Here is a 55,526-nt window from a genome sequence, read left to right as displayed (position 1 = left end):
TCGACGGATGCGATCAGGCGGCCGCCCGGCCTGAGGACGCGGCGCAGTTCGGCCAGTGCCGGTCCCCAGTCCTCCAGGTAGTGCAGCACCAGGGACGCGACCACGTCGTCGAACGCGTCGTCGGGATAGGGCAGCGGGCCGCCCAGGTCGGCCACCCGCAGGTCCGCGCCGTCGCCGAGCCGCCGGCGGGCCAGCGCCAGCATGCCGGCACTCGCGTCGAAGCCGCTCACGGCGGCGCCGCGGTCGCGCAGCGCCGCGGACAGCGGCCCGGAGCCGCAGCCGGCGTCGAGGATCCGCCGGCCGGTCACGTCTCCGGCGAGGGCGAGCATCGCGGGCCGCTCGTAGTGGGCATTGACGAGGTTGGTCTCGTTCTCGGCCGCGTACCCCTCGGCGAAGCTGTCGTAGTCGTTGACCTTCGGCGGGTCCGCAGCGGCCACTGACGGCGGGGTGGACCCGGTGGGGTGCGTGTGCTCCGGCAGTTCGTCGGCTGTCATGGTGCGAGGGACGTACGCTGCCGCACCCCGGTTCCTGCCCGGCTCCTGCCCGGCGCCGCGCCGGACCGGGCCCGCCGCCCGGTCGGCAGGCGGTTCCCGGATGCCCGATCCGCCGGTCCGAGGTTCCGCGGTTCCGCAGGGCGAGACGGGCCGTCGGCCGGGACGGCCCCGCCGGTAGCTTTCCCCCGCCGGCAGTCAGCCCGCGGCGAGCGGCCCCGCTCGTTCCCGCCCCTTCCCCGAGAGGGATGCCCATGTTCACGGTCAACGAGTACTTCGACGGCACGGTCAAGTCGATCGCCTTCCAGCAGGAGCACGGGCGCGCGACCGTCGGCGTCATGGCCCCCGGTGACTACCGGTTCGACACCGCCGGCCCGGAGACCATGCACGTGATCAGCGGAGCCCTGACCGTCAGGCTGCCCGGCGCCGACGACTGGCGGACCTTCGCCGCCGGCACCCGGTTCGACGTCCCCGGCACCAGCACCTTCGACCTCAAGGTGGAGGCCGACACCGCCTACCTCTGCGAGTACCGCTGACCGCACCGGCCGGCCATCCGCCCGTCCGGCGGGCGTGCCGGGCGCGGAAGTCCCGCGTGGCGGCGCTACCGTCGTCGGGTGACGGGGATCGACGCTGACCGGTGGTGGTCCGGCTCCATGCCGGCCGCGTACGAGCGGTACCTCGTAGCGGCGGTCTTCCGGCCGTTCGCCGAGGACCTGGCCACGCGGGCGGCGGCGCTGGGACCCCGGCGGATCCTCGAGCTGGCCGCCGGGACGGGTGTGCTGACGTCGGGGCTGCTGGAGGCGGTGCCGACGGCCGAGGTGACCGCGACCGACCTGAACGAGGCCATGGTCGATTTCGGGGCGGCCCGGGCCCCGGGCGCGGTGTGGCGGCAGGCCGACGCGCAGCGGCTGCCGTTTCCGGACGGGCATTTCGACCTGGTGGTCTGCCAGTTCGGTGTGATGTTCTTTCCCGACCGGGTGGCCGCCTTCACCGAGGTCCGCCGGGTGCTGGGCCCGGGCGGCCGGTTCCTGTTCACCACGTGGGGACCGCTCGCGGCGCACGCGTTCGCGGCCGCTCTGCAGGCCGGGCTGGAGCGGGCCTTTCCGGTCGACCCGCCGCGGTTCCTCCCGACGGTGCCGCACGGCTACGCCGACCGCGCCGTCGTGGCCGGCGATCTGACGGCCGCCGGTTTCGCCGTCGAGGACGTGCAGGAGCTCACGCTCGAGGGCCGGGCGGCGTCGGCCGCCGACATCGCCGCCGGGTTCCTCGCCGGAACCCCGGTGGGTACGGCCGTCGAGGAGCGCGGCGGCGGGCCGGCGGTCCGGGCGACCGTCGTCGAGGAGATGACCGCCCGCCTGGGCGCGGGGCAGGTGACCGCGCCCATGACGGCGTACGTCCTCCGCGCCCGCGCCTGACGGCGGCACACCCCCGCGCCGTACCGCCGACCGCGCCCGCGCCGTACCGCCGACCGGCAGCACGGCGCGGGCGGGCAGGCGAGCAGACAGACAGACAGACAGACAGGACCGGTGAACCGTTCGCGCCGTTCCTGCGTCCTCCCTGACGGACCGCCATCGTACGCCCGGGAGAACAGACATGGCCGACACGGACACCCCGCAGACCGAGGAGCGGGGACACGTCCAGGCGCCCTGGTGGGCGGAGCTCGGGACGTGGGGATCGGTCGCGCTGATCGTCCTCGGGGCGGTCGCGGCGGTCTGGGTCTCCTTCCGGCTGCCCGGTACCCCGGAGGAACTGGCCTCCGGCTACTACCAGGCCGCCAGGATCATCGCCATCGGCCTGGTGGCCGTGGGGTGCACCCTGGTGGGCCGCCGGCGGGCCCAAGCCGCCGCCGTCGACGGTGCGGACGAGCAGGAACGCGGCTGACCCGCGGCCGACCGCCCGCACAGCGGACACCCACACCGCGGACGCCCGCACCGGGGACGCCGACGCGTCCCCGGGCTGCTGCGGCCGCCACGGCCGGCCGGGTCACCCGGTGCCCTGGGGCGGGAGGGCCGCCACGGTCGGGTGGTCCCGCCCGATCGGGCCCACCCGTGCGCTGCCGCCGGGGGAACCGAGGTCGGCGCAGAACTCGGCGTTCACGGTGGTGAAGTGCTGCCACTCCTCGGGGGTGTCGTCCTCGAACAGGATGGCTTCGACGGGGCACGCCGGCTCGCAGGCTCCGCAGTCGATGCACTCGTCGGGGTGGACGTAGAGCATGCGCTCCCCCTCGTAGATGCAGTCGACGGGGCATTCGTCCAGGCATGCCTTGTCCTTGACGTCCACACAGGGCAAAGCGATCACAAACGTCATCGACCTGCCGTCCTCTCCGGTTGGTTGCTGCTTGCCGTTCCGGCACGGCCGACCGTAGGACCTCAAGTAAGGTTGAGCACAAGAGGAGGCCACCGCATGACGAGCTACCGTGCCGGCGACGCCCGGCCCGCCGCTGACGACTGGCTGAGCATCGGCGAGGTGAGCGCGCGGACCGGGGCGGCCGTCTCCGCCCTGCGGTTCTACGAGGAGTTCGGCCTGATCGCCTCCCGGCGCGACGACCGCAACCAGCGCCGCTACCCGCGGCACATGCTCCGCCGTGTCGCGCTGATCTCGGTGGCCAAGCGGATCGGCATCCCGTTGCAGGACCTGCTGGAGGCGTTCGCCGACGTGCCGCTCGACCGTCCGCCGAGCCATCAGGAGTGGCAGCGGGCCTCGCGCGGGTGGAAGCGCAGGCTGGAGGAGCGGCGGCAGACCATCGAGCGGCTCGAGTCCGAGCTCACCGGGTGCATCGGCTGCGGCTGTCTCTCGATGAAGGCCTGTGCCCTGCTCAACCCCGGGGACAGCCTCGCCGACGACGGTGCCGGGCCCCGGCGGCTCTGAGGGACGGGCGCCCGGCGGACGCCCCCGTGGAGTGCGGTCCCCACTGGGTGTACGCCGGGCATCCGGTCAACCGCCCCGCACCTCCGCCCGGGTGATCACCCGGACTCCGCCGGTGCCGCGCTCCGGCCTGCGGCGAACGCGGCCGCCGCCGCGACGCTGGCGGCTGCGGCGGTCCGCACCGGGTCGTCCGGCCGCTGCCCGCCGGACCCCTGCTCCTCCGGATGCTCCCCACCCGGTCCGTGCCCGTCCGACTCCTGCCCGTCCGACGCGCGCCCGTTCTGCTCCTGCCCGTTCGGCTCGAGAGCGTCCCCCTGCTCGTCGTCCGCCGCCCGGCGGTGGCGGAGCGTCAGTTCGCGGCTGCCCTCGGGGCGGGCGGTGACCCGGAAGTCCCACTGGTGGCCGCTCTCTGGTGCAGCGGCCAGCCGGACGGAGACCTCGCTCGGCCGCGTGCCCGGCTTCAGGTAGGTGGCCTCCTCGATCCTGCGGATCTGCTCGGCCGGGTCGCCGCTCAGCTCGAACTCCCGGTGCAGCGGCAGTTCCGCGCCCTCGCCGGAGACGGTGAGGTGGAGCCGCCCGATCTCCGGCAGCCCGTCCTGGAGCAGCGGGCGGGCCGCGGCCGCGGCGGACGCCATCGCGGCGGTGACCAGTTCGTTGGCCGGGCCGGGCTCGGTCCACGTCTCGCGGTGGATCTCGTACGGCTCGTGCGCGGGCCAGCCGTCCTGAGCCCCGGCGACGAGGTCGTCGAGGATGACGGGCGACCCTTCGGCGCCCTTGCGCTCCACGTAGTCGATCACCTTGCGCACGTCGTCGGCCTTGAGTGCCGCGCCGTCCGGGGTCTTGAGCAGGTCCCCCAGCAGGGCGGAGGTGGCGGCCGAGGACCCGCCGGCCAGTTCGACCAGCCGGTGGGTCGCCTGGATGTGGGCGCGGCCGGCGTCGGTTCCGGCGGTGAACTCCCCGCCGAAGACCGCCCGCCCGAGGCGGGCGGTGCCGATCAGCTGGTCGCGTTCGGCGGGCGTGGCGGCGGTGTGGTCGAACGGCCCGTCGCCTCCGGTCAGCGTCCGGTGGACGTCCTCGAGCAGCCGTGCTCCTTCGCCGGAGCGCAGTTCGCCGCCCTTGTGGTCCTCGGTGAACGCGAGGTAGTGGTCGCCCGGCAGGTCGACCCCGGTGGTCTCGGACAGTGGGATGTCGACGGTGAACGGGACGATGCCCTTCTCCTTCACGGGGTTGCGGTTCCCGTCGAAGAGGGTCACCTCCACCTCGGCGGCGCCGTGGTAACGGGCCATCGGGGTGGCGAACTTGCCGTTGGAGACGATCTGGCCCGAGTCGCCGTGCGTGCCGCCCTCGCGCCACAGCCGCTGGGCGCCGCCGGTGATCGCCGGGTTGTTGGTGACGTCCCCGGTGATCCTGGCGCCGACCTGGCCCTGCACGCCCGCGTTCTTCGCCGAGAGGTCGGAGCGGACGGTGCCGGAGGTGGTGGCGTTGGCCGGGCTCAGCTCGACCGCGGCGTCGGTGTCCCGGTGTTCGAGCGAGACGATCTTCACGCCGACCTCCACCCCCTTGCCGCCGCCGAGCGTGATCCGCTTGGTCGGGATGCTCGCCGCCACCTCGCTGCCCTGGCTGGCGGTGCCGAACAGCGCCGAGAGGTGGCTGTGCGAGGTGACGGTCCCGACCATGGGCTCCATCTCCTGCCAGGTCGACCTGCCGAAGAACTCCGGCCCGCGCAGCCGGACCAGGTCCTGGACGCCGCCGACATCGCCGAGCCAGCGCAGCACGTCGGTGTCGCGCAGCCCGGTCTCCCAGACCCGCTCCGGCGGGATCCGGACGCTGACCTGTTCGGGCGCCTGGGTCGGGAGCGTGCGGGGCGGGCGCTGAGCGGTGGGCGCGTCGTCGGAGTCCTTCGGGGGGACCGGCACGGTCTCGCCGGACTCGGTGATGGTCTCGAAGCCGATCGCCGCGGTGCGCCGCTGGTGGACGGAGGCACCGACCCACGGCCGCCGGGTGATCGTGAACTGCAGCTCGGCCTCGCCGCGGTAGGCGCTGCCGGGCAGCTTGGCCTTGGTCGCGGAGCCGGCCGCGGTGCTGCTGGTCCGGACGTCCGCGTGCTCCTGGCCCCGGCCGCCGGTACCGGTGACGCCGGCGGTCACCGAGACGGGCGCACCCGGCACGGGCACGGCGGCCGTCGCACCGAGGACGCCCTGGTGGCCGTGGCCGGTGCCGGCGGAGTCGGCGAAGGACCGCTGGACGTCGGTGCCGGTGTTGAACTCGGTGGTACCCGAGTCACCCAGGTGCTCCATCCGGTCGCGGAGCACCGCGCCGACCCGGACGGTGGTGCGGCCGTGCCGAACGACGATCTCGTCCCCGGCCGTCATGCCCTTCAGCCGGGACTGGAGCCGGTCGGGGGTGAGTTCCTCGTCCAGCTTGCGGCGGATGCCCGCCCAGTCGCTCGCGAAGGGGTTGCGTTCCGGCTTGGGCCGGCCGCCCGGTCCCCCGCTCGCCGGGCGCGAGGTGCCGGACTTCCAGCCCGATTCGACCTGCGACACGATCGATTCGCCGAGGGTCCGCCGGGGGCCCGTCTGCGGGCCGGCGGTGCCGGGCAGTGCGTGGACGTCGGTGACGATGGCCGAGGAGTCCAGCCGCCGTCCTTCCACGAAGCCCTTGGGCTGCTTCGCCGTGGTCCGCTCGACCGGCCCGGACACCGGGTCGGCGTCGCGCATCGGGACGGCCACCCGGGCCACCGTGTCGACCTGCTGGGTGTGCGAGCCGTCGTCCACCCCGAGGCGCTTGAACGTGACCTTGACGTCGTACGCCGCGTCGACGTCGAAGAAGACGGCCGGCTCGACGTGCTTGCCGCGGTTGGAGGCCGAGCCGACGGTCTCCGCGCCGTGGCCGTAGCTGCGGTCCATCCGGTGGGCGTAGCCGCCGGTGGTGGTCACGAACGGGGCCCGGATGTTGGTCCGGCCGCCGGCGTCGAGGCGGTCGCGGCGGTCGCGCAGGTTGCCCTGGCCGCGGGAGGTGCGGGTGCCGGACTCGAACTCGTACTTGTCCGCGGTGGAGTGGTAGGTGGCGTCCGCCAGCCTCGCCGTGACGGTGACCTCGGCCTTCCAGGTCGTCCCCGAGACGGTCTCGGTGATCTTCCCTCCCCGGGTGAGCTGGGAGAGCTGGGTCTTGAGCGCGACCCGGTCGAAGGTGGCGCCGATCCGCTGCGTCACCTCGTCCGACGGCTCGCCGTACTTGGAGCGGACCGCGTCCTCGACCGCGGTGCGCACCTTGTCGGCGCCGCTCAGGGTGTGCACCACGTACGACGCGTTCAGCTCGTGCTGCTCGCGCATCCGGCGCGGGGCGGTGTGGGTCGCCGGGGGCCGGTCGAGCTCCACGGCGGCGCGGCGGGCACCGGCCGTCCGGTCGTCGCGGGCGGGTGCGGAGCCCTCGGTGTGCGCGGCGGGCGCGGCGGACTCTGCCGACTCGGCGGGTTCGGAGGGTTCGGCGGGGCGCTTGAAGGCGACCGTGCCGTCCTCGCTGCGGGGCGCCTGGACCTTGACGGTGTCCCGGGCGTCCATCCCGACCTCCACGCGCAGCGGTGCCGAGACGGCGGACCGGCCGTCGGGGGCCTCGCCGGGCCGGCCGAAGTGCACGTCCACGGCCAGGTCGGCACCGTAGATGACCTGCGGCGCGCTGTACTTCCCGTTGGCGTACACCCGGTCGGCCTGGCGGCCCTGCCCGCCCACGCGCTCGCGCTGCTGGCCGGCCGCCGTGGCGAGCAGGTCGGCGCCGGGTGCGCCCTTGGCGACGGCGCCGCCGAGCTGGCCGTTGGCGGCGCCGGTGCGGGCCAGCAGCCGGCGGTCGACGCTGAACGCACCGGTCTCGTTCACCGTGTTGAGCTCGGCCTTGCCGTCCTCGCGGCGGTAGGTCATCGACTCGACCCGGGCGGTCGCGGTGACCACCAGGCTCTCCTTGCCGGGGATCTTCACCTCCAGCGCCTCGCCGCGGGTCATCCCGGTCAGCCTGGCGGCCAGGTTCGGCTGGGTGAACCCGCGCAGGACCTGGTCGCGGACGGCGTCCCAGTCGTCGCCGAAGCGTTCCCGCCCCTTGGCGTCCACGGCCGCCCGCAGTGCGGCGGTGCTCTCCAGGTCCCGCACCACGACGGTCTCGCCCAGGCCGCCCCGGTCGTCACCGCCGTGCCAGACCGAGTCCGGCGGGCTGGTGACCTCGTGCGTCGGCGGCACGGCGGTCCCGTCGGTCTTGGCGGTCCCGTCGGTCTTGGCGGTCTCCGTGCTCCCCTCCGCCTTGGCGGTCTCCGTGCTCCCGTCGCTCTTGGCGGTTCCGTCGGTCTCGGGGGCGGCCGGCTTCTGCGGCTCGGGCGGGGTGGTGCCGTGGTCCGCGGGGTCGGCCTTGGCGGCCTCGGGGGTCGTGTCCGCGCGGTCCACCAGCAGCCGGACGTCCGCCGTTCCCGCCTCGTGCGTGTCGGCCTTGCCGTTGAAGGACATCTCGAAGTGGACGGCGCCCTCGTAACGGACGCCGGGCACCTTGGACTTGCTGGTGAGCTGGGCGGACCGGCTGTCGCCCGCGATCTCGACCCGGTCCCGGCCGAGCCGCCCGGCGCCGCCGACGCCCATCAGGGCCGCGCCCGGCTTCAGCACGTTCGCCAGCCCGAACTGTCCCGCGTTGCCGCGGGTCGTCGCGGTGCTGCGCACCTGCTGGACGCTGGTGCCGATGTTGAACTCGGTCTCCTTCGTGGTACCGGTCTGGCGCAGGTCGCCGACCCGCGCGCTGATCTCGACCGTGCCGACCGTCCGGCCGCGCCGGTCGGTGAGCGCGACAGTGACGGGTTCGCCGGCCGTCATGCTCTTCAGGTCCCGCTGGAGCCGTCCGAAGTCCACCTCCGCGAGGACCTTCTCGCGCAGCGCGGGCCAGTCCTTGCCGAACTCCTGCTTGGCCGCCTGCTCCACGTGGTCGAGCAGTTCCTGCACCGGCCGGTCGCCCTGGGAGGCGCCGCGCGGCGACAGGTCGAGCACGATCTCCTGACCGCCGACACGGCCGTCCAGCAGGCGCTGCGGGGGTGTCCGCAGTTCGCCGACCGCGCCCGCCTCGGGGCGGACGGGGACGGCCACCGTGAGACCGAGGTCCACCGTCTCCGCGTGCCCGCCGGACCCGGTGCGCACCGGGGTGTGGTCGTGGCGCAGGTCCCCGAAGTCCAGCTCCAGCCGCATCGTCGACTTGAACACGTCCGCGGGCTCGGAGGTCTTGGAGCGCGCCACCATCCCGCCGAGGTCGAGGTTGACCTCGCCGTGGCCGCGGTCGTGGAAGTAGGCGGCGAGCTCCGCCGGCTCCGCGCCGCCGCCCGACTGCCGGGCCTGGACACCGATGTTGTACTGCCACTGCGCGTCGCGGCCGGTCCCGGTCGCCACCGTCCGGTCGGCACCGTTCTCGAACTCGATCTTCTCGGTGCGCAGGTGCGTCGACTCGGTGACCTGGCCGCGCAGCCTGATGCTGCCGCTCCAGCCGTTGCCCTCGAGCGGGGCCGTCCAGACCTCGCCGCGGGAGAGCGCGCTGAGCATGGGGCGCAGGGTCGCCGGTCCGAAGTGGGCGTCGGCGAAGGCCCGGGCCGCGGCCCGGTCCCCCGGCACGGCGTGCTCGAGGACGGCGATGACCTTGTCCCGGACGGCCGCCTCGTTCTCGGTCAGTCCGACCACAAGATCGGTACCGGCGATCGGCCGGGGGCCGGCGGCGTCCTGGTGCGGCGGCTGCGGCTCCGCCTCCGGATGAGGCTCGGGCTCGGGCTCGGGCTTGGGCTCGGGCTTCGGCTCGGGCTCGGGCTCGGGCTCGGGCTCGACCTTGGGCTCGGGCTCGGGCTCGACCTTGGGCTCGGGCTCGGGCTCGGCCTCGACCTTGGGCTCAGGCTCGGGCTCGACCTTGGGCTCGGCCTCGACCTTGGGCTCAGGCTTCGGCTGCGCCTCGGGGTCTGCGGTGGTGTGCTGCTGCTGGGATGGCTGCTGCTCGGCCTCGGGCGTCGACGCCGGCTCGTCGTGGTTCTCCGGCGAGACGGGGTCCTTCGGCGCGGCAGGGTCCTTCGCCGCGGCAGGGTCCTTCGGTGCGGCTGGCTTCTCGCCGCTCTTCTCCGGAGCGGGGTCCTTCGGCGCCGACGGCTTGTCACCGGACTTCTCCGGGGTGGGGACCGTCGTGCCCTCGCGGGTGGCGGCCGGCGGGTGGGTGTCCGTCGAGGTGGACGCCACCGGTTCGCTGCCGTCGTAGTGGTTGCCCTGGTGGTACACCGTCACCGCCCGCCCGTCCGCGGGTCCGAAGACGGCCAGGGGGGTGCCGTCGTGGCCGACCAGCCGCATCCGGAGGCCCAGTGCGTGGGCCGCCGCGGCGGGAAGCATCTCCCCCTCGTTGGTCAGCCAGCGGTTCTCCCAGTCCCGGACGGTCCGGAGCAGGGCCTCCCGTTCGCGGGGCGACGGCGGCGGCGCGTTGTGGGCGAGGTGGTCGCCGACGATCTCCCTCAGGTCGTCGAGCGGCATCCCCGCGTACCCGTCCCGGAGGGCGGCCGGGAGGTGCTCGAGCAGGTCACGCTCGCCCAGGCCCGGCCGGCCGAGCATGTGGTTGCGGTAGTTGGACACCACCTCGGTCGGCCAGCGTTCCGGGGGCAGCTCGCTGAAGTGCTGTTCGACCGCGGTCTGCAGGTGCCTGGCGGCGCCGCCGGACGTCGCCGTCCGCGGTCCCACCAGGTCGGGTGCGCTGACGGCGACCGAGTGGAGCAGGCAGAGCCCGTCGGCCGCCACCTCCACGCGTGAGCCCGGCGGCGGGAAGTCGACCTCGGTGGCGGCCCGGTCCGCGGGTGACGGGAGGCTCCTGTTCGGCTCGGGGGTCGTGCCGCGTTCCTGGCTCTGCCCGGGCGGGACCCGGTCGTGGCTGCTGGTGGTCGTGGCCGGGGTGCTGCGGGTGGTGCCGTCGGTCGTCCCGTCGTGGTGCTCACGCACCGGGTGCTCGGTACTCGTCGTGGTGTGCGAGGCCGCGCCGACCCCTCCGGCGGTGGCGTGCTGCGGCTTCACCGACGCCGACACCGACGCGGACGACGGCGGTGGCGGCGGCGGGGGCGGCGTCAGATCGCCGTCGCGGCCGCGTCCGGTGCCCGGGCGGATGGTGCCGCCGGAGCCGGTGGACGTGGCGGGCCGCATGGCCGGCGGCTTGGGCGCGGGCGGAATCGAGTGGGTACCGGAGCCTGGTCGGCCGCCGCTCTGGTGACCGCCCTTGTGGCCGCCCTGGTGGCCGGTGGAGCCGCTGCCCGCGACCGGGCCGGGTATGAACCCCCCGGCCGTCGGCGGGGTGACGTTCGGGCTCTGGGTGGCGGACGACGAGCCGGCGTCGGGCGTGCCCACCTGGCCGGGCAGCGCCTGCTCCGGCTCGGTGCGGGTCGGTGGGTGGCCGCCGGAGATCCGGGTCCCGCCATCGAGGTTGGTGTTGCCGCCGGCCCCGGACACGTGCGCGGCACCGCCGAGCACCCCGGAAAGGTTGGGCACCGGCCCCGTACCACTGCGCTCCGGCGGGACGGCGGACGGCTGCGCCACCGTCTCGCGCACCGGCGGAGCCGTGTGCCCGGCGGACGAGTCGGCTGCCACAGCCTGCTGCTCGTGGACGGGGGTGGCCGCCCGGGGCCCGCCGGACTCGGCGGACGACAAGGGCTGGACGGGCCGCTCCTCCCGCGACACGCCCTCGTGGCCGCCGCGCTCCACGGCGGGCTCGTGCGGCGGCTGCTCCTGCCTCGGCACACCGTCCTGCCCCGCACGTTCCGCGACGGGCTCACCCACCGGCTGCTCCTGCCGCGGCGCACCCTCGTCCGAGCCACGCCCGATGGGAGGATCGTTCGGCACCTGCTCCTGCCGTGGCGCGTTCTCCTGGCCGCCGCGTTCCGGGACCTGCTGGTGCGCGACTGGCTCCTGACCCGCCGTCGGCTCGTGCGAGAGCTGGTCGTGCCGCAGCGCCGACTCCTGCCCACTGCCCTGCGTCACCGGCTCGTGCGGCGCCGCCCCGGCGGCATCATCCGGCCGGACCGCCGCCGACTCGTGCACACCGCGCGCAGAGACCGACTCCTGTACCGGCTGCTCCTGCCGGGGCACGGACTCCTGCCCGACCCGCTGCTCCACCGGCTCCCGAACGACCGACTCATGTGACGTCACCCCGGCGGCATCATCCGGCCGGACCGCCGCCGACTCGTGCACACCGCGCGCAGAGACCGACTCCTGTACCGGCTGCTCCTGCCGGGCCACGGACTCCTGCCCGACCCGCTGCTCCACCGGCTCCCGAACGCCCGCCTCCTGACGCGGTACCGGCTCATGTGACGGCACCCCGGCGGTCTCCGGCCGGACCGCCGCCGACTCGTGGCTCGGTGCGGTGGTCGCCTGGCGCGGGGTCTGCTCCTGCGCGGACGTCGGTTCGTTGCCGCCGGTGTGCTGGGCCGGGGCCGGCGGGTCGAACGAGCGCGTGGCGCCGCCCGAACTGCCGTTCCCCGCCTCGTGGGTGGCCGGTGCCGGGTGGCCGGCGCCGTCCGTCGGCCCGGCCGGGGGTGGAGTCTCGCTCGCCCGTGCGGAGCCGAACGGCATCAGCCCGTTCACCCGCGAGCCGCTCGCACCCGGGCCGGAGCCCGAGCCCGCAGCCGTGTCCGTCCCGGCGTGCGATCCCGCGCCCAGGCCTTCCCCGCCACCGGTCCCGGCCCCGGAACCGGACGCGTGCCCCGCACCGTTCCCGCCGTCGAGCGAGCGGGTGGTGGATCCGCCCTCGCCGGTCGGGCCGTGGTAGCTGCCGCCTCCCGACGAGGAGGCGGACCTGGAGAAGGTGGGCGGGCCGTCCTCGCCGAGGCTTCGCGAACCGGCGCCCGGAGTGTCCAGGTGCGGCAGCTCGGCGGGCTTGGGGGCGTTGGCGTGGCCCTTGATCGCGGCGGCGCCGGCGTGCAGACCCGCGCCTGCACCGCCGGAGAGGCCGGAACCGAGCAGGGATTCGCTGTCGACCTTGCCGGTGGTGATGAGCTGGGTGGAGACGTCCGCGCCGACGCCGACGGCCGCGCCGGTGGCCATCTTGCCGGCGGTGGAGTTCAGCGCGTTCTCCGCGCCGAGCTTCTTGCCCGCGCCGCCGATGCCCTTGCCGATCAGATGGGCGGAGGCTCCGCCGACCGCGCCGCCGAGCGCGTTCTGGCCGACCTCCTTCATGTCGATGCTCTTGCGGTGGCCCTCGGCGAGTTCGATGCCCTGGGCCAGCAGGTTGATCGCGGCCATCTGGGCGGCCTGCTTGGCCGCCATCGTGATCATCTCTTTGAGCAGGGTCTTCAGCAGGGTGGAGACCACGGCCCGGCTGGCCCCGATCGCCACCGGCACCTGGAGCAGCGAGGCCCCCGCGGTGAACGGCGCCTCCGCCTCGGCGGTGGCGATCTCGAAGGCCAGGATGCCGAGCTGCGCAATGATCTGGATCTTCGCGGTCTCGGCAGAGTTGGCCATCTGCTCGAGCATGTCGCCCATGCCGTCGAGCGCGTTGATCGCACCGGGCAGGTAGCCGGGATCCTCCTGGGTGCCCTTGCCGGTGGCGAACTTGTCCCAGTACTTGCCCAACGCCTCGGCCGCCAGGCCGCGTTGTCCGTCGAGCGCGCGCTTGATCGCGGCGTCGGAGCTCTGGGCGGCGTCCTTCAGGCTCTCCGCGGCCTTGCGGCAGTGATCGGCCATGTCGCGGAGCTGGTCCTCGTCCGCCTCCGGCCAGCGGCAGCCCGCGAGCAGCAGGAGCACCCACTGGAGGGGCTCGGGGAGTTCGACAGCCATCGGTCAGTGCCTTCCGCTCTGGATGATCCGCGGGGTCACCGGGATGTGTACGGGGTTGTTCACCCGGGCGCTCGGCAGCGACGGCGCCTCCGGGATCGGGTTCGCGCCGGTGTCCATGCCGTCGAATGCGTCGGCGACCGCCTCGTCCGCGCCCTCGTAGCCCTCGGCCATCGCCTTCAGGCCGTCGGCGATGCCCTTGAGGGCGTCGGGCAGGCCCTTCACGACGTCCAGCGTGTCCTTGCTGTACTTCAGATAGCCCTTCTCGCCCTCGGCGAACTTCTTGCCGGACTCGTCGTTGCCCCACGGGTTCTGCGCCTCCAGCGAAGGCAGGAACGCGCTCAACGAGGTGTACACCGACCTGACCTGCTCGGACGCGGCGAGCATCGGCGACACCGCCGCCTGGTACTGCTCCGGGTGGACCTCGAACCCCTGCCCGGCGCCGCCCCCGCCCCCGCCGTCGCCGGACGCGGCGGTGCGCTTGACCGCGTCGGTCCTGGTGAGGGGCTGCGCCTGCTGGACCGGCACGGTGGCCGACATCCGGCGCAGCGGCTCGAGGGGGACACCGTCCTCGGCGGGCCGGGCCGCGATCCGGTCCTGGAGCATCCGCTCGGCCGGGACGGCCTCGGTCGGCGTCAGCAGCGGTTCGCCGTCCACCGTTCCGGCTGTCCGGGTCGGCAGCGCGGGCTCGGCCTGCAGGTGCGTACTGCGCGCCTGGAGCAGCGGTTCGGCGGGGGTGCCCTCGGTGGCGACCGTGCCGATCCGGAAGGCGGGGGTCGCCTCCTCGGCCTGGAGCAGCGGTCGGGCCGGTTCGCCGACTCTCGTGCCTTCGGTGGCCGAGAGGGCCAGGTGGGCGGGTTCGACCGGGGCGGTGGCCTCGGTCTCGACGCCGGCCGGCTCGTCGTTGCTCATGGTGTTCCTTCGTCAGGTGCGGGGTTCGACAGGCGGACGCGGGTCAGTCCGCGGCGCAGCGGGGCGGGCCGGGCGGCAGCGGCCGGCTGCGCGGCGGCCGGGGACCCAGCGGTCGCGGGTGCGCGGGGCCGCTGCCGGCGGGAGCGTCGGCGGTGGTGGTCCGGGGCCGTGGCGCCCGTCGACTCAGGCGCTGTGGCGGTGGACTGACGTGCCGTCGCGTCGACCTCGACGTCCGTGACGGTGGACAGGTGCACCCGCGCTGCCGTTCGCCGTCCGCACCGTCCGCCGAGACCGCTCCGAGCAGCCGGACGTCCACCGCTTCCCCCACCGTGTTCTTGGCATGTATCCAGCGGGGGAGGCTACCCGGGCAATATGACCACCACATGACCAGCGGGAGGCCACTCGCCGATGAAGTTCCGTCAGCGTCGCTCCCTGACCGCGCTGGTGGCCGCACCGCACACCGCTCCGACGCCCGGACCGCTCGGGACTCCTCCGCCCTGGCGAGGAACACCCTTCGCTACGGCCCGAACCGCTCGGGCAGATCAGGCCACTGGGCGCCGGTCCGCACCCGGTGCAGGATTCCGTCGATCACCTGCCGATGGTCCCGCCACCGGCCACAACGCCCGTTGCCGACCGGCAGGAACGGCCGTAGCCGTTCCCGCTCGGCATCCGTGAGATCTCCCCCGCCCCGGGCCCGAACCAACGACCAGAACAAGTGAATGTCACATCATCGATCGGATGAGTTCCAGTCAGATCGTGACCGGTATTTCGCACCGGACCGTTACTCCGCGGGGTCGGTCGGATCCTGGCCGGCCGGCACGGCCTGGACGAAGGTGACGTCGGGTTCGGAGGCAGGGTTGATCCAGCACCGCATGGCGAGCACGGGAGAGAAGGCCTGTGTGTCGGCGGCGAAGGCCTGCTCGGCCTGGGCGAAGTCGGGGTTGGCTATGCCGACAGAGAGGCTGGGCCAGGTCTGGACCGTCGTGGAGTGGTCGTCCAGATACTGGCCCCAGGACTTGCCGCACCTGCACGAGCGCTTCTCCGGGAAGAGCCTGACGATGTCCTCGCAGTGCACGCAGTACATGAGCTTCACAGCAACCCCCTGGGATGACGGACCGTCGCGTGATCATGGCATCTCCATGGCGCTCGGGACAGGCCTTTCGGTTACCGAGGACAGACGCCCCCGTCGCACGATCGGCCGGACAGCTCTAGCCGTCCAGGAGGCCTTCCAGTGCTGTGCGGTGGCGTGGGTTCACCGCGAGGGTCAGGCTGTCGCCGCGTTCCTCGACGATCACTGCGATGCCGCCGATCCAGCCTGCGCGGTGGCGGTGGTCCGGGGCGGGGGTGTCGCTGCCGGAGAGCCGGACCGGTGTGCCGTCGGTGACCCGGAGCGGCCCGGTGCGGCGGAGGGTGTCGCCGGGCAGCCGGGCGATCCGCAGCCCGGCCGGGTCCTGCCCGTGCAGCCACTCCACCAGGTGTTCGAAGCCGGTGGCGGCGAGCAGCCAGGCCGTCGTCGGTCCGGACTGTTCCGTGGTGCGGAGCAGCCAGCGGTCCGGGTCGAGCCGGTGGGCGCCCGGTGCCAGGAGTGGGAAGGGCCGTTCCACCGCTCCGCCGCCGGGTACCGGTGTCCGGTCGGTGGGGACGGTCAGCCAGAGCGTGTACCAGGTGCCGAACGCGGCGTTCAGCACGGCTTCGGCGGACAGCCGGAGGTAGCTGGGTGCGTAGGGCACGATCTCGTTGTCGTCCCAGAGCACGCTCACCACCGCCGGGTCGGCGACGCCCTCGTGTTCGTCGGTGACGGCGAAGCCGATGCCGTCGTTGTCGGCGTACACCAGGCGGTGCCGGGCCGGGAGGTCGGCCTCGGTGAGGGTGAAGTGCTCCTCCGTGGCGTACTCGGCGAGGCGTTGGCGGACCGTGGTGGCCCCCGACGCGACGTGCGGGTTCGTGATCCGTCCGGCGGCGAACAGCGGGGCCCAGCCGACCGTCTCCCAGAAGGCCCGGACCAGCGGGGGTTCGCCGGGTTCGAAGGCGATCGGGCGGACGGTGCTGCGGTAGAGCAGCGACTGGCGTTCCAGCAGGTCGCGGACGGCCCGGGCCTCCGCGCCGACCCGGTCGAGGTCCGACACCCCGAGGTCCGACACCCCGAGGTCGGGCGCGTCGAGCGGCTGCCCGTCGGGATCGGACGTGTCCTTCTGCCCGTGGTCGTTCACCATGCCTGTTGCCACCCTTCCCTGGTCTCGTCCCGGATCACGCGCCCGCCGAGCCGGGTCAGTTCCTGGCCCAGCGCCGTGCGGTGCAGCGGGTCGCAGTGCAGGACGGCCTGCTCGCCGAGGCTCTCGATCCACACGTCCGCGCCGGCGATCCGGCCGATCGCCTCCACCGTCCGGTCGAACGGCGACCGGCGGTCGCGGGGCACCCGGCGGACGTCCGTCCCGTCGAGGTCGAGTGCCGCCGCAGTGACGATCAGGCGGCCGGGGCCCGGCGGGTGCAGCCGTGCCAGGGTCGCGTCGTCGACGCTCCGGGCGAGGGCGAAGTAGTGGGCCGGCGAGCGGAAGAGCAGCAGTTCGGGCAGTGCGGGGCGGACGTCCGGGCGGGCGAGTCCGGGTTCGCCCAGCCGCCAGACCCCGTCGCCGAGCGCCGCCAGCCGGGGATAGACGGACGGGAGGACGGGCTCGCCGGTGAGTCCGCAGCGCGGATCGAAGCGCGTCGAGCGGTGCAGTGCGGCCCGCTGCAGGATCTGCCAGATCTGCCACTCCACCGCGCTGTGGTGCCAGCGGTGGACCGGCCGGCCGTCGCTGCGCACCACGACCACCGGCGGATCGTCGTCGCCGGCCGACTCGTCGGTGACCGCGACCTCGTCCAGCACCGCCGCGAGCTCGCTGCGCGGCCCGCGGGCGGCCAGCACCCGGAACCGCGGTCCCAGCCGTGCCCAGGCCGGCCCGTGGTCGTCCGGGTCCACGCCCCAGCGATCGCGGCGCTCGGCGTCGTCGAACCACTCCTCGAGGACCTCGGTCATGATCCGCCGGCTCTCGGCCGTGCCCGTGCTGGTCCGGGTGCCCGGCGCCACGGTCACCTCGCTGACTCCGATGCCCTCCCACAGGGCGGCCAGCCTGCGCGGAACGTCGGCGGCGGGCGGCGCGTCGCGGCGGGTCTCGCCGTGGCGCGGGTGCAGCGCCGTCAGCAGGGCGTCGAGGCGGGCGAACTCGGCGCGCTCGTCGTCGTCGGGTCGATCCACGGTGTTCTCTCGTCGATGGGACCGGCCGGGCACCGGCCGCTCCGGATTCCGGGGTGCCGCCCGAGCGTACGGGAGACCTCGGACACCCGGTTCGCCGGGCGGCCGGTGCCGGGCTCCACCGGCGCTCGAGGGCCGTGCCGTCCGCTACAGGGCCCGGACGCGCCCGGCGCCCGGGCACCCGGCACGCGACACCCAGCGCGCGGTACCCGGCACCCGCACCCGGCGCCCGGACGGTCCGGCCACGGGCGGTACCGGGTACGGGCGCGCCGGGGCACGCGACTGCCGGGGCCGCCGACCGCTCCACCACCCGCCCGGCAGCGTCCGCCCCCGACCCGAAGAAGGCAGCCATGACCACTCCGACCGCACCGCGGACCGCCTCCCCGCTCCCCCTCCTCACGGTCGGCGGGGACCGGTCCTGCCGCGGCCTGCACGAGCAGATCGTCCGGATCTGGGCCCAGGCGCTGTACTTCTCGCCGCTCGGGCCCGCCGACCGGCCGACCCCGGAGACGGTGTGCCAGGCGGTCGCGGAACAGCTGGCGGTGTACTCCCGGGTGCCCGGCGGCTGCGCCGACGTGCTGGCCCAGGACGCCGGCGACTACCCGGCCGCCTTCCGGGACCGCTTCGCCTGGTGCCGGAACTGCGCCGAGCGCGCCTACTCGGCCCTGCTCCTCACCCTGCCGCCGCAGCCCGTCGGCGCGGCGTTCTGGATGTCCGCCTGACGGATGTCCGCCTGAAGGATGTCCGCCTGACCCGGCCCCCGCCGGCGGCGGGGGCCGTTGCCCGGGGTCAGCGCGGGCTGAGCAGGCAGAACTCGTTGCCCTCCGGGTCGGCGAGGACCATCCAGGAGATCTGCGAGCGGTCGATACCGGAATCGGTGGCACCCAGTGCGAGCAGCCGGGCCTCCTCCGCGGCCGGATCGTCACCGCGGTAGGGGGCGATGTCGAGGTGGACGCGGTTCCACCCGCTCTTGGTGTCGAGGGTGCGGACGAACTCCAGGTACGGGCCGACACCCGCGGCGGAGCGCAGGGTCGCGTGGTCGTCGGCGACCTCGTGCAGCGTCCAGTCCATCGCCCCGTCCCAGAACCGGGCCATCGCCCGCGGGTCGGCGCAGTCCACCACCACCGCCGCGATCGGCCCGGTGTCCCGGTAGAGCTCTCGGGGCTCGAGGACGCAGAACTCGTTGCCCTCCGGGTCGGCCATGACCGTCCACGGCACGTCGCCCTGGCCGACGTCGGCGAGCGTCGCACCGAGGTCCTTCAGCCGCGCGACCAGCTCCGCCTGGTGGGCGGGCGAGGTGGTGGCCAGGTCGAGGTGGACCCGGTTCTTGCCCGTCTTGGGTTCCGGGCGGGCGATGAGGTCGATGCAGACGGCGGCGGGGTCGGGGTAGGTCAGGTCCACGGGTTCGAGGTTGGTGACGCCCGGGCCCTCGCTGTCGGTACCCCAGCCGAGTGCCTGTGCCCAGAACCGGCCGAGCGCGGTGTCGTCCTGGGCCTTCATGTTGATCTGTACAAGTCGCGTTGCCATGACGAAGATCCTAGAAGCTGCCGGAGGATCCGGAACCCCCGATCACGGGCGCACCCGCGCTGCCTGAGGACGGGTCAGCCGACCGGGGTGCCCGTCGCGGCCGCGGCCAGCCGGGCCAGCGTGGTGCGGATGCCGGCGCGGTTGACCTCGATCCGGCGGTCGGGGCCGGTGCCGGCGAAGACCAGGCCCAGCAGTTCCGCCGCCCGGGCGCCGCGGCCGGTGCGCAGGTCCTGCCAGGACTCGGTGACCCGGGTGCCGGTGCCGTCGGGCTCGAAGCGGTACCGCCAGCGCGCGATCGGCAGGCCGAACACGCCCACGTCGAAGGTGAACTCGGCGCCCGGTTCGGCCACCGTCACCCGGCCGGTGGTGAACCACACGAACGGGCCCCGCCGGTTGAACCCGACGAACCGGGTGCCGGGCCGGGCGGCCGGCCCCGCCAGCCACACCCGGCGGCACTCCGGACTCCATCGGCCCATCGCCCGCAGGTCCGACACCAGCCCGTAGAGCACCTCGGGAGCGGCGTCGACCAGGATGGACTCCTCGATCTCGAACTGACGTGACATCGGCTGCTTCCTCACGAAGGGACGCCCGGCCGGCCCGGCCGGGCCAGGGGGCCCGGGTGCCGTCAGCCGCGGGCGGCGACGAACAGGCTCTGCGAAGCGCGGCCGATCGGGCCCCGCTCGTCGTGGAGTCCGGCCTCCGCCGTGCCGATCCCGTCCGGGGCGACGGCGGTCCGGGCATCGATGCAGACCCACTCGCCGACGGGATGGCGGTGCAGGTTGACCGTCAGGTCCGGGTTGACGAACAGGTGCGAGGTGAAGTCGAGTTCGTTGCTGACGCCGTTGATGGAGTCCGCCGCGACCAGCACCCGGTCCAGCGGGTCGGTCTTCTCCCCGGCCACCAGCGGCACCCGCATCCGCAGCCAGCAGGCGGCCGGCCCCCGCTCCAGGAAGGACCCGGCCGCGAACCGGAACTCCATGGCGCTGTGGTAGCCCTGCTCCCAGGGCACCGCGAAGAACGGTGCCGGGCCGGACCGCCCGACCGGCGCCACCTCGGGCTCCCGCGCGACCTCCGGCACCGAGCCGGGTGCGGTGCGGATGCTCAGCGCGGTCGCCCGCATCACCTCGGTGCCGCCGTCCACGGCGAGCGAGACCCCCACCAGCTCCACGCTGCGCCCGGCCCGCAGGACCCGGGTGGTCACGGTCAGCGGCTGCAGCGGCACCGGCCGCAGGATCTCGAAGGTCATCCGGGCCACCCGCAGGTCCTCCCGGGCGCCCGGGCGCAGCAGCACCGCCCGGCCCAGCAGGGCGGCGGGCGGCCCGGCGTGCTGGCTGTCCGCGTCCCACGGCCCCCGGGTGTACCCGGTGGGGGCGAACCGCTCCGGCGAGAGCTGCTCGTAGAACGCCTCGGCCCCGCTGATGGTCCCGGTCATCGTCTGTCTCCCGTCGGTCGCCAGCAGCAGGCTACTCGCCGGTAGCCTCCGCTGTCCCAGGTTCCGCCCGGCCGGGGCGGGCGGCACCGCCGGCGCCCAGCTCCCAGGCCTCGATGTCGCGGTAGCGGATCGGCCCCGGGCCCCGGCCGATGTTGCTGCCGACCAGGTGGAGCCGGTCGGTGCGCCACGGCCGCCCCACGAACCCGGTCAGCGCGGCCGCAGCCTGCGGCACGCTGACAGGATCGTCACGGCGCGAGCGCGCCAGGGTCAGGTGCGGGCGCAGCGGGCGGTCCCGGTACTCGATCCCGCAGGAGCGGACCAGGTCGCGGACGTCGGCGGCGAGCAGGTGCAGCCCCTCCAGGTCGCCGTCGATCCCGCTCCACAGCAGCCGCCCGTCGAAGTGGCCGCCGCCCCGCAGGCCCAGCTGCAGCGCGGGGTACGACGCCGCCCGCCGGGCCAGCACCGACCGCAGCAACGGCACCGTCGCGGACGGCAGTTCGCCGAGGAAGGCCAGGGTGATGTGCCAGTCCTCGATCCGGTTCAGCCGCAGCCGCGGGTGCCCGGCGTAGATGGGCTGCAGGGCGCGCGCCAGCTCGTCCTTCGCGTCGTCGGGCGGGGCCAGCGCCACGAAGACGCGTACGGTCGGGGGTCCGGGATGATCGTCCACCAGGGATTTCTAGCACCCGGCGCCCCCTCCCGCCTCGCCCGGCCCGCCCGACCGCTCCTCGGCGGGCGGGCAGTGCCGGCGGGCCGTGCCGGCGGGCGGTGCCGGCGGGCGGTGCCGGCGGGCAGGGAGGGGGCGATTCGGAAGGTGCAGGAGCTTAAGGAGTCCGGAAGATCCGGAAGGTCAGGAAGCTCCGGAAGGTTCAGAAGGTGAGGTTCCAGGCGTCGATCTTGCCGGTGTCCTGGGCCGCGATGTCGCGGACCCTCAGCTTCCAGGTGCCGTTGGCGGCTTCGGAGGAGGCGTTGACCGTGTAGGTCTTGAGGACGTTGTCGGTGCTGTCGCTGTCGGCGAAGTCCTCGAGCAGGTAGACGGTGCCGTCGGGGGCGACCAGCGAGACCACCAGGTCACCGCGGTAGGTGTGCTTGATGTCCACGCCGACCTTGAGGGCGGCGGGGGCGTTGCCGGTCACACCGGTGACGGTGATCGGGCTCTCCACGGTGGCGTTGTCGGTGACGGCGACGTCGGTGAGGTTCTCGAAGTACGGGCCAGCGGGCGGGGTGGTGCCGCCGACCGCCTTCAGTGCGTCGACCTGGCCGTCGCCGAAGAAGGCGTTGTTGGCCGTGGTGCCGGTGCAGCGGCTGTCGGAGGGGCAGGGCGTGTCGGTGGCGTCGGCGGCGAGCCTGGCCCGGATGTCGGCCGGGGTGAGCGCGGGGTTGGTGCTGGCGATCAGGGCGGCGACGCCGGTGACGTGCGGGGACGCCATCGAGGTGCCGCTCTTGGTGCCGTACTTGCCGCCCGGGAGGGTGGAGTACACGCCGTCGGCGCCGTCACCGCCGGGCGCGGCGACGTCGATGACGTTGCGTCCGAAGTTGGAGTACGAGGCCTTGACGTTGCCGTTGCCCATCGCCGCGACGGTCACCACGCCGGGGAGTTCGGTCGGGACGTCGATGCAGGCGTTGGTGATGGTGCGGGTGCCGGGGGTCGAGTCGTTGGGGCTCGCCGAGTCGGTGGTCTTGTTGGCCAGGTCGTAGTTGGAGTTTCCCGCGGCGGCGACCTGGAGCGAGCCCTTGCTCTCGGCGTACGCCTCGGCCCGCCGGACGCCCTCGATGATGGCGGCCTGGTCGACGTTGTCGGGGCAGTTGAACTGCCACGGGTCGGTGTAGTAGCTGTTGTTGGTCACCTTGAAGCCGTGGTCGCCGGCCCACATGAACCCGCACACGGTGTTCTCGGCGAAGAACAGGGTGGTGCCCGGTTCGGCGATCCGGACCGAGGCGATCTTCACGCCGGGTGCGACGCCGACGACGCCCTTGCCGTTCCTGGCCGCCGCGATGGTGCCCGCGACGTGGGTGCCGTGGGTGTCCACGTCCCGCCAGGCGCCGGTCCGGGTGTCGGCCTTGCCGTACGCGCAGGAGGCGGAGTCGGCGGAGTCGAAGTTGGGGGCCAGGTCCTGGTGCTGGTCGTCGACGCCGGTGTCCAGGACGCCGACCTTGACGGCCGCCGAGCCGGTGGTGACGGCCCAGGCCTGGTCGGCCTTGATCCGGGTCATGTCCCAGCGGTTGGTCTCGGTCAGGGTGGTGGCGGCCTGGGCCGGGTTGGCGGGCAGCGCCGGGTTGTACGCGTCGGCCGGTACGTCGGAGGTACGGGTCGCTCCGACCTGCTGGACACCGGCGACCTGACGGAGGGTCGCGGCGAAGGTGGCGGAGGCCGAGTGGGCGACGATCACGCCGATCGCGTCGTAGGAGGCGAAGACCGAACCGCCGTTGCCGGCGACGGCCGCGCGGACGGCGGAGGTGTCGCCCGGCGCGGTGATCACCAGGTAGGCGCGGGTGCCGGCCGCCCAGACGGCGGCGGGGGCGGGGGCGGGCGCCGTCCGGGCGGGGGCGGGCTGGGCGGCCGCGGCCGCGCCCGTGGGGGCGATCAGCGCCGCGGCGGTGCCGAGGGCGGCGACGGCCACGGCCGAGCGGGTCAGCCGGCTGGATATGAGCGAGAACAAGGCGTCGTCCTCCGAGGACCATCTGGCGCGGACAACTCCGGTCGCGCCCATGACAAATAAGGGGTGCGCGCAATTTGTCAGATCCACCCTCAGGTAGGGAAGGGGTCGGACGTTACAAGTTCTTTTCACCGTCTTGACCGGTCCTGTGCACGGCCCGGCCCGGGTTCGGGCGCGCCGTAGCGGCCGCTGCGGTGGTCGTCGGCCGTAGGGTCGGTGCTGTTCCCGGCGGAGGAGTGCGGATGCGCAGCGTGACCTACTCGATGGGTGTCTCCCTCGACGGCTACATCGTCGGGCCGGACGGCGACTTCCACTGGACGGCGCCCGACGACGAGGTGTTCCGGTTCGCCATGGACGAGATCCGGCAGGTCGGTGTGCACCTGATGGGGCGGCGGCTGTACGAGACGATGTTGTACTGGGAGACGGCGGAGCAGGATCCGTCGCTCTCCGCCCCGATGCTGGAGTGGGCCGCGCTGTGGAATCCGCTGCCGAAGGTGGTGTTCTCGACCACGCTGCGGTCGGTGCAGGGCAATGCGCGGCTGCTCCACGGCGGTCTGGCGCAGGAGATCGAGCGGCTGCGGGCCGAGCCGGGGGACGGCGACATCGCGATCGGGGGCGCGGCGCTCGCCGCCGAGGCGGCCGCGGCGGGCCTGATCGACGAGTACCGGCCGCGGGTCCACCCGGTGCTGGTCGGCGGTGGCATCCCGTTCTTCCCGCGGGCCGAGCGCCGGGTGGACCTCGATCTGGTCGAGACCCGGACCTTCGACTCACGGGTCGTCTGCCTGCGCTACCGCGTGGCGCGTCGGGGCCCGCAGTAGGCCGGCCCGGCTGTTCCCGCCGGGCGCGCGACCGCCGGGTCGGGCACGCGCCCGGCCACGGTCCGGGCGGCCCGCTACAGCCGGGTGGCGGTGCGGACGAGGTCGGCGACGGCGCGCGAGCGGCTGTGCGACGGCCAGGCGATGACGGTGGTGACCGGTGGGGCGTCGGGGACGGGGACGGCGGCGAGGCCGTCGTTCAGGTGGGCGCGGCAGGACTCCGGTGAGACGGCGCAGGCGCGGCCGAGCGCGACCAGTTGCAGCAGTTGCGCGTGGTCGCGGACCTGCGGGCCCGGGCCGGGCGGGTAGCTGCCGTCGGGGTTGGGCCAGCGGGGCAGCGGCAGGCCCGGCAGCGCCGCGAGGTCGGCCAGCCGGACCTCGGCGCGGGTGGTGAGCGGGTGTCCGGCCGGCAGGACGGCGATCTGGCCCTCGGTGCCGAGTTCCTCGGTGTCGAACCCCTCGGTCGGGTCGAACGGCCGGTGCAGCAGGGCCACATCGGCCCGGCCCTCGCGCAGGAGGCGGGCCTGCTCGGCGGGGCCGGACAGGATGACCTCGACCGGGACGGCGCCGGGTTCGGCGGCGTACGCGGCGAGCAGTTTCGCCAGCAGTTCGCTGGACGCGCCGGCCTTGGTGACCAGGACCAGTCCGGGCCGACCGGTCGTGGCGGCGGCGCGGCGGGTCCGGCGTTCGGCGGCGGCGACGGCGTCGAGCGCGGCCCGGCCCTCGGCCAGCAGGACGGCGCCGGCCTCGGTGAGCGTGACGGTACGGCTGGTCCGGTCCAACAGCGGTGCCCCGAGCCGGCGTTCGAGCATCTGGACGGCGCGGGACAGCGGCGGCTGGGCGATCCCGAGCCGCTGCGCGGCCCGCCCGAAGTGCAGTTCTTCGGCGACGGCGACGAAGTAGCGCAGTTCCCGGGTCTCCATCCGGCCACGCTACCGCGGATCCATACCCGGGGGGTATCGATGCCCACCCGATCGGTCTTGGACCCCCGGCCGGGGGCCGGGCCAGCATGGTTCCCATGAGCGAACGAACGATTGCGCTGGTCACCGGCGCGAACAAGGGCATCGGGTACGAGATCGCCGCGGGCCTGGGCGCCCTCGGGTGGAGCGTGGGCGTCGGCGCCCGCGACGACGGGCGCCGGACGGCCGCGGTGGAGCGGCTGCGCGCGGCCGGCGTCGACGCGTTCGGCGTGCCGCTGGACGTGACCGACGAGGCGGGCGTCGCCGCCGCGGCCCGGCTGGTCGAGGACCGGGCCGGCCGGCTGGACGTGCTCGTCAACAACGCCGCCGTCGCCGGCGGCGCGCCGCAGGAGCCCTCCCGGGTGGACCCCGCCGTGCTGCGGACGGTGCTGGAGACCAACGTGATCGGCGTCGTCCGCGTCACCAACGCGATGCTGCCGCTGCTGCGCCGCTCGCGGTCGCCCCGGATCGTCAACATGTCCAGCAGCGTCGGCTCGCTCACCCGGCAGTCCGGGCCGGATGCCGAGCGGACGGCGGGCCCGGTGGCCGTGGCGTACGCGCCGTCGAAGAGCTTCCTGAACGCCGTCACCCTCCAGTACGCCCGGGAGCTGCGCGGCACCGGCATCCTGATCAACCTCGCCTGCCCCGGCTATGTCGCGACCGACCTGAACGGCTTCCGCGGCGTGCGCACCCCCGAGCAGGGCGCGGCGATCGCCATCCGGCTCGCGACCCTGCCCGACGACGGCCCGACCGGCGGGTTCTTCGACGACGCCGGCGAAGTGCCCTGGTGACGCGGGCCGGTGACGCGGTGCGGTGACGGGCGGTGCTGACGCGCCGAGGGGCGGGCCGAGGTGTGGGCCGAGGGGTGGGCCGGCGGCCGGTCCCGCACCGGCGGGCCGTCCCTCGGCGGGCCCCCTGGCCGCGGGCCCGGACGGGCGGGCTCCTACTATCGTTCCGCATTCCCCGACGGACGCCGAGGCCCACCAGGCCGGGCGCCCGCCGGGCGGGTGCCCCACACGACACAACGGCTCCACCGCACGGTGATCGAGTCGTGCCTCGAGGAGGAACGTTCATGCACGCCCGGAAGATCGGTGCGGCCGCCGCTACAGCGGTGGCGCTCCTGGCCGCCCGCGACCTCCTCCAGAAGAGGCACGCGCTGCTCCGCAACTTCCCCGTGGTCGGGCACGCCCGGTACCTGCTGGAGACGATCGGGCCGGAGCTGCGGCAGTACATCGTCACCTCCAACGACGAGGAGCGCCCGTTCAGCCGTGACCAGCGCACCTGGATCTACGCGTCGGCGAAGGAGGAGAACAGCTACTTCGGGTTCGGCACCGACGTCGACGTCGAGCACGTGCAGGGCCACGCCTACCTGAAGCAGCGCACCTTCGCCGGCGCGCTGCCCGACGCCCACGACCCGCAGGCGCCCCTGCCGTCGGCCAAGGTGCTGGGCGGGCCGCGCGGGCGCGCCAAGGCCTTCCGGCCGGCGAGCGTGGTGAACATCTCGGCGATGAGCTTCGGGTCGCTCTCCGGCGCGGCCATCACCGCGCTCAACAAGGGCGCGGCGCTCGCCGGCACGATGCACAACACGGGCGAGGGCGGTCTGTCGCCGTACCACCGCAACGGCGGCGACCTGGTCCTCCAGCTCGGGACGGCGTACTTCGGCTGCCGCAACGAGGACGGCAGCTTCAACCTCGACAAGCTCAAGGAGGTGGTCGCCGGCGCCCCGGTCAAGGCGATCGAGATCAAGCTCTCCCAGGGCGCCAAGCCGGGGCTGGGCGGGATGCTGCCGGGCGCGAAGGTGACCCCGGAGATCGCCGCGATCCGCGGCATCCCGGTGGGCAAGGACTGCGCCTCCCCCTCGCGGCACTCCGCGTTCGGCGACGTCGACTCGATGCTGGACTTCGTCGAACTGATCGCCACCGAGACCGGTGTGCCGGTCGGGATCAAGAGCGCGGTCGGCGAGATGGGCTTCTGGCAGGAGCTGGCCACCCAGATGGCGCGCGGCGACCGCGGTGTCGACTTCGTGACCGTCGACGGCGGCGAGGGCGGCACCGGGGCGGCGCCGCTGATCTTCACCGACTCGGTGTCGCTGCCGTTCCGGATGGGCTTCTCCCGGGTCTACGGCACCTTCGCCGAGCTGGGGCTGACCGACGAGCTGACCTTCATCGGCTCCGGCAAGCTCGGCCTGCCGGAGAACGCCGCGGTCGCCTTCGCGCTGGGCGCGGACATGGTCAACGTGGCGCGTGAGGCGATGCTGTCCATCGGGTGCATCCAGGCGCAGAAGTGCCACACCGACAAGTGCCCCACCGGCATCGCGACCCAGAACCCGTGGCTGGCCCGCGGCGTCGACCCGACGTCCAAGTCCACCCGGGCGGCCGTCTACCTGCGGGCCCTGCGCAAGGAGCTGATCAAGGTCTCCGGTGCCCTCGGCGTCGCGCACCCGTCCCTCATCACGCCCGACGACATCGAGATCATGAACGGCGACTACGAGGCCCGTACCCTGGCCGGCGTCTACGGCTACAAGGACGGCTGGGGCCGGCTCGGCCCGCACCTCGCCGACGGGATCACCGCGCTGCTCACCGCCGCACCGGACGCCGCCGGCAGGCCGGCCCGCTGACGCTCCGGCGGCGACGGCCCCGCCCCGGGCCGTCGCCGCCCGCGGGAACCGATCCCTACTGATCGGTAGTCATCTCTCCCGGTACAGCCGACAGTAGGGGGGACACCGTGACACCGCAGACAGCCGTCCAGCACGGACCGGGCGGCCGGCACCGGGGGCCCCGGTCCGGGCTGGTCGCCTGGTGGACCGCCGCCGCCGTCCTCGGCGGCGCGCTGGTGCTGCTCGTCGCGCTGTTGGGGACGGACGGCGGCGACATCGGGACCACCTCCTACCGCGCGGGCTACCGGGCGGGCAAGCAGTCCGGGATGCAGGTCAGGAACACCGCCGAGGACGCCATGGCGGTGGCGCGGGCCTGCTCGGACCTGGCCGGGGAGTCCTTGCCTCAGGGGTGGTACACCGGCTGCTCGGACGCGCTGACCGGCAGCCGCCCCAGGAGGTGACACGCCCCCGCGGCGGGACGTCCCGGCCGCCCGGTGCGCCCGCGTGTTCGGGAAGCTGCACGCAGGAGTGATCCACGGTGCCGTCCGGCCCCGGGCCCAGTTGTACGTGGTGTCGGCCGACCCCACCCTCCTGGAGCCCCCATGACGTCCGCGCCCGTGCCCGGAAGCACCCGCAGCCCGCTGCGCCAGAGCCTCGGCGAATGGCGGATCGGCCTGGTGGCCTGGCGGTTGATCGTCCTGCAGGCGGCCCATCCCGCGGTCGCGGCCGGCATGGGCCGCTACTCGACCTACCGGGCGCACCCGTGGCGGCGCATCCAGCACACCGTGGACAGCGGCGCGCGGCTGTTCTCCGCCGGGCCCGAGGAACGCCGGCTCGAGGTGGCGCGGCTCGCCCGCACCCACCGCCGGATCCACGGCACCGATGACGCCGGGCGCCCGTACACCGCCGAGGACCCCGCGGTCCGCGCGTGGGTGATGGTGACCCTGTACGAGGCCGTCACGGCCATGCACGAGCTGTCCGGGCAGCGCCTTCGGCCCGCCGAACTCGACGCGCTCTACGCCGAGTTCAGGGAGGTCTGCGAGGCGCTGGAGATCCCCGGCGAGGTGCTCCCGGCGACCGCCGCCGAGGTGCCCGGGTACGTGCGCCGCAACGTCCGCGAGGTCCTGGAGTACGGCGACGTGGTCCGCCACCTGCTGTTCGAGGTGCTCCGCGAGGCGCCGGCCCCCCGCCGGCTCGGCCGGCTCCGCCCGGCCTGGCCGCTGCTGCGGGTGGCGGCGGCGCGGCTGCTGAGCACCCTCACCCTGGCCGACCTGCCGCCGGCCTGGCACGACCGGTTCGGTCCCGGCCGCACCCGCTCCGGCGCCGCACTGTCGTGGGCGGTCCACCACGGCGTCCGGCACCTCATGGCCCGCCTGCCCGAGCACCTGCGGCACCGCCACCGCCCCTCGGCCGACGGCGACGGCGCGACCGCCGCGGGACGGCCGGTCCCCCGGCGCGCGCCGTCCCGTCCGGCCCGCCCGTCCCGCGGGCCGCGCGCCGCCGACACCCGGCGGGCCCGCCTGGAGACCTTCTTCCACCAGGTGCTGGACCAGACCGGGGACGGGCGGGTCGACCGGGCCGACCTCCAGGCCATGGTCCACAACGTCTGCTGGCAGCTCGAGGTCCCCGCGGAGCGCGAGGACGTGCTGTACGCCGCGTTCGAGACCTGGTGGCAGCGGCTGTGCGCGGCCATGGACGCCGACGGGGACGGCGCCGTGGACTGCGCCGAGTTCGTGTCCGCGATGCTCGCCGGTGCCGACCGCGACCCCGACCACCCCGCCCACCTCGACCACCTCGACCACCTCGAGCGCGGGCTCGTCCCGGCGATGCGCGCGCTGTTCCGGGCCGCCGACACCGACGGCAGCGGTCACCTGTGCGCCGACGAGTACCGTGTCCTGTTCGGCGGCCCGCGCGTGCACCCGGCCGAACTCAACGACGGATTCCGCCAGTTGGACGCCGACGGGGACGGCAGGATCAGCGAGGAGGAGTTCGTCACCGCCTTCACCGACTTCTTCACCGCCCGGACCGACACCGTCGCCGGCACCGCCCTCCTCGGCCGCCCCTGACGCCCGGACGCCGGGCGGGGCCGGCCCCGCCCGGCGCCGCAAATCCGTGGCCGTGGCCGCGGTGCCGGGGGCATACTGCCGCGGTGTACTCCGACGCCGATGCCGCCGAGCTGTACGACCGCCTCAACCGCTGGGGCCCCGACGACGACTTCTACCTGTCCTTCGTGCTCGACGCCCCGTCCGTGCTGGACGTCGGCTGCGGTACCGGCAGGCTGCTGCACCGTGCGCGCGAGACCGGTCACACCGGCCGGCTGTGCGGTCTGGACCCGGACGCCGCGGCCCTGGGCCGGGCCCGCCGCCGGGGCGACATCGACTGGATCGAGGGCAGGGCCGCCGACGCGCCCGGGACCGCGGACTTCGCACTCGCCGTCATGACCGGCAACGCCTTCCAGGTCCTGGTCACCGACGAGGAGGTGCGGACGTCCCTGGCGGCGATCCGCGCGGCCCTGGCGGTCGGCGGCCGGTTCGTGTTCGGCACCCGCAACCCCGGGGCGCGGGCCTGGGAGACCTGGAGCCCGTCCGACCCGTTCGACCTCGTCGACCGCGCGGGCCGTGCGCTGCGGCTGATCCACCGGGTCGAGTCCGTCGCCGACGGCGTGGTCACCCTCACCGAGACCACGGCGACCCGCGAGGGCGAGCCGCTGCGCACCGACCGGGCCCGCCTGCGGTTCCTGGACGCCGACGGGATCGCGGCGTTCCTCGCCGGGGCGGGCTTCACCGTCGACAGCTGGTACGGGGACTGGGCGCGGGGCCCGCTGACCGCCACCGGCGAGAACATCGTGGTGGTGGCCCGCGCGGTCGGCCGCTGAGGCCGGGCCGGGCCCCGGCGGGTCAGCCGCGGGGCCGGGCCGCGCCCAGGGAGCGCAGCCGGGCGTGGACGGCCGCGGGCTCGGTGCCGGTCAGGGCGGCGACCGCGGCCGGCGGCAGGCCGAGGACCAGGTGGAGCAGCAGGACGTCCTGCTGGGGTGCGGTGAGGTGGGCGACCGGGCGCAGCGGGCGGGGGCCGGCCAGGGTGCAGACCCGGCGTCGCAGGGTCTGCCAGGCGCAGGCGGCCGGGCTGGCGGCGGCCAGGACGTCGTGCCAGTGCCCGGCGAGTTCGCGGAAGGCGTCGCGGACGACACCGCCGGCGTCGTCGGGGGTGAGCAGCAGGGCGGCATAGCGCCGGTAGTTGTCGCGGTGGAGGTCGTGCAGGGCCCACAGGTCGAGGTGGGGTGCGGGGCCGGGGGCCGTTCGGCTCGTGGGCGGTGTGGGCATGGGTGTTCCCGGGGTAGCCGGTGGGTGGGGTGGACGGTCCCGCGGACAGGGCGTGCGGGCCCTGTCCGCGGGGCCCGGTCACCGGGCGAGCGCCGTGCTCTCGCCGGTGCCGTCGCGGCCCGCCGGGGCCTGGAGGTGCGCGGTGTCGGCCTTGTCGGCGCTCGCGCTCTGTTTGAGCGCCACCCACAGCCTGAACAGGGTCTCTGTCGGGATGCTGCCGGTGGAGGTCTGCATCGCGCGGGCGAATTCGCGCTGGTAGGTCTTGGCGGTCATCGGTACCGGGGTCCGGGCGTTGTTGGTCCGTTCCCAGGCGGCCGCCCACTGGGCGCGGCGGCCCTCCTTGACCCTGCAGGCCTCCATGTAGGTGGTCAGCAGGGCCTTGTGGAGGGGTGCTTCGCCCTTGAGGACCAGGGCGAGGGTGCTGGAGGGCAGGCGGCTCCCCCGGGCGCGGGCCCGGCGGTCCAGTTCCTCCAGGGAGGGCCAGTCCGCTTTGCGGCGCATCTCGTGCATGGCCCGGCGCAGGTCGGCGAAGGAGTCGACGTGTTCCGGGTTGAGGCGCCGTGGTGCGCGGCGGCGCTGCCCGCCGGACGGGCGCGGGACGTGGGCCCAGTAGTTGGCCTGGGTCCATTTCCGGCGGGCCGCCTTGAGGTCGGCGCCGCACTCGCGGGCGATGGCCTCGGTGACCTCCCAGCTCGGCAGGGAGCGGCCGCTGGCGGCCCGCTGCAGGGTGGTGTGGTGGAAGTTGGTCCGGTCGGCGAGCTGACGGTAGGTCAGCTCGGCCCGGTCGCGTTGCTCGCGCAGCCAGCAGGCCAGGCGGCCCAGGGCCGGCTCGCTCGCCGCGACCGGGTTCTCTCTGCGTCCCATCGCGGTTCGGCGTCTTCGCTCAGGCCCGCTCCCGCCGCAGCCGGACTCCCACCAGCCAGCTGCCACCGGCCAGTTCGAGCGCCGCGCCGGCCGACATCCCGGCCGCGACCAGGGCGGCGGCGAGCGCGATGACGACGACGATCACGATCGCCTCGGCGCGTCCGGGCAGCCAGGACGGGACCGGGCGCGGCCCGTGGGCACCGGCGGCGGCACAGCGGGCGGGGGGTACGGGGGCGGGCTTGTTGCGCTTCCTCGTCATCGAGGAGACCTCCTGTAGCACTGTCCACTCCAACAGGTCGGAACTTCGATGGTTGGCGTCATCGGAGCATCCGTTCGGGGTAACACTCTGTCAGGCGTACGGGTGATTCCCAATCGGTTCGGTGAACGCAGTGCGGATTGGTGCGCCGCCGTCCGGGCCGGTGATGGGAATGTCGGAACAGCGGTGCGACACAACCGCAGGCCGGGCGGCCGAAACTGAAAATTGATGCGCATTCGCGCAGCATCCCCTTGTCCCCGCCATGCCTGGGTGTGACGATTGCAGCAGCGTCGTCCAGACCTCACGGTCGGGCACCCGGGGCGCTGTTCACTCCAACGAATTCGGGAACACCCGGAGCGGGCCGTGTTGGCGCATGGGCCCGCCCGGACAGCAGAGACCGCCCGGCCGCGAGGCTCGAGCGGTCTCTCTGCATTCCGGTGCCGGGCTCCCGTCCGCCGGGTCAGCCGCCGTCGGCCGCCGTCGGAGCGGTCGGCGCCCCTTGCGTCGCGCGGCGCCGGCGCAGCGCCAGTACCCCGCCCGCGGTCGCGGCGGCGAGCACCGCCGACGTGCCCAGCGCCCACGGCAGTACGGGACTTCCGTGGGCGGCCGGCGTGGCGGCCAGGGGCACGGTGGCCGGCCGGTCCGTGGTCGTGGGTGCCATGCTCGGGGTCGCATTCGGGATGGCACTCGCGCTCGGTGACGGCGCCTCGGGTGTCGGGGACGGCGGTGTCTCGGACGGGAGGGGCGACGGCGGGTCGGCGGGCGGTTGCGGCACCGGGGTGCCGGTCGGGGTGGTCCGCGGTACGGGTGTCCGGGTCGGCGTCGGCCGCGGGTCCGGCTTGCGGGTCGTGGCGCCGCCGGGTGCCGGGGTCGGGGCCTGGGCGGGGCCGCCGCCGGTGAACTCGAAGCTCACGCCGCCCATCTTGGTGCCCGTCACCATCGAACAGGGCCCCTCCGGGTAGAGGTACGCGCCGAGTTCGTACACCCCGTCCGGGCTGCCGACAGGCATCGAGAGGGTCTCGTGCAGCACGTGGTCACCGCGGGTCAGACCGCCGAACTCGACGCGGTTGGAGTTCCAGGTGCCGAGGTTGCCGGACTGCAGGGCGGGCTTCCAGGTGAACGAGAAGCGGTGCGCGGGGCCGCCGTCCACGCTCAGCTGCACCGACGGCGGCGGCCCCGGGGTGTAGCCGCCCTGCTGCCGGGTGGGGATGACCATCACCTCGAAGGCCGTGGCGCTCTGGTCGGGGGCGTCGAGGTGCAGGGTGTTGTCGGTCTGACGGGAGCCGCCCGTGCGGACCTTGGGGACCGCGCCGTACACCCCGTCGATCCGGTAGGTCCCGGACGCCATCGTCGTGCAGACGTCCGCGTGCGCCACGCCGGCGCCGGTCAGCGTGGACAGGGGTATCGCAAGGGCCAGGATCAGGCCGCGTCTCGTCATGGCCCCGGATCCTAGGGGTGCCGGCTCGCGGACCTCGCACCGGTACCCGGCCGGCCGCTCACCCGGCGGTGGCGGGCCTGGACGGCTGCGCGGTGACCTTGCGGAGCTGTGCCCGTACGAGGTCCGGCCGCAGCGCGGGCGACCTGGCGGTGTCGTCGCCGATCTCGAAGAGGATCCGGTTGTCGCCGACGGCGGCGTACAGGACGACGGTGCTGAAGCCCCCGGCGGAGGCGACGGCCCCGGTCGGGCTGTCCAGTGCGAAGGCGACCGCCGGTACGCCCGGGTCCTCGAACGCGACCTCCCGGACCCGGATGGTGCGGTTCCCGGCCCCGGTCGGCACCTTGAGTTCCCGGCAGCCGTCGTGGACCGCCGCCGCCAGGGCGTCGAACCGCGCCGGGACCTCCCCGGGGGCGAACGCGCCGAGATCGACGGTGGTCCGGTTGCCGAACGTGTTGTTGCCGATCACGTACGTGGCCCTGGCCCGGGCGCGCGGTTCCTCGGTCAGTGCCGCGACCACCGGTGCGCACCCGGGTGAGGCGGCGGCCGCCTCCTCGAGCCCGGCCCAGGGCTGCGGCACGGGCGAGGGCTCGACGACGGCCCCGCCGGGCAGTTCGACGACGCCGAGCCGGGCCGACCCCAGCTGGTCGTCCGCCAGCGGGCCGAGCGCCACCGGGGCGGGCTGTGCGGGCGGGGCGGCGGCCGAGGGGGACGTCCCGGCCGAGGGGGACGTCCCGATCGAGGACGACACCGCGGCCGAGGGGGACCCGGCGACCGCGTAGGGCTCCGGTGGCCGCGCCGAGGCGCAGCCCGACAGGGCGACGGCCGCGATCAAGGGCACCGCGGCCCGGGCTGCGACGGTTCTCCGCACGGTCTCTCCTGGTCGGTGGGGGTGACTGCGCGCGGAGCCTACCGTCGCCGGTCGGTCGGACGCCCGTGGTTTTCGATCATGGGGCGCGGTCGGCCGGCGAGCGGTCCGTCGTCGGGGTGCCGCGCCGCTCAGACGTCCCGGAGGAAGACGACGGCGTCGGCCCGGCCGACGGTGTCCGGGTCGAGGGAGGCGTAGGTGTGATCGGCTGGGATGCGGCGCTGGGGCTTCGGGTCCAGGGCCGTGAGCAGCCGGGTGGGGTCGAGGACCGCGCGCGGGTGGGGCAGGGCCGAGAGCACGGCCTCGAAGGTGCCCGGCCCCGGGACGTCGGTGCCGCGGGTGCCGAAGGTCGTGGCGGCGAACGCGTACCCGTCACCGAGCGCGGTGGCGGCGATGGCGCCCGCGCTCCACCAGTCGAGCAGGTGGCCGCCGAACCGCACGTGGCTCAGGTCCCGCTGCAGGTGGCTGTTGTGACCGAACGCCAAGGTGGGGCCGCGCCCGCTCTCGCGGCGGACGATCGCGGTGAGGTTGTCGGCCATCATCGCGTCGCGCAGCCGCATCAGCGGGCCGAAGCGGGTGGGCGCCGGGTCGGCCAGGGCGGCGTGGTAGCGCAGCAGTCCGGCGGCGGTGCGGGCGTACAGCCGGGCGTGCCAGAGCGCGCCGGGCGAGGTGGCGTCCGTCAGGTGCGGGGCGTACGCGGTGAGCAGGGCGCCCAGGTCGTCGGTGAGCAGGCGCAGTTGTCCGGCCTCGGGGGTGCGGCCGACCGACCGGGCCGGGTCCGTCATGGCACCGGGGTCGGTCCAGCGTCCGTCGGGGCCGAGCAGGTCCTCCAGGGTCTGCCGGTCGCAGGGCAGGTCCAGGTGCGGGGTGAGGTAGTCGTGCAGCGCCGTCAGGGCCGGGCCGGGGCTCGCGGCGCCGCTGATCTCCAGCGGGCCGTCGAAGCCGTAGAAGCGCAGGCGCTCCCGGTGCGGGTGCCGCTCGTTGTGGGCGCGCATCCAGCGCAGCAGCTCCCGGTTGGCGGGCGAGGCGCCGAAGCCGTGGCTGAAGCCGCGGTCCAGGGCGTCGTCGAGGCTGCCGGGGCCGCCGGCCACGTACGCGTCGGCGACCTGGGCCGCCAGGCAGTCGCTCTCGAGGGTGATCGAGCGGTATCCCTCGTGTTCGACGAGGTGGCGGAAGAGCTCGTTGCGCAGTTCGGGGAAGGCTTCCACGCCGTGGGTGGGCTCGCCGAGGCCGAGCAGGCGGGTGGCCGGGGGCAGGAGCGCGGTGAGGGAGGCGCCGCCGAAGGGGCGGGCGGCGTCCCGGATCGAGGCCGTCATGGCTTCAACCGTATCGTTGAAGGTTCGGTGTAGACTTTTCCGGCATTTTCGGCCCGCCGAGAGGGGAAAGTCTCAACCATGTGGCTACGGCCCGTCGATCTGGCGCGTGAGCACGGCCTGTCCACCCAGGCGGTGCGCAACTACGAGGAGGAGGGGATCCTGCCGCCGGCCGGGCGTTCGCCGCACGGCTACCGCCGCTACTCCCCGCGCCATGCGGCGGCGCTGCGCGCGTTCCTGGCGCTGGTGCCCGCGCACGGCCACCCGGCCGCGGCGGCGGTGATGCGGGCGGTGAACGGCGGTGCGGTCGACGAGGCGCTGCGGTTGATCGACGAGAGCCACGTCCGGCTGGCCGGCGACCGGAGCACGCTGCAGGACGTCGACGACGCGCTGCGGGGCCTGGCGCCGCAGCGGACTCCGGAGCCCGCGCCGACGGGGGTGACCTTCATCGGACCGCTGGCGCACCGGCTCGGCCTCCGGCCGGCGACCCTGCGCACCTGGGAGCGGGCCGGGCTGGTGGTACCCCGGCGTGATGCCCGCACGGGGTACCGCGTCTACGGCGCCGCCGAGGTACGGGATGCCCTGCTGGCCCACCAACTGCGGCGCGGCGGGCACGGGTTGGAGCGGATCGCCCGGGTCCTGGCGGAGGTCAGGACGGCGGGCGGCCCGGAGCCGCTGCAGGCCGCACTCGAGGAGTGGCGCGGCCGGCTGCGGTCCCGCGGCCTCGCGATGCTGACCGCCGCGGCCGCCCTCGACGCCTACCTGAACCTGCCGCCGGACGCCGCGGCGACGCCCACCGGGTAGTCCGCGGCGCGGCTTCCGGCCGCTCGCCGGGGTCAGCGGCGGCTGTCCCAGACGGAGCGCTCGGCCGGGCGCGGGTCGGTGACCAGCAGGGGGTCGGTGTCGAAGACCTGGGTGGCCCGCCCGTGCGGGGTGTACGGGGGCCAGCCGGGGTCGCCGGTGGTGGCGAAGGACGTCCAGGCGCGGCGTACCGCGTCCGCGAGCTGCCGGGGCGGGCGGTCGCCGAGCATGGGCGCGAGTGTGGGATCGTCCTGGACGCCGAAGGTGAACGGCACGTCGACGGCGTGGCACGCGCCGAGCCGGCCGTCGAACGCCGGTGAGCGCCAGGCGAATTCGTACAGGTAGGTGGCGGCCGGGCGGTGCCGGGCGTGTGCCTCGGCCAGGCGGATCGCGGGGATGCGGTAGAACCAGTCGGTGGCGACGGCGGCGAGCAGTTCCCCCGGCGAGGCGTCCGGACGGCCGGCCCGGTAGGGGGCCAGGGCGCCGGGTGGGAGGCCGTAGCGGGCCGTCAGGTGCGGCAGGGCGGCCTCGGGGACGGCGTCGAGCAGCCCGGTGGGGGCGAGGTAGAGGCGGAACTCCTCGCTGGTGGTCCCGGCCATCAGGTCGATCCCGGCCGCCGCCCCGGCGCGGACGGCGTCGATCGGTGCCAGCGGCAGGATGTCGCCGTCCACCACGGGTTCGAACGGCAGCAGGTTCAGGGCGGCCTCGCCCCACCGTGCGGGGTCGGGGTCGGCGGTGACGGCCGCGCGCAGCCGCTGCTGCGCCTCGACCAGGGCGGCGGCGGGCAGGGCGGCGATGGCGGCAGGTTCCGGTGCGGTACCGAGGAGTTCGGCCAGCCGGTCGCGGATCAGAGCCGCGGTGTCCCGGCCGTGGGTGTGGTGGGCGGCGCCGCTCTGCAGGATCGCGCGGTGGAACAGTCCTCGGGCCCGGGGTACGGCGAGCAGCGTGGCGATGCTCATCGCGCCGGCGGACTGCCCGAACACCGTGACGTTGGCGGGGTCGCCGCCGAACGCGGCGATGGTGTCGCGGACCCAGGTGAGGGCGGCGATCTGGTCGAGCAGGCCGCGGTTGGGGGTGGCACCGGGCAGGTCGAGGAAGCCTTCGGCGCCCAGCCGGTAGTTGAGGGTGACCAGTACGACACCGTCCCGGGCGAACGCACTGCCGTCGTACATCGGCAGTGAGCCCGCGCCGTTGGTGAAGGCGCCGCCGTGCAGCCAGACCATCACCGGCAGGCGGGCCGCGGTGTCCGGGGTCCAGACGTTGAGGTTGAGGCAGTCCTCGCCGGGGACGGTGATCTCGGGCAGCAGGACGTCCAGCGGCGGGGCGTACGGCGCCTGGGGCGCGGTCGGTCCCGGTGCGGTGGCGTCGCGTTCGCCGTCCCAGCGGGCGGGCGGCTGCGGCGGCCGCAGGCGCAGCGGGCCGACCGGAGGGGCGGCGTACGGGATGTTGCGGAAGGCGGCGACGCCGTCGGCGGTGCGGGTGCCGCGGAGCAGGCCGTGGGGGGTGCGGACGACCGGTTGCACGGATGGGTCTCCTTGTCGCGGGGGCGGCGGCCGGGGGTCGCAGGCCCCGGAGGTCGCCTGGGCGGTCAGCCGGCGGTGGCGGCCGTGGCAGCCGTGGCGGAGGGGGCCGAAGGGGTGGAGGGGGCCGAGGTGGTGGCGGGGGCGCCGAGGATGCGCAGGGCGAACTCGCCGTGGGCCTCGGCGATCCGCTCGGGGGTGTAGGGCTGGTCGGGTCCGGCCCAGTGGGCCACGCGCACGCCCATGGCGCTGATGGCGGTGGCGGCGAGCAGCGGTTCGGGCACGTGGAAGACGCCTTCGGCGATGCCCTGTTCGATCGTGTCGAGCAGGAACTGCCAGCAGGTGTGCCGGAGTTCGAGGGCGGGTGCGGCGAGTTCGGGTGACAGGGAGTGGATCTCGCCGTCGGTCACGATCGCCAGCAGCGGGAAGCGGGCGTGGACGTCGGCGTGGGCGTGCACCAGGGCCACCACCCGGGTGGCGGGGCCGGCAGTGCGGGTGCCCGCGACGGCTTCGGCGAGCCGGGCGTGGAGTTCCTCGTGCCCGAGCTGCACGAGGTGGGCCAGCACGTGCTCCTTGGAGGGGTAGTGCGCGTACAGGGTGGCCGAGTTGATGCCGACGGCGGCTGCGATCTGCCGGATGGAGGTGCCGGCGAACCCGGCCTCGGCGAACAGCCCGAGCGCCTCCTCGAGGATGCGTCCCCGGGTGCCGGGCGGGGTCACGCCGGCGGGCAGGTCGGGTCCGACGGCCGCGGGCCGGCGCGGCTGCCAGCCGGGGTGCTCCACGTGGTCCTCCTCGGGTCCGCGGCGCCGCCGCCGAAAGTTCCTACCGATCGATTGGTTGACAGCGTAGCGCCGAGGTCGGATCGTACTCCACAGCCGCGCAGTCACCAATCGATCGATTGGCCGGAACAAGCGTGTGCCGCTCCGCGCCCGGACCGCACCACACACCTCATCCCACCCACCCGAGGGAGTGCTCCATGGTGTTCCGCGTCCCGCCCCGACTGTCCCGAACCCTTCGCCGGGCGGCCGCCGTTGCCGCCGCAACCGCGCTCGCCGCGCTCGGCCCCGCGGCGCCCGTCCGGGCCGCCGAGGCCGCGCCGGGCCTGCCGCACCTCAACCTGACCGGCGCCTACGTGACGGGCGTGTCCTCCGGCGGCTTCCTGGCCACCCAGCTCCAGGTGGCCTACTCCGGCACCTTCGACGGCGCCGGCATCGTCGCCGCCGGCCCGTACGACTGCGGGCGGGGCAATGTCGTCGACGCCGCCGTCTGCCTGGTCGGCCACGGCCTGCCGGAACTCGAACAGCAGACCGTCGAGTGGGCCGGCCAGGGCCGCATCGATCCGGTCGGCAACCTCGTCGGCAAACCGGTGTACGTCTACCACGGCCGGCTGGACCCGGTGGTCAACCCGCTGGTCTCCGACAGCGGCGTCGCGTTCTACCGGGACTTCGGCGCGAATGTCGTGTACCACGACTCGGACTGGGCCGGGCACTCCTGGGTCAGCCCGCAGGGCGTGGTGCCGTGCGGCCTGACCCTGCCCCCGTTCGTCAACGACTGCGGCGACGACCCGCAGCGCGAGATGCTCACCCACTGGCTCGGCCGCGTCAACCCGCCCAACTTCGCCGCGCCCGCCGGCACCCTCACCCACTTCGACCAGAACCGCTACACCCCCGGCGGCTCGGCTCCCCGCCTGAGCATGGACTCCACCGGCCTGCTCTACACGCCGCCCGCCTGCGCCGCCGGACAGCCGTGCAAGCTGGTCGTCGCGCTGCACGGCTGCCTCTCCGGGCAGTACCTGCTCGGCGACCTGTTCCCCCGCCGCGGCAACCTCGACACCTACGCCGACACCAACAACCTCGTCGTTCTCTACCCGCAGGCCGTCTCCGCCCTGATCCCCGTCAACCCGCAGGGCTGCTGGGACTGGTTCGGCTACACCGGCCAGGACTTCGCCGTGCAGGACGCCCCCCAGCTCCGCGCCATCACCGCCATGGTCCACGCCCTCGGCGCCTGACCCGCCGCCGGCTCCGCGCGCGGCCGTGCCTGCCACGGGTCACGGCCGCCCGGCCACCCGGCCGTCCGGCGAACAGGCCACCCGACCACCTGGCGGCCAGGCCGAACAGGCCGATGAGGCCGATGAGGCCGATCAGGCCGCGGGGAGCCGCGTCGTCGGAGCAGCAACAGGGCCGAAAGATCTCGACGGCCCCGGCGGCGGCGGTCCGGACACCGCGGGGCAACGGCTCCCGCCCTTACGCGCCCGGCACGGCGTCGACGTCACCGGGGTGCACGGCGATGGCCCCACCGGCTTCGGCGCCGTCGGACAGGACCGTCCGCGGCGGATGCCGCCGCTCGTCCGGTGGGCCTGGATCCCCTTCCCCGGGCGGCGCCTCCTCGCCGGCATCACCACCCCCGGGTAGGCACCCGGCCGCCGCGTCCGCCGGTCAGAGCGTGAGGAAACGCGCGAGGACGAAGAGCAGGTACGAGCCGAGCGCGATCCGGTTGATCAGCAGGTGCGGGCGGCCGATCCGCGGGCCGGCCGACATCTCCTCCGGGCGGCGCTCCGGGCGGTTGGCGAGCAGAGTGATCGTCCCGGCGACGGCACCCGGAGCATCCGGGCCGCCGAACCGCTTCCCGAGCAGGCGCACCGGCCAGGTCCCCAGGCCGACCTCCCCGCCCTCCCTGAGCTGGATCATCAGCCTCCCTCGGTGGACGGCCGCCACGTCGACCTCGGCCCACGGGTGGCGGTACGCCCGCACGGTGGCCGCGACGGTCAGCCCGTCCCGGTCCAGGTCGATCTGCCAGGTGCAGGCGCCGGCCAGGGTGACGAACGCGCCGATGCCGGTGAAGAGCGCCGAGAACAGGCCCTTGTAGCCGAAGTCGCCACCGAGGTAGTACACGCACGCGGCCAGGAACAGGGCGAGCAGCGGACCGGCGGTGCAGCGCAGGAGGGCGGGCATCTCGATCCGGCGGGCGCGTTCCGCAGGACCGTCGGGCGCCTCGGCGAGCGACTTCGCGGCGATGGCCTCGACGGCGAGCTGATCCTCACGGAAGCGGTCGCGGCGACGGAACCTCGGCGCGGCGGGCCGTTCGTCGGCCACCACGGCGAACCAGTCGGCGTCGGGCCCCGGAGGCCGGAAGACCAGGAGTTGCGCGGACCGGCCGCCCGGGCCGTGGTAGAGCAGGGCGGGCACGCCTCGGTCGGCCCGGTCGAGGGCTTCGGCCGCCTCCGGACGGCCGGGGCCCCGGGTGCCACCCGGCGCGTTGCAGTCTCCACCTGCCCGTCGCTCCGCCACCCACGCCGGGGCGTCCGCCTCGGACGTACGCCACCGGAGGACGGCGCGCTCACGCAGCCGCCACAGGGCCGGTGCGGCGAGGTCGCCGTCGGCGGGACGGACCTGGAGGTCGCCGGCGCGGTCGGATTGCACCAGCACCCGCATCGCCGGTCCGGCCGCGCCGGCGAAGGCCCGGTACCGGCGGACCGACCCGGCGGCGGAGGCCGCCAGCAGGGCGCCCACGGTACCGACGAGTGTCGCACCCGCCAACCAGCCGCTGATGTCGGGCGTGTCCCCGTCGATCGCGACGAAGCCGCGGCCGTCGGCGAGCAGGGGCAGCCGGTCGCCGGCTCTCGGGGTGTAGTCCCAGGTGATGGCCAGCGACACCTTCTCGTCGGTGCCTCCTCCGGGCCGCCGGAAGGCCACCTCGGCGCCGAGCGAGTCCGCTTCCAGGACGGTGCCCTCGACCCTGGCGGCCGCGGCGATCCGCTCCTGGGCCTCGCTCCGGTCGATCATGCCGAGCACGACGAGGACCGCGCTTGCGGCGACCAGCAGCCCCGCCAGGACGCCGCGCACCCGCGGCCGGCGGGGCCCACCCGGATACCCGGACCCGGCCGCCGTCCACGGATAGGCCACGGCCGGGCCCATCAGCGCGTCCAGCTGCCGCCTGGCCCGGCGCCGACCGGCCTCGGCCCGGAACAGCACGGCGGCCACGAGAAGGTGCGCGACGAGTGCGGTGAGACGGAACGTCTGGCTGAGCTGACCGCCGAGGAGCAGCCACAGCAGGGCGCCGACGACCGCCACGAGAGCGGCGCGACGACGGACCTTTCCCAGGAGGAGGACGGCCTCGGCGATCAGCAGCTGGGCGGCCACGGCCCCCTGCCACCACAGCGCGGAGCAGGAGGCGGGTGTCGGGCAGGAGACGGCCGTGTCGCTCACCGCCGCGACAACCCCGACCGTGACCGGCAGGAGAGCCGCCCAGCGGGAGTCGAGCCACTGCCACACCCGGCCCGCGCGCCAGGTCGCGGCGGCGGCGGTGGTCAGTGCGGGGGCGTCGGGGAGCGGGGGTGGTGCCGTGTGCATCCGGCGATGATGGCAGCCGCCACCTGCGATGATCCACGCGGGGGGGCGGAACCCCTCAGGTCCCGTCCCGGGTGGCGCCCCGGTCCGTCGCCCGGTCCGTCGCCCGGTCCGTTGCCCGGTCCGTTGCCCGGTCCGTGGTGTGGGGCGCGGACCAGCTGCCCAGCAGGCGAAGGGCCTGGGCGGAGGGGCCGGCCGGTTCGGCGGTGTAGAGGTAGAGGGCCTGGTCAGGGTCGTCGGGCAGGGTGAGGGATTCGTAGTCCAGGACGAGTTCTCCGACCAGCGGATGGTGGTAGCGCTTGGTGCCGTGGGTGTACTCGAGGACGTCGTGGTCCGCCCACCAGCGGCGGAAGTCCTCGTCGTGGACCGAGAGTTCACCGACCAGCTCGGTCAGCCGGGGGTCGTCGGGGCGTCGTCCGGCGTACAGGCGCAGAGCCGCCACCGCTCCGCGGGCCGCGGTCTCCCAGTCGGCGAGCAGGTCGCGGGCGGCGGGGGCGAGGAAGATGAACCGGGCGAGGTTGCGGTCGCGGTGCGGCAGCGCGTCGAAGTCGATGTAGAGGGCCTTGGCGAGGGTGTTGGCGGCGAGCACGTCCAGCCTGTGCCCCATGATCATGGCGGGGGTGTCGGTCAGGGAGTCGAGCAGCCGCAGAAGTCCGGGCCGCACTCGCTGCGGCGCGACCGTCCGACGCCTGGCCGGGCCGCCCGGCCGGGGGCGGGCCAGGTCGAAGAGGTGGGCGCGTTCCGCCGCGTCCAACCGCAGCACGCGGGCCACGGCGTCCAGGACCTGCGCGGAGGCGTTCGGGTTGCGCCCGCGTTCCAGCCGGACGTAGTAGTCGGTGCTGATGCCGGCCAGCCGGGCAACCTCCTCGCGGCGCAGGCCCGGCACCCGGCGCCGCCGGGTGTCCTGGCCCAGGCCGGCGTCCTGGGGGCCGATCCGGGCTCGGCGGGTGCGCAGGAAGTCGCGCAGCTCGAGGTTGGGCTCGCGCCCGGCTGACGTGCTCATCCGTCCAGGCTAGGGCCTGTCCGGCGGATGGCGGCGCCGGTTACGGGGGGTCTGCCGCACCCCCGGTACGGCCTGTCCCCCGCTGCCGGTACGCGGCGGGGCAGCGTCGGTGGTCTCCTGGAGGGCAAGCACTCCGTCCGTACCTGAACCGAAGAGGGAAGCGCCTTGTCCAAGCCACTGATCGTCATCACCGGTGCCAGCTCCGGCATCGGCGCGGCCACCGCCCGGCTCCTGTCCGCCGAGGGGCACCCGTTGCTGCTGCTCGCGCGGCGGCTGGAGCGGCTGGAGCAGCTCGGCCTGCCCGAGACCCTGTGCCGCCGGGTCGACGTCACCGACCGGGACGCGCTGCTGGCGGCGGTGCGCGAGGCCGAGGAGCGGTTCGGGCCGGCGGACGCGATCGTGAACAACGCCGGGGCGATGCTGCTGGGCCGGATCGCGGACCAGGAGGCCGAGGAGTGGGACCGGATGGTCGACCTGAACATCAAGGGCGTGCTGTACGGGATCCGCGCCGTGCTGCCCGGCATGGTCGCCCGCGGCGCCGGGACCATCATCAACGTCAGCTCCGTCGCGGGCCGCAAGACCTATCCGAACCACACCGCGTACGTGGGCACCAAGTTCGCCGTCCACGCGATGTCGGAGAACCTGCGCGAGGAGGTCGCCTCGGCCGGGGTACGGGTGGTCACCATCGCCCCCGGCGCGGTGGAGACCGAGCTGCTGTCCCACACCACCGACGCGCGGATCAGGGGCGACTACGAGACGTGGAAGAAGTCCGCGGGCGGCGCGCTGGATCCGCAGGCGGTCGCCGAGGCCATCGCCTACGCGTACCGGCAGCCGCCGAACGTCACCATCCGGGAGATCGTCCTCGCCGCCACCGGCCAGGAGTCCTGACCTCGCGGCGCACCGCACCCGCCGGGCGGGGAGGAGCGGAGAGGGCAGGGGCGGAGAGGGCAGGATTCGAACCTGCGCGGGCCCCGGGGGACCCTGCTCGGCCGTTGCCGGCCAGGCACCCGATGAACCGCTCCGGGCACCTCTCCCGGTCGGGGAGCCGTGTCCGCTCCCTGACGTGCCCTCAGCATGCCCCACCGGCCTGACCGCACGCTGACACCGCACCGGACCGCACCGCACCGAGCCGGACCGGTACAGGCGCCGCCCCCTACCCGTAGAGGGGTCGGTCCGCGGCGGGTGCGCCGGGGCGAGGGTCGTCGCCGGGGGTGACGGTGGCCGTCCAGCCCTGGTCGAGCAGGAGGCAGACCTGGTCGACGGCGGCGGCGGGGTCGGGGCAGGTGCGGGCGAACGCGAGGGTTTCGAGGGTGAACCGGGCGTAGGCGGCGCAGATGACGTCGTCGTGCGGCCGGCCGGTCTGCTCGGCGAGGGCGACCGCCAGGGCGTGTTCGTGGCGCAGCCACATCGTGCGGGAGTGCTCGCGCAGGGCCGGGGTCTCGTTGACGAGCCGCTGGAAGTCGGCGAAGCGGGGGTCCCTGGTGTGCGCCGAGTCGACGAAGGCGGTGAGGTGGGCGCGCAGGGCCTGGGGGATGGTCCGGCCCGCGGGGCGGTCGGTGACGGCACCGACGAGGGCGGCCTCGTTGCGGGCGTCCTCGTCGAAGACCAGGGCCTCCTTGCCGGCGGGGAAGTAGTTGAACAGGGTCGACACGGACACGTCGGCGCCTTCGGCGATCTCGCGGACGCCGACCTGCTCGTAGCCGCGTTCCAGGAACAGCCGCAGTGCCGTCTCAGCGATGGCCCGGCGGGTCGCGGCCTTCTTGCGTTCCCGCCGCCCGCCCGTTCCCGCGGGGTCGCCCGCTCCTGCCCGGTCGCCGGCTGCCGTGCGGTCGGTCGTCTCTGCCATGGTCGTCACCCTATCCGGCTCTTTGGGACCGCGCCAAACTTTGAACGATTGCACATTTGCAACCGCTTCAATAACGTGGGCAGTGCCCGGCGAGCCGGCGGCACCCGTCCGCCGGCCGTGACCGGGCACCCACGGAAGGACGACCATGAACCACCTCGCACCCGCCCGGGCCAGGATCAGCATCATCGGCGCCGGCCCCGGCGGCCTGACCTGCGCCCGGATCCTCCAGCAGCGCGGCATCGCGGTCACCGTGTACGACCGCGACCCGGGCCCCGGCGCCCGCAACCAGGGCGGCACCCTCGACCTGCACGCCGACAACGGCCAGCTCGCCCTGCGGGAGGCCGGCCTGCTCGACCGGTTCTTCGAGCTGGCGCGCCCCGAAGGGCAGGAGATGCGCCGGCTGGACCCGGCCGGCACGGTCACCTCGCACCACGTCCCGCAGGACGGCGAGCTGTTCAAGCCGGAGATCGACCGCGGGCAGCTGCGCGACCTGCTGCTCGGCTCCCTCCGGCCGGGAACGGTCCGGTGGGGACACACCCTCACCGCCGTCGGCGGGCCCGCCGACGGGCCGCGGCAGCTGCACTTCGCCGACGGCACGACCGTCGGGACCGACCTGGTCATCGGCGCGGACGGCGCCTGGTCCCGGGTCCGCCGGGCCGTCTCCCCCGCCGTTCCGGAGTACACCGGGGTGAGCTTCCTGGAGGCCTGGTTCTCCGACGTCGAGAAGCTGCACCCCGAGATCGCCGAGCTGGTCGGCCCGGGCAGCGCCGCCGCGGGCGACGGCGACCGCGGCCTGTTCGCCCAGCGCAACAGCGGCGACCACATCCGCGCCTACCTCATCCGGCGCGCCCCGGCCGACTGGATCCGCCGCAGCGGCCTGAGCGCCGACGACACCGCCGGCATCCGCACCCTGCTCCTCGACGAGTACGCCCACTGGTCGCCCCGGCTGCGCCGGCTGATCACCGACAACGACGGCCCGTACGTCGACCGCCCGATCCTCGCCCTTCCCGTCCCGCACACCTGGGCGCACACCCCGACGGTGACCCTGCTCGGCGACGCCGCCCACCTCATGCCCCCGCTCGGCGTCGGCGTCAACCTCGCCATGCTCGACGCGGCCGAACTCGCCCTCGCCATAGCCGGATCCGCCACCCTCGCCGATGCCGTTCGCAGCTACGAGGCGACCATGCTCCCGCGTTCCACCGAGATGGCCCGGCTCCTCGAGGGCGGCGCCGAGCACCTGCTGTCCGCCGACGCACCGGACCTCGGCGACGACGGCAAGGGCGACAACGGCGGCAACGGCGACACCCGGCCCTGAGCCGCCCGGTCGACGGTCCGCGGTCCGCGGTCCACCGTTCCCGGTTCACCGTTCACCGGGCGGGTGTTGGGGTGCCGCCCGGCGCAGTCGTGGTCGATGCTGGTACGGGCGGACCGGACGGCGGCCGCCCCCGTCGACAGAGGAGCGACAGGATGACCGGAACCCGCCCGGAGGCCCCGGCCCCGCTGCCCGCGACGGAACGGGTACGCCTCGCGGTCTACCACGGCTTCGCCCGGACCGGCTGTGCCCCGGGCGTGCCGGAACTCGCCGCGCTGACCTCCCTCACCCCGGACGGGGTCCGCCGGGAGCTCCACGCACTGAACGGCAGCCGTGACGTGGTCCTGGACCCGCAGGACGGCGACCGGATCGTGATGGCCCACCCGTTCGCGTCCGTACCGCTCGGCTTCTCCGTCATGGGGGCCCGGACGCTGTGGTGGGGCGGCTGCGCCTGGGACTCGTTCGCCCTGCCCCACCTCCTGCGGGACGAGCCCGACGTCCTGGTCGCCACCCGCTGTCCGGCCTGCGACACCCCGCACGCCTGGGTGGTCGGCCGTCAGGCGCCACCGCCCGGCGACCAGGTGGCGCACTTCCTCGTCCCCATGAGCCGGGTCTGGGACGACGTGGTCCGCACCTGCGGCAACCAGCGCCTGTTCTGCTCCACCGACTGCGTCGACGCCTGGCTGCGGCGCACCGGCCAGGAGCGCGGCTACGTGATGGACCTGGAGACGCTGTGGCATTTCGCCGCCGACTGGTACACCGGCCGCATGGACGCGGGCTACACCCGCCGCGACCCCGCCGCGGCAGGCGACTACTTCGCGCGGGTCGGCCTGCACGGATCGTTCTGGGGCCTCCCGGACGAAGGGAGCGCCACCGGCACCGGAACCGCCACCGGCACCGGCACCGGAACCGGCCGCGTCCCGTAGGGCGGGGCACGGGGCTGGTGGCGGCCGTCCCGCCGGGGGCGGGAGCGGCCCTCGGTGGAGGCCACTCAGCGTGAGTCCCCCGGCGCGGGCCTATCCGGGGAAGTACAGCGACGCCTTCTCCAGGACGTGGCCCGTGAACATCCCGCCCCACGCGACCCGGCCCCGGTACATAGTCACCCGGCCGGCACCGGTGGCCGCCGTCTGCACCGTGACGGGACGGCCGACCAGGGTCGTTCCCAGGATCCGGGCGTCCTTGGCGGCCCAGTCCGTCGCGGACCGCTGGACACTGCCGCTGACCAGGGCGGGGAGGATCATCGCCGCGTTACGGGCGCCGGGCAGACCACTGCGCAGGTGCTTGGTGTAGTCCATCGCCCAGCCCGTGTACTCGGCCAGCACGGCCTGGTCGACCGCGGGCACGGCGGCGGCCAGGACGAACAGCTCGACCTTGGTGCCGAACCATTGGATCTTGCGGTCCGACCGGCTGCCTATCACCACCTGGCGGTCGCCCCAGGTGGTCGAGGTCACCACGCATCCGTCACCCCGCAGCCGCTCGCCGAGCCCGGCGAGGTAGGTGGCGGCGGCCCGGGCCGACGAGTCTCCATCGATCTGTTGTTCCGTCATGTGCCGATCCTGCCGCACCGGTACGACAACGGGAAGGTCCGAACACCGGCCGGGGCCCGCCCCCGCCGGCCGGGCCCGGCAACTGCGGAGCGGGTCAGGGGCCGTGCACGCTGCGGAGAGGGCAGGATTCGAACCTGCGCGGGCCCTCGCGGACCCTGCTCGGCCGTTGCCGGCCAGGCACCCGATGAACCGCTCCGGGCACCTCTCCCGGTCGGGGAGCCTTGCCCGCTCCCTGACGCACCCTCAGCATGCCTCACCGGCCTGACCCGCCGGTGACGTGCCACTGACCTGTCACTGACCCGCAGCCCGCAGCCCACGCGACCCGCAACCGACCCGCTTCAGGGACCGGACGCCCCGGCGTCGAGGGTCGCCGCCGTAGAAGTCACCGACGAGGTCCGCGAGGATCCGGTGCCTGTGGCTACGGCAGCGGGTCCGCGTCGTTCGGCGCGACGGCGGCGAGCCAGAGCTGGATCTCCACGTCCCCGTCGCCGACCAGGAAGTAGGACTGCAGGACGAGTTGCCGCTCGCCGACCTGCCAGACCGTGGACGATTCGCCGTCGCCGGTGGCCAGGTGGATCTCGACGCCGGGCAGCGGCTCGCCGTAGCGCGCGGTGAGGCGCTCGACCGCGTCGGACTCGAGCTCGCCGAACCGCTCCACCGTCCAGTCCTGGAGGAAGGAGAAGTCGTGCTGGTGCTCCGCCTCGAGGAACACCTCCGCGACCACGGTCATCGCGCCGTACGAGGAGCCGTCCACGTCCGGGTCGTCCTCGGGGTCGGCCGGCTCGTACGGGTCCTCCCGGGATCCGAAGATCAGCGAGCACGGCTCGAAGCGGCGGGGGCCTGCGGCGAGCAGTTCGGCCGCAAGGTCGGTGAGGTCACGGTCCGGGGCGCCCGGGTAGGTCAGGTAGGAGGGTGCCTCGCGGCAGTGCGTGGGCTCGACGCGCTCGAAGGTGCCCCCGGCCGCGGTGGTCTCCCACAGGAGGGTGCCGGACCGGTCCATCAGCCGCAGCGTGGCGCCGTCCGCGGCGGCCTCGACCCGGCAGACGTCCTGGCCGTCGCGGTCGACGTGGGCGACCCCGCCGTCGCGGGTGACGAAGGCGGCGAGGCCGCTGCCCGCGGTGAACCCGAGGATCCAGCCGGCGGCGTCGGTGAGGGGTTCCGGGTGGTCGACGGGGATGAACCGTCCGTCGGGGTGCAGGACGCCCCAGGCCCGGCCGGAGGGACGGTCGGCGGCCGCGGCCCGGGCCTCCTCGGGGTCGTCGTCGTCCAGGGGTTGGAGGTAATGGGCGACGGCCGCCCCGGCGGCGCCGAAGTCCTCGGCCCACTCGTACTCCTGCTCGATGACCTCGGTGCCGGTGGCGTCGAGGTAGCCGTGCTCGTAGCCCTTGGCGAAGCGGACCAGCCCGCACCCGAAGGTCTGCGACAGCCGGTTCCGGGCCTTGATCACCACCTCGCCGCGGGCGTTCAGGAAGCCCCGGAAGTGGTCTCCGACCGAGCCGCCCAGGACGTATGCGAGGCCGTTGGCGTCGAAGGCGTTGAGCATCGGGAAGGACGGCTCGACGATCCACTCCCCCGTCCCGTCGATCAAGCCCCACCGGTCGCCGACCCGGACGGGCGCGGCGCCGTCGGGGCCGAAGGGCAGTGCGCCGTCGAAGCGCGGCTCGACCACCGTTCGGCCCGCGCGGTCGAGGTAGCCGCAGAGCCCGCTGTCGGCCATCCGCACCGCGGCGAGCCCGTTCGGTGCGAACGCCCCGGCCGCCGCGAACTGCGGGCGGATCACGAAGCCGCCGGTGGCGTCGAGGTGACCCACCCCGTCCTCGGTACGGGCGGTGGCCAGGCCGTGCCGGAACCGCCCGGCCGCCGTCAGGGTCGCCGGGATGGCGGGTGTGCCGTCGGTGCCGGCGTAGCCCCAGCGCCCGTCGTCGGCCTGGAACCGGGAGAGCCCGTTGTCGTCGAAGCCCTCGGTGCGGCGCAGCGCCGGTTGGGCCAGCCAGGCGCCGTGCTGGTCGAGGTAGCCCCAGCGGCCGTGGGGGTCGGCGGCGGGGGCGACGGACCCGCCCCGGCCGTCCGGGTGGAACGGCCCGACCGCGCTCAGGTCCGGCGCCCGCACCAGCCGCCCGTCGCCGGAGACGAGGGCGTACCGCTCTGCGGAGCCGTCCGGCCCGGGGCAGGGGACGGCGTACGGCGGTGTGGCGGTGGGGCTGGTCGGCACGGGTGCGGCTCCATCGGGCGGGGCCGGGCCGGCCGGCGTGGCGCCACCGGCGGCCCGGCCCGGGGATGATCAAGATTCGCCCATGCTAGGGGGCCTCGCCGACAACGCCTCCCACGCAGGCGAGCGAAGTGGACCGGACTTCGCCGCGGGTGTGCGGCGGCCCCGGGGCGGGCCGGAGCAGGCCGCGCCGGGTCCGCCGCACGGGAGCGCTCAGGCGGCCGGTGCCGTGACCGGTGCCGCGGTGGGTGCCGACGTCGGCACCGCGGTGGGCACCGTCGAGGTCGGCCGGGTCGGTGCGGCGACCGCTTCGGGCCGGACGGCGGCTGGGGGTGCTGCGGATACCGGGGCAGCCGGGGGTGCTGCGGGTACCGCCGGTGCGCCCGCGTTCGCCGGGTCCGCAGCGGCGGCCGGTCGCATCATCAACTCGGCACTCTGCCGTGCCTGTTCGACCTGTGCGGGGACGGCCGGCGCGGCGGGCTGCGCCAGCGCGGGGGTGGCCCGGGCCCGTGCGGGGGCGGCGGTCTCCGGCCGGGCGCTCAGGATGTGGCTGGCCGCCTCGTCGAGGCTGACCGCGCGCTGCAGGCGGGTGGCCAGCCGGCCGGCCTCCCGGCCGAGGGAGGCGACGTCGTTCCAGCTGAGCGTCAGGACCACATGGAGTTCGGCGTTCCCGTCCGGCAGAGCGTGGAGGGACGATATGGGCAGATCGTTCACGGGACCATCCTGGTTCGGTGCGGTGCGGTGCGGTGCGGTGGGTGGGGTGGGGTGCTGCTGCGGGCTTCGGAGGGCCGGTGCGCCCGTCCACAGAGGAGAGAGAGCCGTTTCGGCGAACCAGCCCGCCACTTTGCCCATCTTTTACCTTCCGATCCTCGGGAGATCGCGGAGCAGCCTGATCGGCGGGCCGCCGACGCAGCAGGATGGGCCGGGGGAACCGGGACCGATGTGGAGGTGGCGATGAGGGTCGTGTTCGTGCACGGGGCTTGCGTGCGGGACGGGTCGTGGTGGTGGCACCGCACCGCCGAGCTGCTGCAGGAGCGGGGCGTGGCGAGCGTGGCCCCGGCGTTGCCGAGTTGCGGCGAGGCGGGACCGGCCGCGGGGGCGGGTGGCGCCGGGCTGGCCGAGGACGTGGCGGCGGTGCGGGAGGTGCTGCTGGCCGGCGACGCGCCGACGGTCGTGGTCGCCCACAGCTACGGAGGCATCGTCACCGCGGAGGCCGCCGCGGGCGTCGGGGCGGTGCGCCATCTCCTGCTGATCACCAGTTACCTGCCCGAGGTCGGGCAGAGCCTGTCGGACTTCGGGGACGGCGGCCCCTCCCCGTTCCTCGACGTCGACCCCGGCGCCGGCACCTTCGGGGTCCGCCCCGAACTGCTGGTGGACACGTTCCTCCAGGACTGCGACCCGGCGGTCCAGGTGCAGGCGGCCGATCACCTCGCCCGGCAGAGCGTACGGGTGACCGGCGAGCCGGTCCGCGCGGCCGCCTGGCAGCAGGTGCCGTCGACGTACCTCGTCTGCGCCGAGGACCGGGGCACCCCGCCCGCGCTGCAGCGCGAGTTCGCCCGCCGGGCCGGCGCTGTCGTCGAACTCGACGCGGGCCACCACCCGTTCCTGTCCCGCCCCGCGGCCGTCCGGGACCTGCTGCTGGGCCTGTGACGGCGAGGAGGTCACCGTCGCCCGCCCTGGGGCCGGGCCGGCGGCCCGCCCGCGGCGAAAATCCCCGGTGCGCCGGGCCGGATCAGGCAGGTACGGTCCAGCGGTGACCCGTCGAACGCCCCCGCGCCCGCTGCCCGTCGAGGAGCTCTTCCCCGAGGTGGTCCCGTTCCGCCGGGACACCGTACGACTGCACCCCCGGCGGGGTGAGCCGACGTCCGGCGACAGTTCGCTCGGCGGGCCGCTGCTGTGGCCCGCCGGGGAACCGTGGCCGTCGTGCCCCGAGCACGCGGGGTCGCCCATGGTCGCGGTCGTCCAGATCCACCGCGCCGACGTGCCGGACCTGCTGCCGTTCCCCGCCGGGTGCGACCTGCTCCAAGTGCTCTGGTGCCCGCTCTACCACGGGGAGCGGTGGGTGGTGCCCGCGGTGCACTGGCGGTCGGCGGCGGCCGTCGGGGCGGTGCGGCAGGCGCCGCCGCCACCGGCGCAGGCGGGGTACGGCAACGTGCCGCGGCCGTGCGTCCTGCACCCCGAACCGGTCACGGAGTACGCGAGTTGGGACCTCCCGCAGGAGCTCTGGGACGAGTTGGAGGACCGCATCGACCGGGTGCAGCGCGAGACCGGCTGGGACTATCAGGACCACCTGTCCACGGCACCCGGGTCCAAGCTCGGCGGCTGGCCGGGCTGGGGCCAGGACCCGCGGTGGCCGTGCTGCCCGGGCTGCCGGCGGCCGATGGACCACCTGCTGACGGTGGAGAGCACTGAGGAGAGCGACCCCCGGTGGGCGTGGACCCCGGTCGAGGACCGCGAACGCGGCTTCGAGGGTGCCGGCCTGAGCCTCGGTGACCTGGGCGGCGTGTACCTCTTCGAGTGCCGGGGCTGCCCGGACCGCCCGTTCGCGCACCGCTTCGACTGATCGGGGACGCCGACGGGCGAGCCGGGGCGGCCTCGGGCGGGGTGCGGATCAGCGCAGGAACGGGAAGCTCGGCATGGTCCAGCAGGCCTGTTCCTCCGGGGCACCCGGCGGCACGGGGGCGGGGCCGCCCATCCCGATCACGTACAGCCAGGTCATCGCCGCGGCGGCGACGCACAGCACCGGCAGCATCACGTACCACCGGCTGTTCACCAGGTCGGACACCACCACGCGGAGCACCACCAGCACCGCCAGCATGACGACCCACACCGACCGGGTGGCCGCGGCCATGGTGGGGTCGGGCTCGTGGTCCTGGGTCAGGCACCAGTGCCAGGCGTCCATGACCCGGATGTTGCCGTAGAGGGTGCCCGCCGTGGCGAGCACCAGGGCGGCCAGGCCCCACACCACCGCCCACGCGCAGCCCTTGGCCCTCGTCCGGTCCTTCGTCGACTCCATGCCGCCCCCCGAGATGATCGTTCCCGTGTACCGCGACGCGGCGCCGACCTCGCCGGTTCCACCGCGGCCCGCCCGGGGAGGGCCGCGCACCACCGCCCGGGAGCTGCCGGGTCGCTCCGGTGCCTGGGTGCCGGTCCGTGGTGGACGCTACGCACCCGGAGCCCGCCGGCCCACGGCATCCGGCGCTCCCGGGCGGGAGGTCAACGGCGGTTGCCGTGCACCCTGCGGTGGCTCCAGACGAGAAGCGCGAGCAGGACGGTGCCGGAGAGGATCAGGCTGGATCCGGTGCTCCAGCCGGAGAACGGCAGGCCGGTCAGCAGGCCCCACACCACTCCCGCGCCGATCAGGCCGAGACCGGCCAGGACCGAGCCGAGGATCCGCCATCGCGAGGCGACGCTCGCCTCGGCCCCTTGCATCGCCCGCACCCGCACCGGCTCGACGTACCGCGTCACGGCGGGTACGGCCCGGGAGAGCAGGATCAGGCCCGCGAGTACCAGCAGCAGCCCCGGGCCCGGCAGCACGAGCAGGATGACGCCGACCACGATCAGCAGGCCCCCGCCGACGGCGAGGACCGCCCGCGCCAGCGGGTGCCTCACCCTCGCCGGCTCCCCGCCACCGGGCCGTCGCCGCTGCTCACCCATCCGCCCACCATAGTCCGGTCCGGTTGCACGGCCGCCGGACGCCGCGTCCGACACCGCCGCCCGGGCGGTGGCGGAGAACAGCAGGACGGCCGGCGCGTGTCGTTTTTCGGCCTGCGGTGGGCTGCGACGTTCCGTTCCGGGTGCTGCGCGGCAGCCTGCGGCCGGGGAGGGTGGCACGGGAGCGGCGTCCGGCAGCGTCGACGGGGAGGGAGCAGCGCTGGAGGTCGGCCTTCGCATCACCTGCCACCGAGCGGGCCGCGCCGGGCGAACGCCAGGAAGGAGCGTCGGACCGCCGGGCCCGTGGAGTGGGCCGTGAGGTCCCGCGCGGTCAGCGGGTCGGGCGTCGGCCGGTCCGGCGGAGGCGGACGGCGGACAGCGCGAGGGCGGCGATGAAGACGACGATGCCGATGACCAGCAGGTAGATCAGGCCCTTGGCGACGGCGCCGATCAGGCCGAGCACAACGGCCAGCAGGAGCAGCAGCAGGATCCATGCCATCGGGGAAGGTCACCCCTTTCTCTCAGCGACGGGCCAGCCGGCGTTCGCCGCCCGTGCCCGGGGTGTACGGAAGCTCGTAGTGGGCGAAGACCGCCGGCTCGTCCTCGGCCGGCAGGACGCCGTCGACGTCGATCGCGGGTGCGTCCTTGACCGATGCCTTCGGGAAGGCGACCCGGACGTAGCCGGGCCCGGCCTGGGCGCCGTCGAGGGGGACGAACACGAGCCGGTGGCGGGTGGGCAGGCCGATGGTCACGGTGGCGAAGGCCGGGGCGTCGGTGGCGGTGTCCACGTAGATGGATTCCAGGGCGCCGATCTTCTTGCCGTCCCGGTCGACGACATCGTGTTCGCGCCATTCCCGTATGTCGGCGAGCTGGATCATCCGCGGCCTCCGATCGCGTGGCTCCGGCCGGTGCTGGTGGGCCGGCCCCGGTGGGGCGGGCCTGGTGGGCCGGTTCCTGGTACCGCGCCTACCCGGCCGCTCCGGATTCTCACGGCCCCGGACGACAAAACGTCCGGGCCTTCGGCTGCGGCCCTCCGCGACAGCGGCCACTCGCAGGCGGAGCAGGAACTCGAGGCCGCTGCCGTCGCAGAAGGTGTCGGCGGACTGGGCGGCGGGGCGGCGGCACCGCCGCGGCCCGGGCCAGGCCGTGCGACCGTGGGCGACGCGGGCGTCAGCCGAGTGCGCGGTCCAGGTTGAAAGCGGCGCTGATCAGCGAGAGATGGGTGAACGCCTGTGGGAAGTTGCCGAGTTGTTCGCCGGTCCGGCCGATCTCCTCGCCGAACAGGCCGACGTGGTTGGCGTAGGTGAGCATCTTCTCGAACGCCAGCCGGGCCTCCTCCAGCCGGCCCGCCCGGGCCAGCGCCTCGACGTACCAGAACGAGCAGATCGAGAAGGTGCCCTCGGGGCCCCGCAGTCCGTCCGGGCTGGCCGCCGGGTCGTAGCGGTAGACCAGCGAGTCGGAGACCAGGTCCGAGGTGAGCGCGTCCAGTGTGGAGAGCCACTTGGGGTCGCTCGGCGAGACGAACTTGGCCATCGGCATCATCAGCAGGGACGCGTCGAGGACGCTGCCGTCGAGCTGTTGCACGAACGCCGAGCGCTCGGCCGACCAGCCGCGGGCCATGATCTGCCGGTAGATCGCGTCGCGGGACTGCCGCCAGCGGGGCAGGTCGGCGGGGAGTCCGCGCCGGTTGGCGATCCGGATCGCGCGTTCCAGCGCGACCCAGCACATCAGCCGCGAGTACACGAACTCGCGCCGGCCCGACCGGGTCTCCCAGACGCCCTCGTCGGGCTGGTCCCAGTGCTCGCAGAGCCAGTCCACCACGGCACCGACCTCGTCCCAGTGGCCGCTGCTGATCGGCTGCCCCCACTTGTCGTAGAGGTAGATGCAGTCGATCAGGGCGCCGTAGATGTCCAGCTGGAGCTGCCCGGTGGCGGCGTTGCCGACCCGCACCG

At 74.6% G+C, this 55,526-nt stretch carries 50 protein-coding genes, 2 tRNA genes and 1 pseudogene (2 of these 53 running past the window's edge); 18 read left to right on the top strand and 35 right to left on the bottom strand.

Features of this window, described 5'->3' with window-relative positions; genetic code table 11:
* A protein-coding gene (locus AC2TEW_RS04870) for a class I SAM-dependent methyltransferase (protein ID WP_484622033.1) crosses the window boundary here: on the bottom strand, nt 1-494 show its 5' portion. The gene continues 313 nt to the left of window position 1, outside the view; the window shows 494 of its 807 coding nt (coding positions 1-494); it begins with the start codon at nt 492-494; its stop codon lies beyond the left edge, outside the window.
* A gap of 251 nt (nt 495-745) precedes the next feature.
* Between AC2TEW_RS04870 and ppnP the strand changes: the two genes are divergently transcribed.
* From ppnP to AC2TEW_RS04855, 3 genes are all read left to right on the top strand, one after another.
* Nucleotides 746-1,027: a pyrimidine/purine nucleoside phosphorylase gene (gene ppnP, locus AC2TEW_RS04865; RefSeq protein ID WP_484622032.1), complete on the top strand. Its 282-nt coding sequence runs from the start codon at nt 746-748 to the stop codon at nt 1,025-1,027.
* A 117-nt stretch (nt 1,028-1,144) separates the two neighbouring features.
* Nucleotides 1,145-1,906 (top strand): class I SAM-dependent methyltransferase, encoded by a 762-nt coding sequence (locus AC2TEW_RS04860; protein ID WP_484622055.1) that lies wholly within the window; start codon nt 1,145-1,147, stop codon nt 1,904-1,906.
* A 178-nt stretch (nt 1,907-2,084) separates the two neighbouring features.
* Entirely contained in the window at nt 2,085-2,372 is a 288-nt protein-coding gene (locus AC2TEW_RS04855) for a hypothetical protein (RefSeq protein WP_484622031.1), read from the top strand.
* Nucleotides 2,373-2,474: 102 nt separating this feature from the next.
* Here the strand turns inward: AC2TEW_RS04855 and fdxA are convergent, their stop codons facing one another.
* A complete protein-coding gene (fdxA, locus tag AC2TEW_RS04850) occupies nt 2,475-2,798 on the bottom strand; it encodes a ferredoxin (RefSeq protein WP_484622030.1) in 324 nt (107 codons plus the stop codon).
* A 96-nt stretch (nt 2,799-2,894) separates the two neighbouring features.
* Here fdxA and soxR point away from each other — a divergent pair, with 96 nt between their 5' ends.
* Nucleotides 2,895-3,359, top strand: a complete 465-nt coding sequence (gene soxR / locus AC2TEW_RS04845; protein ID WP_484622029.1) for a redox-sensitive transcriptional activator SoxR — start codon at nt 2,895-2,897, stop codon at nt 3,357-3,359.
* Nucleotides 3,360-3,454: 95 nt separating this feature from the next.
* On the opposite strand, the gene AC2TEW_RS04840 is transcribed toward soxR, so the two are convergent.
* From AC2TEW_RS04840 to AC2TEW_RS04815, 6 genes and pseudogenes are all read right to left on the bottom strand, one after another.
* Nucleotides 3,455-13,156 carry a WXG100-like domain-containing protein gene (locus tag AC2TEW_RS04840; protein WP_484622028.1) on the bottom strand — a complete coding sequence of 3,234 codons (9,702 nt, stop codon included), beginning with the start codon at nt 13,154-13,156 and terminating at the stop codon, nt 3,455-3,457.
* A gap of 3 nt (nt 13,157-13,159) precedes the next feature.
* Nucleotides 13,160-14,065, bottom strand: a complete 906-nt coding sequence (locus AC2TEW_RS04835) for a WXG100 family type VII secretion target (RefSeq protein ID WP_484622027.1) — start codon at nt 14,063-14,065, stop codon at nt 13,160-13,162.
* A gap of 520 nt (nt 14,066-14,585) precedes the next feature.
* Nucleotides 14,586-14,768 (bottom strand): annotated as a pseudogene (locus AC2TEW_RS04830) (transposase); the annotation flags it as partial.
* Between the two features lie 78 nt (nt 14,769-14,846).
* The gene (locus AC2TEW_RS04825; RefSeq protein WP_484622026.1) at nt 14,847-15,158 is read right to left on the bottom strand and encodes a hypothetical protein; all 312 of its coding nucleotides are present in this window, start codon (nt 15,156-15,158) and stop codon (nt 14,847-14,849) included.
* A gap of 115 nt (nt 15,159-15,273) precedes the next feature.
* Nucleotides 15,274-16,278, bottom strand: a complete 1,005-nt coding sequence (locus AC2TEW_RS04820; RefSeq protein ID WP_484622025.1) for a hypothetical protein — start codon at nt 16,276-16,278, stop codon at nt 15,274-15,276.
* On the bottom strand, nt 16,272-17,300 hold the full coding sequence (locus AC2TEW_RS04815; RefSeq protein WP_484622024.1) for a hypothetical protein: 1,029 nt from the start codon (nt 17,298-17,300) through the stop codon (nt 16,272-16,274). Before AC2TEW_RS04815 ends, AC2TEW_RS04820 begins: the two co-directional genes overlap by 7 nt.
* Before the next feature lie 347 nt (nt 17,301-17,647).
* On the opposite strand from AC2TEW_RS04815, the gene AC2TEW_RS04810 reads away from it, so the two are divergent.
* A complete protein-coding gene (locus AC2TEW_RS04810) occupies nt 17,648-18,019 on the top strand; it encodes a hypothetical protein (protein ID WP_484622023.1) in 372 nt (123 codons plus the stop codon).
* A gap of 67 nt (nt 18,020-18,086) precedes the next feature.
* Here the strand turns inward: AC2TEW_RS04810 and AC2TEW_RS04805 are convergent, their stop codons facing one another.
* From AC2TEW_RS04805 to AC2TEW_RS04785, 5 genes are all read right to left on the bottom strand, one after another.
* Nucleotides 18,087-18,824, bottom strand: coding sequence for a VOC family protein (locus tag AC2TEW_RS04805; RefSeq protein ID WP_484622022.1), 738 nt, complete (start codon nt 18,822-18,824; stop codon nt 18,087-18,089).
* A gap of 74 nt (nt 18,825-18,898) precedes the next feature.
* Entirely contained in the window at nt 18,899-19,387 is a 489-nt protein-coding gene (locus tag AC2TEW_RS04800; protein WP_484622021.1) for an SRPBCC family protein, read from the bottom strand.
* A gap of 62 nt (nt 19,388-19,449) precedes the next feature.
* Complete coding sequence (locus AC2TEW_RS04795; RefSeq protein WP_484622020.1) at nt 19,450-20,256, bottom strand: thioesterase family protein; 807 nt, start codon at nt 20,254-20,256, stop codon at nt 19,450-19,452.
* A 31-nt stretch (nt 20,257-20,287) separates the two neighbouring features.
* A complete protein-coding gene (thpR, locus tag AC2TEW_RS04790; RefSeq protein ID WP_484622019.1) occupies nt 20,288-20,923 on the bottom strand; it encodes an RNA 2',3'-cyclic phosphodiesterase in 636 nt (211 codons plus the stop codon).
* Nucleotides 20,924-21,122: 199 nt separating this feature from the next.
* Entirely contained in the window at nt 21,123-22,913 is a 1,791-nt protein-coding gene (locus tag AC2TEW_RS04785; protein WP_484622018.1) for a S8 family peptidase, read from the bottom strand.
* 239 nt (nt 22,914-23,152) lie between these two features.
* Between AC2TEW_RS04785 and AC2TEW_RS04780 the strand changes: the two genes are divergently transcribed.
* Nucleotides 23,153-23,728, top strand: a complete 576-nt coding sequence (locus AC2TEW_RS04780) for a dihydrofolate reductase family protein (RefSeq protein ID WP_484622017.1) — start codon at nt 23,153-23,155, stop codon at nt 23,726-23,728.
* A 74-nt stretch (nt 23,729-23,802) separates the two neighbouring features.
* On the opposite strand, the gene AC2TEW_RS04775 is transcribed toward AC2TEW_RS04780, so the two are convergent.
* On the bottom strand, nt 23,803-24,648 hold the full coding sequence (locus tag AC2TEW_RS04775; protein ID WP_484622016.1) for a LysR family transcriptional regulator: 846 nt from the start codon (nt 24,646-24,648) through the stop codon (nt 23,803-23,805).
* A gap of 95 nt (nt 24,649-24,743) precedes the next feature.
* Between AC2TEW_RS04775 and AC2TEW_RS04770 the strand changes: the two genes are divergently transcribed.
* The 5 genes from AC2TEW_RS04770 to AC2TEW_RS04750 all read left to right on the top strand — a co-directional run bounded on the left by AC2TEW_RS04770 (nt 24,744) and on the right by AC2TEW_RS04750 (nt 30,155).
* Nucleotides 24,744-25,475: an SDR family oxidoreductase gene (locus AC2TEW_RS04770; RefSeq protein WP_484622015.1), complete on the top strand. Its 732-nt coding sequence runs from the start codon at nt 24,744-24,746 to the stop codon at nt 25,473-25,475.
* A gap of 281 nt (nt 25,476-25,756) precedes the next feature.
* Nucleotides 25,757-27,301, top strand: a complete 1,545-nt coding sequence (locus AC2TEW_RS04765) for an FMN-binding glutamate synthase family protein (protein ID WP_484622014.1) — start codon at nt 25,757-25,759, stop codon at nt 27,299-27,301.
* A 107-nt stretch (nt 27,302-27,408) separates the two neighbouring features.
* Nucleotides 27,409-27,741: a hypothetical protein gene (locus AC2TEW_RS04760; RefSeq protein ID WP_484622013.1), complete on the top strand. Its 333-nt coding sequence runs from the start codon at nt 27,409-27,411 to the stop codon at nt 27,739-27,741.
* 141 nt (nt 27,742-27,882) lie between these two features.
* The gene (locus AC2TEW_RS04755; RefSeq protein ID WP_484622012.1) at nt 27,883-29,346 is read left to right on the top strand and encodes an oxygenase MpaB family protein; all 1,464 of its coding nucleotides are present in this window, start codon (nt 27,883-27,885) and stop codon (nt 29,344-29,346) included.
* 83 nt (nt 29,347-29,429) lie between these two features.
* Complete coding sequence (locus AC2TEW_RS04750) at nt 29,430-30,155, top strand: class I SAM-dependent methyltransferase (RefSeq protein ID WP_484622011.1); 726 nt, start codon at nt 29,430-29,432, stop codon at nt 30,153-30,155.
* A 22-nt stretch (nt 30,156-30,177) separates the two neighbouring features.
* Here the strand turns inward: AC2TEW_RS04750 and AC2TEW_RS04745 are convergent, their stop codons facing one another.
* The 6 genes from AC2TEW_RS04745 to AC2TEW_RS04720 form a co-directional block, all read right to left on the bottom strand.
* Nucleotides 30,178-30,600, bottom strand: a complete 423-nt coding sequence (locus AC2TEW_RS04745) for a hypothetical protein (protein ID WP_484622010.1) — start codon at nt 30,598-30,600, stop codon at nt 30,178-30,180.
* A 78-nt stretch (nt 30,601-30,678) separates the two neighbouring features.
* Complete coding sequence (locus tag AC2TEW_RS04740) at nt 30,679-31,464, bottom strand: helix-turn-helix domain-containing protein (protein WP_484622009.1); 786 nt, start codon at nt 31,462-31,464, stop codon at nt 30,679-30,681.
* A gap of 19 nt (nt 31,465-31,483) precedes the next feature.
* Nucleotides 31,484-31,723 (bottom strand): hypothetical protein, encoded by a 240-nt coding sequence (locus tag AC2TEW_RS04735; protein ID WP_484622008.1) that lies wholly within the window; start codon nt 31,721-31,723, stop codon nt 31,484-31,486.
* Between the two features lie 457 nt (nt 31,724-32,180).
* Nucleotides 32,181-33,158 carry a hypothetical protein gene (locus tag AC2TEW_RS04730; protein WP_484622007.1) on the bottom strand — a complete coding sequence of 326 codons (978 nt, stop codon included), beginning with the start codon at nt 33,156-33,158 and terminating at the stop codon, nt 32,181-32,183.
* A 58-nt stretch (nt 33,159-33,216) separates the two neighbouring features.
* Nucleotides 33,217-34,026, bottom strand: coding sequence for a hypothetical protein (locus tag AC2TEW_RS04725; protein ID WP_484622006.1), 810 nt, complete (start codon nt 34,024-34,026; stop codon nt 33,217-33,219).
* A 128-nt stretch (nt 34,027-34,154) separates the two neighbouring features.
* Nucleotides 34,155-35,339, bottom strand: coding sequence for an erythromycin esterase family protein (locus AC2TEW_RS04720; RefSeq protein ID WP_484622005.1), 1,185 nt, complete (start codon nt 35,337-35,339; stop codon nt 34,155-34,157).
* Nucleotides 35,340-35,417: 78 nt separating this feature from the next.
* On the opposite strand from AC2TEW_RS04720, the gene AC2TEW_RS04715 reads away from it, so the two are divergent.
* Nucleotides 35,418-36,140, top strand: a complete 723-nt coding sequence (locus AC2TEW_RS04715; protein ID WP_484622004.1) for a MerR family transcriptional regulator — start codon at nt 35,418-35,420, stop codon at nt 36,138-36,140.
* Nucleotides 36,141-36,172: 32 nt separating this feature from the next.
* On the opposite strand, the gene AC2TEW_RS04710 is transcribed toward AC2TEW_RS04715, so the two are convergent.
* Both AC2TEW_RS04710 and AC2TEW_RS04705 read right to left on the bottom strand, forming a co-directional pair.
* Complete coding sequence (locus AC2TEW_RS04710; RefSeq protein ID WP_484622003.1) at nt 36,173-37,660, bottom strand: carboxylesterase/lipase family protein; 1,488 nt, start codon at nt 37,658-37,660, stop codon at nt 36,173-36,175.
* A 65-nt stretch (nt 37,661-37,725) separates the two neighbouring features.
* Nucleotides 37,726-38,439 (bottom strand): TetR/AcrR family transcriptional regulator, encoded by a 714-nt coding sequence (locus AC2TEW_RS04705; RefSeq protein ID WP_484622002.1) that lies wholly within the window; start codon nt 38,437-38,439, stop codon nt 37,726-37,728.
* A gap of 194 nt (nt 38,440-38,633) precedes the next feature.
* Here AC2TEW_RS04705 and AC2TEW_RS04700 point away from each other — a divergent pair, with 194 nt between their 5' ends.
* Nucleotides 38,634-39,665 (top strand): extracellular catalytic domain type 2 short-chain-length polyhydroxyalkanoate depolymerase, encoded by a 1,032-nt coding sequence (locus tag AC2TEW_RS04700; RefSeq protein ID WP_484622001.1) that lies wholly within the window; start codon nt 38,634-38,636, stop codon nt 39,663-39,665.
* A 427-nt stretch (nt 39,666-40,092) separates the two neighbouring features.
* Here the strand turns inward: AC2TEW_RS04700 and AC2TEW_RS04695 are convergent, their stop codons facing one another.
* Nucleotides 40,093-42,006 (bottom strand): hypothetical protein, encoded by a 1,914-nt coding sequence (locus AC2TEW_RS04695; protein ID WP_484622000.1) that lies wholly within the window; start codon nt 42,004-42,006, stop codon nt 40,093-40,095.
* Nucleotides 42,007-42,061: 55 nt separating this feature from the next.
* Nucleotides 42,062-43,006, bottom strand: a complete 945-nt coding sequence (locus tag AC2TEW_RS04690) for a helix-turn-helix transcriptional regulator (protein WP_484621999.1) — start codon at nt 43,004-43,006, stop codon at nt 42,062-42,064.
* Between the two features lie 165 nt (nt 43,007-43,171).
* On the opposite strand from AC2TEW_RS04690, the gene AC2TEW_RS04685 reads away from it, so the two are divergent.
* A complete protein-coding gene (locus AC2TEW_RS04685; protein WP_484621998.1) occupies nt 43,172-43,894 on the top strand; it encodes an SDR family oxidoreductase in 723 nt (240 codons plus the stop codon).
* Nucleotides 43,895-43,945: 51 nt separating this feature from the next.
* On the opposite strand, the gene AC2TEW_RS04680 is transcribed toward AC2TEW_RS04685, so the two are convergent.
* Nucleotides 43,946-44,040 (bottom strand) — tRNA-Cys (locus AC2TEW_RS04680).
* Between the two features lie 119 nt (nt 44,041-44,159).
* On the bottom strand, nt 44,160-44,852 hold the full coding sequence (locus AC2TEW_RS04675) for a TetR/AcrR family transcriptional regulator (protein ID WP_484621997.1): 693 nt from the start codon (nt 44,850-44,852) through the stop codon (nt 44,160-44,162).
* 145 nt (nt 44,853-44,997) lie between these two features.
* Here AC2TEW_RS04675 and AC2TEW_RS04670 point away from each other — a divergent pair, with 145 nt between their 5' ends.
* Entirely contained in the window at nt 44,998-46,167 is a 1,170-nt protein-coding gene (locus AC2TEW_RS04670; protein WP_484621996.1) for an FAD-dependent oxidoreductase, read from the top strand.
* Nucleotides 46,168-46,319: 152 nt separating this feature from the next.
* Nucleotides 46,320-47,090: an organomercurial lyase gene (gene merB / locus AC2TEW_RS04665; RefSeq protein WP_484621995.1), complete on the top strand. Its 771-nt coding sequence runs from the start codon at nt 46,320-46,322 to the stop codon at nt 47,088-47,090.
* Between the two features lie 90 nt (nt 47,091-47,180).
* On the opposite strand, the gene AC2TEW_RS04660 is transcribed toward merB, so the two are convergent.
* From AC2TEW_RS04660 to AC2TEW_RS04645, 4 genes are all read right to left on the bottom strand, one after another.
* The gene (locus tag AC2TEW_RS04660; protein ID WP_484621994.1) at nt 47,181-47,711 is read right to left on the bottom strand and encodes a hypothetical protein; all 531 of its coding nucleotides are present in this window, start codon (nt 47,709-47,711) and stop codon (nt 47,181-47,183) included.
* Nucleotides 47,712-47,824: 113 nt separating this feature from the next.
* Nucleotides 47,825-47,919, bottom strand: a tRNA-Cys gene (locus AC2TEW_RS04655).
* Nucleotides 47,920-48,129: 210 nt separating this feature from the next.
* Nucleotides 48,130-49,923, bottom strand: coding sequence for a WG repeat-containing protein (locus tag AC2TEW_RS04650; protein ID WP_484621993.1), 1,794 nt, complete (start codon nt 49,921-49,923; stop codon nt 48,130-48,132).
* 210 nt (nt 49,924-50,133) lie between these two features.
* On the bottom strand, nt 50,134-50,634 hold the full coding sequence (locus tag AC2TEW_RS04645) for a hypothetical protein (RefSeq protein ID WP_484621992.1): 501 nt from the start codon (nt 50,632-50,634) through the stop codon (nt 50,134-50,136).
* A gap of 240 nt (nt 50,635-50,874) precedes the next feature.
* On the opposite strand from AC2TEW_RS04645, the gene AC2TEW_RS04640 reads away from it, so the two are divergent.
* Nucleotides 50,875-51,570 carry an alpha/beta hydrolase gene (locus AC2TEW_RS04640; protein ID WP_484621991.1) on the top strand — a complete coding sequence of 232 codons (696 nt, stop codon included), beginning with the start codon at nt 50,875-50,877 and terminating at the stop codon, nt 51,568-51,570.
* A 103-nt stretch (nt 51,571-51,673) separates the two neighbouring features.
* The gene (locus tag AC2TEW_RS04635) at nt 51,674-52,483 is read left to right on the top strand and encodes a YwqG family protein (protein ID WP_484621990.1); all 810 of its coding nucleotides are present in this window, start codon (nt 51,674-51,676) and stop codon (nt 52,481-52,483) included.
* Nucleotides 52,484-52,531: 48 nt separating this feature from the next.
* On the opposite strand, the gene AC2TEW_RS04630 is transcribed toward AC2TEW_RS04635, so the two are convergent.
* The 5 genes from AC2TEW_RS04630 to AC2TEW_RS04610 form a co-directional block, all read right to left on the bottom strand.
* Nucleotides 52,532-52,936 (bottom strand): hypothetical protein, encoded by a 405-nt coding sequence (locus AC2TEW_RS04630; protein WP_484621989.1) that lies wholly within the window; start codon nt 52,934-52,936, stop codon nt 52,532-52,534.
* Nucleotides 52,937-53,136: 200 nt separating this feature from the next.
* Nucleotides 53,137-53,532: a PGPGW domain-containing protein gene (locus tag AC2TEW_RS04625; protein WP_484621988.1), complete on the bottom strand. Its 396-nt coding sequence runs from the start codon at nt 53,530-53,532 to the stop codon at nt 53,137-53,139.
* Between the two features lie 373 nt (nt 53,533-53,905).
* Nucleotides 53,906-54,073 carry a hypothetical protein gene (locus AC2TEW_RS04620; RefSeq protein WP_484621987.1) on the bottom strand — a complete coding sequence of 56 codons (168 nt, stop codon included), beginning with the start codon at nt 54,071-54,073 and terminating at the stop codon, nt 53,906-53,908.
* 22 nt (nt 54,074-54,095) lie between these two features.
* The gene (locus AC2TEW_RS04615) at nt 54,096-54,452 is read right to left on the bottom strand and encodes a PRC-barrel domain-containing protein (RefSeq protein ID WP_484621986.1); all 357 of its coding nucleotides are present in this window, start codon (nt 54,450-54,452) and stop codon (nt 54,096-54,098) included.
* 292 nt (nt 54,453-54,744) lie between these two features.
* Nucleotides 54,745-55,526 carry the end of a glycoside hydrolase family 15 protein gene (locus AC2TEW_RS04610; RefSeq protein ID WP_484622054.1) on the bottom strand. The gene runs 1,057 nt beyond the window's last position, so 782 of the gene's 1,839 nt are visible here — the last part of the coding sequence; its start codon lies beyond the right edge, outside the window; it ends in the stop codon at nt 54,745-54,747.

It is taken from the genome of Kitasatospora sp. NEAU-CNBT7, from assembly GCF_057220535.1.
Note: the sequence above shows the minus strand (reverse complement) of the source record. Positions and strands in the feature narration are given on the sequence as shown.

Excerpts from the sequence above, each read along its gene's own strand:
- AC2TEW_RS04855 (WP_484622031.1), top strand. The coding sequence starts at position 2,085 with ATGGCCGACACGGACACCCCGCAGACCGAGGAGCGGGGACACGTCCAG.
- AC2TEW_RS04775 (WP_484622016.1), bottom strand. The coding sequence starts at position 24,648 with ATGGAGACCCGGGAACTGCGCTACTTCGTCGCCGTCGCCGAAGAACTG.
- AC2TEW_RS04765 (WP_484622014.1), top strand. The coding sequence starts at position 25,757 with ATGCACGCCCGGAAGATCGGTGCGGCCGCCGCTACAGCGGTGGCGCTC.
- AC2TEW_RS04800 (WP_484622021.1), bottom strand. The coding sequence starts at position 19,387 with ATGTCACGTCAGTTCGAGATCGAGGAGTCCATCCTGGTCGACGCCGCT.
- AC2TEW_RS04630 (WP_484621989.1), bottom strand. The coding sequence starts at position 52,936 with ATGGAGTCGACGAAGGACCGGACGAGGGCCAAGGGCTGCGCGTGGGCG.
- AC2TEW_RS04660 (WP_484621994.1), bottom strand. The coding sequence starts at position 47,711 with ATGACGGAACAACAGATCGATGGAGACTCGTCGGCCCGGGCCGCCGCC.
- AC2TEW_RS04700 (WP_484622001.1), top strand. The coding sequence starts at position 38,634 with ATGGTGTTCCGCGTCCCGCCCCGACTGTCCCGAACCCTTCGCCGGGCG.
- AC2TEW_RS04805 (WP_484622022.1), bottom strand. The coding sequence starts at position 18,824 with ATGGCAACGCGACTTGTACAGATCAACATGAAGGCCCAGGACGACACC.
- AC2TEW_RS04690 (WP_484621999.1), bottom strand. The coding sequence starts at position 43,006 with ATGAGCACGTCAGCCGGGCGCGAGCCCAACCTCGAGCTGCGCGACTTC.
- AC2TEW_RS04740 (WP_484622009.1), bottom strand. The coding sequence starts at position 31,464 with ATGGGACGCAGAGAGAACCCGGTCGCGGCGAGCGAGCCGGCCCTGGGC.
- AC2TEW_RS04770 (WP_484622015.1), top strand. The coding sequence starts at position 24,744 with ATGAGCGAACGAACGATTGCGCTGGTCACCGGCGCGAACAAGGGCATC.
- AC2TEW_RS04860 (WP_484622055.1), top strand. The coding sequence starts at position 1,145 with ATGCCGGCCGCGTACGAGCGGTACCTCGTAGCGGCGGTCTTCCGGCCG.
- AC2TEW_RS04675 (WP_484621997.1), bottom strand. The coding sequence starts at position 44,852 with ATGGCAGAGACGACCGACCGCACGGCAGCCGGCGACCGGGCAGGAGCG.
- fdxA (WP_484622030.1), bottom strand. The coding sequence starts at position 2,798 with ATGACGTTTGTGATCGCTTTGCCCTGTGTGGACGTCAAGGACAAGGCA.
- merB (WP_484621995.1), top strand. The coding sequence starts at position 46,320 with ATGACCGGAACCCGCCCGGAGGCCCCGGCCCCGCTGCCCGCGACGGAA.
- ppnP (WP_484622032.1), top strand. The coding sequence starts at position 746 with ATGTTCACGGTCAACGAGTACTTCGACGGCACGGTCAAGTCGATCGCC.
- AC2TEW_RS04730 (WP_484622007.1), bottom strand. The coding sequence starts at position 33,158 with ATGACGAGACGCGGCCTGATCCTGGCCCTTGCGATACCCCTGTCCACG.
- AC2TEW_RS04640 (WP_484621991.1), top strand. The coding sequence starts at position 50,875 with ATGAGGGTCGTGTTCGTGCACGGGGCTTGCGTGCGGGACGGGTCGTGG.
- AC2TEW_RS04820 (WP_484622025.1), bottom strand. The coding sequence starts at position 16,278 with ATGGTGAACGACCACGGGCAGAAGGACACGTCCGATCCCGACGGGCAG.
- AC2TEW_RS04670 (WP_484621996.1), top strand. The coding sequence starts at position 44,998 with ATGAACCACCTCGCACCCGCCCGGGCCAGGATCAGCATCATCGGCGCC.
- AC2TEW_RS04715 (WP_484622004.1), top strand. The coding sequence starts at position 35,418 with ATGTGGCTACGGCCCGTCGATCTGGCGCGTGAGCACGGCCTGTCCACC.
- AC2TEW_RS04745 (WP_484622010.1), bottom strand. The coding sequence starts at position 30,600 with ATGCCCACACCGCCCACGAGCCGAACGGCCCCCGGCCCCGCACCCCAC.
- AC2TEW_RS04835 (WP_484622027.1), bottom strand. The coding sequence starts at position 14,065 with ATGAGCAACGACGAGCCGGCCGGCGTCGAGACCGAGGCCACCGCCCCG.
- AC2TEW_RS04735 (WP_484622008.1), bottom strand. The coding sequence starts at position 31,723 with ATGACGAGGAAGCGCAACAAGCCCGCCCCCGTACCCCCCGCCCGCTGT.
- AC2TEW_RS04720 (WP_484622005.1), bottom strand. The coding sequence starts at position 35,339 with ATGACGGCCTCGATCCGGGACGCCGCCCGCCCCTTCGGCGGCGCCTCC.
- AC2TEW_RS04755 (WP_484622012.1), top strand. The coding sequence starts at position 27,883 with ATGACGTCCGCGCCCGTGCCCGGAAGCACCCGCAGCCCGCTGCGCCAG.
- AC2TEW_RS04795 (WP_484622020.1), bottom strand. The coding sequence starts at position 20,256 with ATGACCGGGACCATCAGCGGGGCCGAGGCGTTCTACGAGCAGCTCTCG.
- AC2TEW_RS04810 (WP_484622023.1), top strand. The coding sequence starts at position 17,648 with ATGACCACTCCGACCGCACCGCGGACCGCCTCCCCGCTCCCCCTCCTC.
- AC2TEW_RS04615 (WP_484621986.1), bottom strand. The coding sequence starts at position 54,452 with ATGATCCAGCTCGCCGACATACGGGAATGGCGCGAACACGATGTCGTC.
- AC2TEW_RS04695 (WP_484622000.1), bottom strand. The coding sequence starts at position 42,006 with ATGCACACGGCACCACCCCCGCTCCCCGACGCCCCCGCACTGACCACC.
- AC2TEW_RS04840 (WP_484622028.1), bottom strand. The coding sequence starts at position 13,156 with ATGGCTGTCGAACTCCCCGAGCCCCTCCAGTGGGTGCTCCTGCTGCTC.
- AC2TEW_RS04620 (WP_484621987.1), bottom strand. The coding sequence starts at position 54,073 with ATGGCATGGATCCTGCTGCTGCTCCTGCTGGCCGTTGTGCTCGGCCTG.
- soxR (WP_484622029.1), top strand. The coding sequence starts at position 2,895 with ATGACGAGCTACCGTGCCGGCGACGCCCGGCCCGCCGCTGACGACTGG.
- AC2TEW_RS04780 (WP_484622017.1), top strand. The coding sequence starts at position 23,153 with ATGCGCAGCGTGACCTACTCGATGGGTGTCTCCCTCGACGGCTACATC.